The 56,998-nt window shown below is 69.4% G+C and carries 55 protein-coding genes; 41 read left to right on the top strand and 14 right to left on the bottom strand.

The window, feature by feature from the left end:
• Positions 1-21 precede the first annotated feature (21 nt).
• From ON19_RS40490 to ON19_RS19500, 22 genes are all read left to right on the top strand, one after another.
• Positions 22-396 carry a PepSY domain-containing protein gene (locus tag ON19_RS40490; RefSeq protein ID WP_043694667.1) on the top strand — a complete coding sequence of 125 codons (375 nt, stop codon included), beginning with the start codon at positions 22-24 and terminating at the stop codon, positions 394-396.
• Between the two features lie 250 nt (positions 397-646).
• The gene (locus ON19_RS19590) at positions 647-1,021 is read left to right on the top strand and encodes a hydrogenase maturation nickel metallochaperone HypA/HybF (protein ID WP_043694663.1); all 375 of its coding nucleotides are present in this window, start codon (positions 647-649) and stop codon (positions 1,019-1,021) included.
• Positions 979-1,839, top strand: a complete 861-nt coding sequence (hypB, locus tag ON19_RS19585; RefSeq protein ID WP_051169072.1) for a hydrogenase nickel incorporation protein HypB — start codon at positions 979-981, stop codon at positions 1,837-1,839. The genes ON19_RS19590 and hypB overlap by 43 nt, the downstream gene beginning before the upstream one ends.
• 95 nt (positions 1,840-1,934) lie before the next feature.
• Positions 1,935-2,990, top strand: coding sequence for an NADH-quinone oxidoreductase subunit B family protein (locus ON19_RS19580; protein WP_043694660.1), 1,056 nt, complete (start codon positions 1,935-1,937; stop codon positions 2,988-2,990).
• Positions 2,991-3,001: 11 nt separating this feature from the next.
• Positions 3,002-4,798 carry a nickel-dependent hydrogenase large subunit gene (locus tag ON19_RS19575; protein WP_043694657.1) on the top strand — a complete coding sequence of 599 codons (1,797 nt, stop codon included), beginning with the start codon at positions 3,002-3,004 and terminating at the stop codon, positions 4,796-4,798.
• Positions 4,799-4,830: 32 nt separating this feature from the next.
• Positions 4,831-5,745, top strand: a complete 915-nt coding sequence (locus ON19_RS19570) for a NifU family protein (protein ID WP_051169085.1) — start codon at positions 4,831-4,833, stop codon at positions 5,743-5,745.
• On the top strand, positions 5,742-6,377 hold the full coding sequence (locus ON19_RS19565) for a DUF5947 family protein (protein WP_043694655.1): 636 nt from the start codon (positions 5,742-5,744) through the stop codon (positions 6,375-6,377). Before ON19_RS19570 ends, ON19_RS19565 begins: the two co-directional genes overlap by 4 nt.
• Positions 6,374-7,021: a DUF6084 family protein gene (locus ON19_RS19560; RefSeq protein ID WP_043694652.1), complete on the top strand. Its 648-nt coding sequence runs from the start codon at positions 6,374-6,376 to the stop codon at positions 7,019-7,021. The genes ON19_RS19565 and ON19_RS19560 overlap by 4 nt, the downstream gene beginning before the upstream one ends.
• Entirely contained in the window at positions 7,018-8,346 is a 1,329-nt protein-coding gene (locus ON19_RS19555) for a hypothetical protein (RefSeq protein WP_043694649.1), read from the top strand. Before ON19_RS19560 ends, ON19_RS19555 begins: the two co-directional genes overlap by 4 nt.
• Before the next feature lie 13 nt (positions 8,347-8,359).
• Positions 8,360-8,479 (top strand): DUF6893 family small protein, encoded by a 120-nt coding sequence (locus ON19_RS44995; RefSeq protein ID WP_086006670.1) that lies wholly within the window; start codon positions 8,360-8,362, stop codon positions 8,477-8,479.
• Between the two features lie 22 nt (positions 8,480-8,501).
• Positions 8,502-8,819, top strand: coding sequence for a hypothetical protein (locus tag ON19_RS19550; RefSeq protein ID WP_043694647.1), 318 nt, complete (start codon positions 8,502-8,504; stop codon positions 8,817-8,819).
• A 13-nt stretch (positions 8,820-8,832) separates the two neighbouring features.
• The gene (locus tag ON19_RS19545) at positions 8,833-9,339 is read left to right on the top strand and encodes a hydrogenase maturation protease (RefSeq protein ID WP_043694643.1); all 507 of its coding nucleotides are present in this window, start codon (positions 8,833-8,835) and stop codon (positions 9,337-9,339) included.
• A gap of 3 nt (positions 9,340-9,342) precedes the next feature.
• The gene (locus ON19_RS19540; protein ID WP_043694640.1) at positions 9,343-9,585 is read left to right on the top strand and encodes a HypC/HybG/HupF family hydrogenase formation chaperone; all 243 of its coding nucleotides are present in this window, start codon (positions 9,343-9,345) and stop codon (positions 9,583-9,585) included.
• Complete coding sequence (locus ON19_RS19535) at positions 9,582-11,960, top strand: carbamoyltransferase HypF (protein ID WP_051169070.1); 2,379 nt, start codon at positions 9,582-9,584, stop codon at positions 11,958-11,960. Before ON19_RS19540 ends, ON19_RS19535 begins: the two co-directional genes overlap by 4 nt.
• Before the next feature lie 16 nt (positions 11,961-11,976).
• Positions 11,977-12,303 carry a HypC/HybG/HupF family hydrogenase formation chaperone gene (locus tag ON19_RS19530; protein ID WP_043694637.1) on the top strand — a complete coding sequence of 109 codons (327 nt, stop codon included), beginning with the start codon at positions 11,977-11,979 and terminating at the stop codon, positions 12,301-12,303.
• Entirely contained in the window at positions 12,300-13,412 is a 1,113-nt protein-coding gene (hypD, locus tag ON19_RS19525) for a hydrogenase formation protein HypD (protein ID WP_043694634.1), read from the top strand. The genes ON19_RS19530 and hypD overlap by 4 nt, the downstream gene beginning before the upstream one ends.
• Positions 13,405-14,481: a hydrogenase expression/formation protein HypE gene (gene hypE, locus ON19_RS19520; RefSeq protein ID WP_043694631.1), complete on the top strand. Its 1,077-nt coding sequence runs from the start codon at positions 13,405-13,407 to the stop codon at positions 14,479-14,481. The genes hypD and hypE overlap by 8 nt, the downstream gene beginning before the upstream one ends.
• A gap of 96 nt (positions 14,482-14,577) precedes the next feature.
• Positions 14,578-15,645 (top strand): Nickel transporter NicT, encoded by a 1,068-nt coding sequence (nicT, locus tag ON19_RS19515; protein ID WP_218006452.1) that lies wholly within the window; start codon positions 14,578-14,580, stop codon positions 15,643-15,645.
• Complete coding sequence (locus ON19_RS19510) at positions 15,645-16,391, top strand: DUF6390 family protein (RefSeq protein ID WP_043694833.1); 747 nt, start codon at positions 15,645-15,647, stop codon at positions 16,389-16,391. Before nicT ends, ON19_RS19510 begins: the two co-directional genes overlap by 1 nt.
• Before the next feature lie 436 nt (positions 16,392-16,827).
• Entirely contained in the window at positions 16,828-17,076 is a 249-nt protein-coding gene (locus ON19_RS42000; protein WP_157229758.1) for a hypothetical protein, read from the top strand.
• 165 nt (positions 17,077-17,241) lie between these two features.
• Positions 17,242-17,751, top strand: coding sequence for a DUF2231 domain-containing protein (locus ON19_RS19505; protein WP_043694629.1), 510 nt, complete (start codon positions 17,242-17,244; stop codon positions 17,749-17,751).
• Positions 17,752-17,779: 28 nt separating this feature from the next.
• Entirely contained in the window at positions 17,780-18,256 is a 477-nt protein-coding gene (locus ON19_RS19500; RefSeq protein WP_043694626.1) for a hypothetical protein, read from the top strand.
• 72 nt (positions 18,257-18,328) lie between these two features.
• On the opposite strand, the gene lexA is transcribed toward ON19_RS19500, so the two are convergent.
• On the bottom strand, positions 18,329-19,057 hold the full coding sequence (gene lexA / locus ON19_RS19495; RefSeq protein ID WP_043694623.1) for a transcriptional repressor LexA: 729 nt from the start codon (positions 19,055-19,057) through the stop codon (positions 18,329-18,331).
• Between the two features lie 276 nt (positions 19,058-19,333).
• Between lexA and ON19_RS19490 the strand changes: the two genes are divergently transcribed.
• The 3 genes from ON19_RS19490 (at position 19,334) to nrdR (ending at position 21,856) form a co-directional block, all read left to right on the top strand.
• Positions 19,334-19,801: a hypothetical protein gene (locus tag ON19_RS19490; protein ID WP_157229757.1), complete on the top strand. Its 468-nt coding sequence runs from the start codon at positions 19,334-19,336 to the stop codon at positions 19,799-19,801.
• 125 nt (positions 19,802-19,926) lie between these two features.
• Positions 19,927-21,180: a hypothetical protein gene (locus tag ON19_RS19485; RefSeq protein ID WP_043694617.1), complete on the top strand. Its 1,254-nt coding sequence runs from the start codon at positions 19,927-19,929 to the stop codon at positions 21,178-21,180.
• A gap of 205 nt (positions 21,181-21,385) precedes the next feature.
• Positions 21,386-21,856, top strand: coding sequence for a transcriptional regulator NrdR (nrdR, locus tag ON19_RS19480; protein ID WP_043694613.1), 471 nt, complete (start codon positions 21,386-21,388; stop codon positions 21,854-21,856).
• A 1-nt stretch (position 21,857) separates the two neighbouring features.
• On the opposite strand, the gene hrpA is transcribed toward nrdR, so the two are convergent.
• Positions 21,858-25,976 carry an ATP-dependent RNA helicase HrpA gene (gene hrpA / locus ON19_RS19475; protein ID WP_043694610.1) on the bottom strand — a complete coding sequence of 1,373 codons (4,119 nt, stop codon included), beginning with the start codon at positions 25,974-25,976 and terminating at the stop codon, positions 21,858-21,860.
• Positions 25,977-26,106: 130 nt separating this feature from the next.
• Between hrpA and ON19_RS19470 the strand changes: the two genes are divergently transcribed.
• The 4 genes from ON19_RS19470 to ON19_RS19455 all read left to right on the top strand — a co-directional run bounded on the left by ON19_RS19470 (position 26,107) and on the right by ON19_RS19455 (position 30,119).
• Positions 26,107-27,336, top strand: a complete 1,230-nt coding sequence (locus ON19_RS19470) for an aminotransferase family protein (RefSeq protein ID WP_043694607.1) — start codon at positions 26,107-26,109, stop codon at positions 27,334-27,336.
• 642 nt (positions 27,337-27,978) lie between these two features.
• Positions 27,979-28,653 carry a DUF5134 domain-containing protein gene (locus ON19_RS19465; protein ID WP_043694604.1) on the top strand — a complete coding sequence of 225 codons (675 nt, stop codon included), beginning with the start codon at positions 27,979-27,981 and terminating at the stop codon, positions 28,651-28,653.
• Between the two features lie 64 nt (positions 28,654-28,717).
• On the top strand, positions 28,718-29,395 hold the full coding sequence (gene sigK / locus ON19_RS19460; RefSeq protein ID WP_043694601.1) for an ECF RNA polymerase sigma factor SigK: 678 nt from the start codon (positions 28,718-28,720) through the stop codon (positions 29,393-29,395).
• A complete protein-coding gene (locus ON19_RS19455; protein ID WP_043694598.1) occupies positions 29,388-30,119 on the top strand; it encodes an anti-sigma factor in 732 nt (243 codons plus the stop codon). Before sigK ends, ON19_RS19455 begins: the two co-directional genes overlap by 8 nt.
• 7 nt (positions 30,120-30,126) lie before the next feature.
• Here the strand turns inward: ON19_RS19455 and ON19_RS19450 are convergent, their stop codons facing one another.
• From ON19_RS19450 to ON19_RS19440, 3 genes are all read right to left on the bottom strand, one after another.
• The gene (locus ON19_RS19450; protein WP_043694595.1) at positions 30,127-30,801 is read right to left on the bottom strand and encodes a PhzF family phenazine biosynthesis protein; all 675 of its coding nucleotides are present in this window, start codon (positions 30,799-30,801) and stop codon (positions 30,127-30,129) included.
• A gap of 105 nt (positions 30,802-30,906) precedes the next feature.
• On the bottom strand, positions 30,907-31,446 hold the full coding sequence (ahpD, locus tag ON19_RS19445) for an alkylhydroperoxidase, AhpD family (RefSeq protein WP_043694592.1): 540 nt from the start codon (positions 31,444-31,446) through the stop codon (positions 30,907-30,909).
• A 97-nt stretch (positions 31,447-31,543) separates the two neighbouring features.
• Positions 31,544-32,131 carry a peroxiredoxin gene (locus ON19_RS19440; RefSeq protein ID WP_043694830.1) on the bottom strand — a complete coding sequence of 196 codons (588 nt, stop codon included), beginning with the start codon at positions 32,129-32,131 and terminating at the stop codon, positions 31,544-31,546.
• Between the two features lie 178 nt (positions 32,132-32,309).
• On the opposite strand from ON19_RS19440, the gene ON19_RS19435 reads away from it, so the two are divergent.
• The 6 genes from ON19_RS19435 to ON19_RS19410 all read left to right on the top strand — a co-directional run bounded on the left by ON19_RS19435 (position 32,310) and on the right by ON19_RS19410 (position 36,892).
• Complete coding sequence (locus tag ON19_RS19435; protein ID WP_043694590.1) at positions 32,310-33,218, top strand: hydrogen peroxide-inducible genes activator; 909 nt, start codon at positions 32,310-32,312, stop codon at positions 33,216-33,218.
• A 55-nt stretch (positions 33,219-33,273) separates the two neighbouring features.
• Positions 33,274-33,768 carry a gamma-glutamylcyclotransferase family protein gene (locus ON19_RS19430; RefSeq protein WP_063709462.1) on the top strand — a complete coding sequence of 165 codons (495 nt, stop codon included), beginning with the start codon at positions 33,274-33,276 and terminating at the stop codon, positions 33,766-33,768.
• 62 nt (positions 33,769-33,830) lie between these two features.
• Positions 33,831-34,421, top strand: a complete 591-nt coding sequence (locus ON19_RS19425; protein WP_043694586.1) for a TetR/AcrR family transcriptional regulator — start codon at positions 33,831-33,833, stop codon at positions 34,419-34,421.
• Positions 34,422-34,495: 74 nt separating this feature from the next.
• A complete protein-coding gene (locus ON19_RS19420) occupies positions 34,496-35,230 on the top strand; it encodes an SDR family NAD(P)-dependent oxidoreductase (protein WP_043694583.1) in 735 nt (244 codons plus the stop codon).
• A 1-nt stretch (position 35,231) separates the two neighbouring features.
• Positions 35,232-35,438 carry a tautomerase family protein gene (locus tag ON19_RS19415; protein ID WP_043694581.1) on the top strand — a complete coding sequence of 69 codons (207 nt, stop codon included), beginning with the start codon at positions 35,232-35,234 and terminating at the stop codon, positions 35,436-35,438.
• Between the two features lie 74 nt (positions 35,439-35,512).
• Positions 35,513-36,892, top strand: a complete 1,380-nt coding sequence (locus ON19_RS19410; RefSeq protein WP_043694579.1) for a cation:proton antiporter — start codon at positions 35,513-35,515, stop codon at positions 36,890-36,892.
• 53 nt (positions 36,893-36,945) lie between these two features.
• On the opposite strand, the gene speD is transcribed toward ON19_RS19410, so the two are convergent.
• The 4 genes from speD to ON19_RS19390 form a co-directional block, all read right to left on the bottom strand.
• Positions 36,946-38,148 (bottom strand): adenosylmethionine decarboxylase, encoded by a 1,203-nt coding sequence (gene speD, locus ON19_RS19405; RefSeq protein WP_043694567.1) that lies wholly within the window; start codon positions 38,146-38,148, stop codon positions 36,946-36,948.
• A gap of 8 nt (positions 38,149-38,156) precedes the next feature.
• A complete protein-coding gene (locus ON19_RS19400) occupies positions 38,157-39,272 on the bottom strand; it encodes a type III PLP-dependent enzyme (RefSeq protein ID WP_043694565.1) in 1,116 nt (371 codons plus the stop codon).
• Positions 39,273-39,435: 163 nt separating this feature from the next.
• Positions 39,436-41,934: a DEAD/DEAH box helicase gene (locus ON19_RS19395; protein ID WP_043694562.1), complete on the bottom strand. Its 2,499-nt coding sequence runs from the start codon at positions 41,932-41,934 to the stop codon at positions 39,436-39,438.
• A gap of 57 nt (positions 41,935-41,991) precedes the next feature.
• Positions 41,992-42,936 (bottom strand): proteasome assembly chaperone family protein, encoded by a 945-nt coding sequence (locus ON19_RS19390; protein ID WP_043694824.1) that lies wholly within the window; start codon positions 42,934-42,936, stop codon positions 41,992-41,994.
• A 278-nt stretch (positions 42,937-43,214) separates the two neighbouring features.
• Here ON19_RS19390 and ON19_RS19385 point away from each other — a divergent pair, with 278 nt between their 5' ends.
• Positions 43,215-43,919 carry a sensor domain-containing protein gene (locus ON19_RS19385; protein WP_227954679.1) on the top strand — a complete coding sequence of 235 codons (705 nt, stop codon included), beginning with the start codon at positions 43,215-43,217 and terminating at the stop codon, positions 43,917-43,919.
• A 173-nt stretch (positions 43,920-44,092) separates the two neighbouring features.
• Positions 44,093-45,451, top strand: a complete 1,359-nt coding sequence (locus tag ON19_RS19380; RefSeq protein ID WP_083899483.1) for a DUF4192 domain-containing protein — start codon at positions 44,093-44,095, stop codon at positions 45,449-45,451.
• A gap of 191 nt (positions 45,452-45,642) precedes the next feature.
• Here the strand turns inward: ON19_RS19380 and galE are convergent, their stop codons facing one another.
• Entirely contained in the window at positions 45,643-46,623 is a 981-nt protein-coding gene (gene galE / locus ON19_RS19375) for a UDP-glucose 4-epimerase GalE (RefSeq protein WP_043694557.1), read from the bottom strand.
• Between the two features lie 3 nt (positions 46,624-46,626).
• A complete protein-coding gene (locus ON19_RS19370; protein ID WP_043694554.1) occupies positions 46,627-47,313 on the bottom strand; it encodes an iron-dependent transcriptional repressor DtxR in 687 nt (228 codons plus the stop codon).
• 208 nt (positions 47,314-47,521) lie between these two features.
• Here ON19_RS19370 and ON19_RS19365 point away from each other — a divergent pair, with 208 nt between their 5' ends.
• From ON19_RS19365 to ON19_RS19355, 3 genes are all read left to right on the top strand, one after another.
• Complete coding sequence (locus ON19_RS19365) at positions 47,522-48,793, top strand: acetoin utilization protein AcuC (RefSeq protein WP_083899482.1); 1,272 nt, start codon at positions 47,522-47,524, stop codon at positions 48,791-48,793.
• Positions 48,786-51,458: a bifunctional acetate--CoA ligase family protein/GNAT family N-acetyltransferase gene (locus ON19_RS19360; RefSeq protein WP_043694551.1), complete on the top strand. Its 2,673-nt coding sequence runs from the start codon at positions 48,786-48,788 to the stop codon at positions 51,456-51,458. Before ON19_RS19365 ends, ON19_RS19360 begins: the two co-directional genes overlap by 8 nt.
• A gap of 155 nt (positions 51,459-51,613) precedes the next feature.
• A complete protein-coding gene (locus ON19_RS19355; RefSeq protein ID WP_043694548.1) occupies positions 51,614-51,916 on the top strand; it encodes a DUF4333 domain-containing protein in 303 nt (100 codons plus the stop codon).
• 164 nt (positions 51,917-52,080) lie between these two features.
• Here ON19_RS19355 and ON19_RS19350 read toward each other — a convergent pair whose 3' ends face one another.
• The 3 genes from ON19_RS19350 to ON19_RS19340 form a co-directional block, all read right to left on the bottom strand.
• Positions 52,081-53,049 (bottom strand): sigma-70 family RNA polymerase sigma factor, encoded by a 969-nt coding sequence (locus tag ON19_RS19350; protein WP_043694545.1) that lies wholly within the window; start codon positions 53,047-53,049, stop codon positions 52,081-52,083.
• Positions 53,050-53,243: 194 nt separating this feature from the next.
• Entirely contained in the window at positions 53,244-54,761 is a 1,518-nt protein-coding gene (locus tag ON19_RS19345) for a DUF7782 domain-containing protein (RefSeq protein WP_083899481.1), read from the bottom strand.
• A gap of 664 nt (positions 54,762-55,425) precedes the next feature.
• Positions 55,426-56,169, bottom strand: coding sequence for a VOC family protein (locus ON19_RS19340; protein ID WP_043694812.1), 744 nt, complete (start codon positions 56,167-56,169; stop codon positions 55,426-55,428).
• Between the two features lie 179 nt (positions 56,170-56,348).
• On the opposite strand from ON19_RS19340, the gene ON19_RS19335 reads away from it, so the two are divergent.
• Positions 56,349-56,998, top strand: a 650-nt coding sequence (locus ON19_RS19335) for an MFS transporter (protein ID WP_043694543.1), incomplete at its 3' end; no start/stop codon positions are given.

The following is a 56,998-nucleotide window of genomic DNA, read 5'->3' as shown; positions in this document are numbered from 1 at the left end:
CACTCCCGCAGGAGGTTTCCCATGAACACCGTCTTCCGCCGCGCCTACGCCGGTCTCCGCTGGCTCATCGTCGGCACGGCTGTCGCGGCCGCGGTCGTCGGTTCGAGTGTCGTCCTGGCTGCCGTCGCCACCGGCGGCTCGGAGGATCACACCGTCGCCTTCCGCTCGCTCGCCGGGGACTGGTCGCTGGTGGCCGACACCGGGATCAGCAGGCAGCAGGCCATCGACAAGGCGGTGGCGTCCGTGCCCGGCGGGCGGGTCTTGTCCACCGAGTTCGACATCGATCGTGGCACGCCGGTGTGGGAGGTCGAGCTGAGCACGCCTGAGGGGGCCGAGTACGACGTGACGATCGACGCGAACAGCGGCGAAGTGCGCACCGTCGCCGACCACGACTGATCGGTTCGCGTGGTCGCCGCCACGCACGCGTGACAAGTCGGGCGAGTGGGTAAGCCACGAGGTGTTTGCTGTCGGCCGGCCGGGGTCCGGAGGGAGATCTCGGCCGCGGCTTCGCCCGCACCGAGGCTCCGCCCGTCCCCCCGGGAGTAACGGCCGGCCGACGTGTTCACGGAGCATCGATGATTTCCCCCGCGGCTAGTTTGCCCGGGAGTAGCCTCAAGATTGTCCGCTCGACGGAATCGAGGTCGCGATGCACGAGATGGCTATCACGCAGAGTGTCGTCGACGCGGTCTGCGAGCACGCGGAGGGCAGGCGGGTGCACGCGGTCACCGTCGAGGTCGGCGCGCTGTGCGCGGTCGTGCCCGATGCCATGCGCTTCTGTTTCGAAGTCGCGGCCGAGACCACGGTCGCCGCAGGCGCGGAACTGATCCTGCTGGTGATTCCGGGCACCGCGGCGTGCCGGACCTGCGGCGCCGAGTTCCGGCTGCCGGACCCCATCCTGCTGTGTCCCTGCGGCAGCGCCGATGTCGAGATCCGCTCCGGGCGCGAGCTGCGTATCCGATCCATGGAGGTGAGTGAGGCATGTGCGCAACCTGCGGGTGCGGCGACGACGCCGCCGCGCTGATTCGCATCCCGCACGACCACCAGCACGCCGACGGGCACGACCACGCCCATCCGGCCGAGCATCAGCACGAGCACCACCACCCGCACGCGCACGCGCACGGCCCGGAGGCCGACCACGTCCACGTGCCCGCCACCGAGACGGTCAGTCTGGAACTGAAGGTCCTGGCCAAGAACGACGATCTGGCGCAGCGCAACCGAGCCTGGCTGGCCGAGCGCGACATCGTCGCGCTGAACATGACCAGCTCGCCGGGGGCGGGCAAGACCACCCTGCTGGAACGCACCATCCGCGAGTCCGGCCGGACCCCGATCGCGGTGATCGAGGGCGACCAGGCCACCTTGCTCGACGCCGAACGGATCAAGGCCACCGGGTGCCGCGTCGTGCAGGTCAACACCGGCGCTGGATGTCACCTGGACGCCGAGATGACCTACCGCGCGCTGGAGGCGCTCGATCCCGCGCCGGGCACCCTGCTGTTCGTCGAGAACGTCGGAAACCTGGTCTGCCCGGCCCTGTTCGACCTGGGGGAGCGGCAGAAGGTGGTGGTCGTCTCGGTGACCGAGGGAACCGACAAACCGCTGAAGTATCCGCACATGTTCCAGGCGGCGGGACTGGTGCTGGTGAACAAGATCGATCTGCTGCCCTATGTCGATTTCGACATGGACCGATGCCGGGAATACATCCATTCGATACATCCCGGCGTCGAGGTCCTGCCGCTGTCCGTCAGCAGCGGTGCAGGCCTGTCTACCTGGTATGACTGGCTGGCCGAGCAGCGTGGCGCGGCCGGTCCGGCGGCTCTTGAGGATGCTGCCGGGCGCGCTTAAAGTGAAGTGATCAGGATCACATTTACGGGGTGACCTCTTCTTCGAGAAAGGTGAGATCCGGCCCCCCGGTGGTCCGCTGCGGAAGGTGGCGACATATGCCCACTCAGGAAGCAGTACGAGCCGAAGAGACGCTGATCCACGTGCTCTGGATCAACGCCGGACTCAGTTGTGACGGTGACTCGGTCGCCTTGACGGCGGCCACTCAGCCGAGCATCGAAGAAATCGCCCTCGGTTCCCTCCCTGGTCTGCCGAAGATCGCCGTGCACTGGCCGCTCATCGACTTCGAGTGCGGCCCCAACGGCGGCGCCGACGATTTCCTGGAGTGGTTCTTCAAGGCCGACCGCGGGGAGCTCGAGCCGTTCGTGCTCGTGGTCGAGGGCTCGATCCCGAACGAACAACTCAAGGAAGAGGGCTACTGGTGCGGTTTCGGCAATAACCCGGCCACCGGTCAGCCCATGACAACGAGCGAATGGCTGGACCGGCTCGCGCCCAAGGCCACCGCCATCGTGGCGGCGGGCACCTGCGCGACCTACGGCGGCATCCACGCCATGGCAGGCAACCCGACCGGTGCGATGGGCGTACCGGACTATCTCGGCTGGACCTGGAAGAGCAAAGCGGGCATCCCGATCGTCTGCGTGCCCGGCTGCCCGATCCAGCCCGACAATCTGTCGGAGACCCTGACCTATCTGCTCTACATGGCCACCGGGCAGGCGCCGATGATCCCGCTCGACGACGCGTTGCGGCCCAAGTGGCTGTTCGGCGCGACCGTGCACGAGGGTTGCGACCGTGCGGGCTACTACGAGCAGGGTGAGTTCGCCACCGAGTACGGCTCGCCGAAATGCATTGTCAAGCTCGGCTGCTGGGGTCCGGTCGTCAAATGCAACGTGCCCAAGCGTGGCTGGATCAACGGCATAGGCGGCTGCCCGAACGTGGGCGGCATCTGCATCGGCTGCACCATGCCGGGATTCCCGGACAAGTTCATGCCGTTCATGGACGAACCGCCCGGCGGAAAGTTCTCGTCCACCGCATCGGGGCTCTACGGATCGGTGATCCGCAGTCTCCGTCACATCACCGGACGCACGGTCGACAAGGAGCCGCACTGGCGGCACCGGGGCCAGAAGCTGGAGACCGGCGCGACCCGCACCTGGTAGGAGGATCTCTGATGACACAGATCATCCCGGAGCCGTCGCACCGAACGATCGAGCCGGACCGTCTCGTCGAGATGGCGTGGGACCCGATCACTCGCATCGTCGGCAGCCTCGGCATCTACACCAAGATCGACTTCGAGAATCGCGAAGTGGTCGAGTGTCACAGCACCTCGTCCATCTTCCGCGGCTACTCGATCTTCATGAAGGGCAAGGACCCGCGCGACGCGCACTTCATCACCAGCCGCATCTGCGGCATCTGCGGCGACAACCACGCCACCTGTTCCTGCTACTGCCAGAACATGGCCTACGGCGTGCGGCCGCCGCACCTGGGTGAGTGGGTGGTCAACCTGGGCGAGGCCGCCGAGTACATGTTCGACCACAACATCTTCCAGGAGAACCTGGTCGGCGTGGACTACTGCGAGAAGATGGTCGCCGAGACCAACCCGGGCGTGCTCGCCAGGGCGGAGAACACCGAGGCGCCGCACGCCGGCGAGCACGGGTATCGCACCGTCGCCGACATCATGCGGGCGCTCAACCCGTTCACCGGTGAATTCTACCGGGAGGCGCTGCAGGTCAGCCGGGTCACGCGGGAGATGTTCTGCCTGATGGAAGGCAGGCACGTCCACCCGTCCACGCTGTATCCCGGCGGCCCCGGCACGGTCGCGACGATCCAGTTGATGACCGACTACATGTCCCGGCTGATGCGCTACGTGGAGTTCATGAAGAAGGTCGTGCCGATGCACGACGATCTGTTCGACTTCTTCTACGAGGCGTTGCCCGGCTACGAGAAAGTCGGCCTGCGGCGCACGCTGCTCGGGTGCTGGGGCTCGTTCCAAGACCCCGAGGTCTGCAACTTCGAGTACAAGGACATGGAGGACTGGGGTCGCAAGATGTTCGTCACCCCGGGTGTCGTGGTCGACGGCAAGCTGCTGACCACCTCCCTGGTCGACATCAACCTGGGCCTGCGCATCCTGCTGGGCAGCTCGTATTACGAGGACTGGACCGACCAGGAGATGTTCGTGCAGACCGATCCGCTGGGCAACCCGGTGGACCGGCGCCACCCCTGGAACCAGCACACCAACCCGCGGCCGCAGAAGCGCGACCTGGACGAGAAATACAGCTGGGTGATGTCGCCGCGCTGGTTCGACGGCACCGACCACCTCGCCCTGGACACCGGCGGCGGCCCGCTGGCCCGGTTGTGGACCACGGCGCTGGCCAATCTGATCGACATCGGGTACGTGAAGGCCACCGGGAACAGCGTGCAGATCAACCTGCCCAAGACCGCCCTCAAAGGCCCGGTCACGCTGGAATGGAAGATCCCGGCGCACGGCAGCAACACCCTCGAGCGCAACCGCGCGCGCACCTATTTCCAGGCGTACGCGGCGGCCTGCGCGCTGCACTTCGCGGAGAAGGCGATGGCGGAGATCCGGGCGGGCCACACCAAGACCTGGGAGAAATTCGAGGTCCCCGAAGAAGGCATCGGCTGCGGCTTCACCGAGGCGGTACGCGGCGTGCTGTCGCATCACATGGTGATCCGGGACGGCAAGATCGCGAACTACCACCCGTATCCGCCGACGCCGTGGAACGCCAGCCCGCGCGACAGCTTCGGCACGCCGGGACCCTACGAGGACGCGGTGCAGGGCCAGCCGATCTTCGAGGAGAACGACCGCGAGCACTTCAAGGGCATCGACATCATGCGCACCGTGCGCAGTTTCGATCCGTGCCTGCCCTGTGGCGTGCACATGTACCTCGGCAAGGGAAAGACGCTGGAGAAACTGCACTCACCGACGCAGACGCTCACCCCCGAGTGAGTCCGCGTCGGGCGAAACGACCGGAGGTGACGGTGGAGGATCGCCCGCACGACCAGGACGACGCAACGCTCGGTGAATCCCGGTGGCGCGAAGCCGGTGATCGCATCGAGACCTTGCTCGAGGCGAGTTCGGCGGGCGGTGCGCTCGCCCGCGAGCGCGTAGAGCAACTGGTGCGCGAACTCGTCGAACTCTACGGCGCGGGACTGACCCGCGTGGTCGGGCTGCTCGACGCCGAGGCGGTCGAGCAGCTGGCCCGTGACGATCTGGTCGCGAGTCTGCTGCTCGTGCACGGCTTACACCCGCACGACGTGGACACCCGGGTGCGGAACGCGCTGGACAGCGTGCGCCCGTACCTGGGCTCGCACGGCGGCGACGTGCACCTGGTCGACATCGTCGACGGCGTGGTCCGTCTGGAGCTGGCGGGCAGTTGCAAGAGCTGCCCGTCGTCGTCGGTGACGCTCGAGCTGGCCGTGCAGGACGCCGTGCGGGCCGCGGCGCCGGAGATCGAGTCCATCGAAGTCGTCGCCGCGCAGACGGAGTCGGCGGGGGTGATCTCCGCCGACTCGCTGTTCTCGCGCGTGCACACGGAGGACCGCCGCCCCGGCAATTGGGTGGCGGTCCCCGAGCTGGCCGAATTGGGCGCGGGCGAGGTCGGCGGGTTCGACGTCGCCGGGCTGACCGTGCTGGCCTGCCGGGTCGGCGAGGAGCTGTACGCCTACCGGGACCACTGTCCGGGATGCGACCGGTCCCTCGCGGGTGCGGTGCTGGAGCGCCGCGTGGGATTCCCGGTCGGTGACGCGGTACTGCGGTGCCCGACCTGCCGGGCGCACTACGACGTGGTACACGCGGGCGCCCGGGTCGACGGCGAAGGGCACCTCGAGCCGCTTCCGGTGCTCGTGCGTTCCGGCGAACTGTCGGTGGCGGTGCCGGTGGGGGTGCGCGGGTGAGCACGCCGTTCCGCGCGTTGCAACGGATCGCCGCCGATCGCGGGCCGCAGGCCCGCCCCGGCGAACGGTGTGAGATGTGCGCGGAGCCGATCGCCGACGAGCACCAGCACGTCGTGAATGTCGAAGGCAGGCAGCTGATGTGCGTGTGTCGCGGCTGCTATCTGCTGTTCGTCGACCAGAACGCCCAGCTGCGCTATCGAGCGGTGCCGGATCGGTATCTCGCGTTCCCCGATTTCACGATCAGCGAGGCGGAATGGGACGCGCTGGATATCCCGGTGAGCCTGGCGTTCTTCTTCCGCAATTCCGCGCTGAACCGGACCGTGGCGTTCTATCCGGGGCCGGCGGGCGCGACGGAATCGGAATTGCCGCTGGAGCAGTGGAACGCGATCCTGCGGCGGCATCCGGAGCTGGACGTGCTCGCCCCCGACGTGGAGGCCCTGCTCATCCGGGTGCCCGATCGCTGGACCGAGCGGGCGGGCTGCCTGCTGCTGCCGATCGACGCCTGTTACGAGTTCGTCGGCCGGATGCGGCTGCTGTGGCGCGGGTTCGACGGCGGCCAGGACGTGCGGCGATATCTCGAGCAGTTCTTCGCCGAGGTGTCGGCGCGCGCGACGTCCGGTGGTGCGGCATGAGTCCGGTGTATTCGACGACGTTCGCGGTGCTCGAGATGAAACCCGAGCCGTACGCGGTCGCGCCGATCCTGTCCGCACGCGTCGGCATCGCCGCGCTCGCGGAGGAACCCGTGCACGCCATCGCCCTGCGCGCACAGGTACGCATCGAGCCGTTCCGCCGCGGCTACTCCGACGAGGAGGGCGCGGGGCTGGCCGACCTGTTCGGCCCGCGCGAGCGGTGGCACCAGACCCAGCGTTCGTTCCTCTGGATGCATTGCGCCACCATGGTTCCGGGTTTCACCGGTGGCGCCGAAGTGGATCTGCCGATGCCGTGCACCTACGACTTCGAGGTGACCGGATCGAAGTACCTGCACGCGTTGCGCGAGGGCGTGGTTCCGCTGCTGTTCCTGTTCAGCGGGACGGTCTTCATCCGGGGCAGTTCGGGATTCGCCGTGCAGCAGATTCCGTGGGACCGCGAGGACAAGTTCGACATGCCGGTGTCGGTCTGGCAGGACCTGGTAGCCGCGCACTTCCCCAATTCCGGGTGGGTGCGCCTGCACAACGACACTCTGCGGGCGCTCGCCGCCTACAAATCCGGCCACGGCCTGCTCGGCTTCGACGACGCGGTGACCCGGCTGCTGACCAGCTCCGAGGAGGCATCGTGACCTCCGCCGAATCCCGCGCCCGCGCTCGTGCCGTAGCCGACGCGGTGCTCTACGAGGGCTACTTGCTCTACCCCTACCGAGCTGACGCACGGAAAAACCAGTCACGATGGCAATTCGGTGTACTGGGGCCGGAGGGGGCCGCCGCGGCAGGACTCGGCGAGGAATCGATACTCTCCGCGCAGTGCCTGCTCGATCCGGGCGAGAATCCCCAGCTCACCCTGACCGTCCGGTTCCTCCAGTTGCAGCGCCGCCAAGTGGTGAACGGCGACGGTACGCCCGTCCCGGAACTGACCGATGGGGAGCGGTCGTGGCTGTCCTGGGACGAGGCGGTCGAACGGGAGGTCGTCGTCGGCCCGGTCGCTCCCGGGCGTCTCGTCCGGCCGCTGGACATCCCGGGCGGCGCGGACACCGAGGAGATCGCCACCGCATCCGCCCCCGCCGACGGCGCCTTCGTGCGGACCCGGCTCCCGCTGGCGGGCGAACTCGAACTCGCGTCCGACCGGGACGACGGCTTCCTACGGCTGACGGTCGTCCTGCGCAACGTCGGCAGGCCCGCGGCCGACGCACGCGACGCTATCGCCCGCTCGCTGATCGGCGCGCACGTCATCGCGGAGGTCACCGGCGGTGAGTTCGTCTCGCTGCTGGAGCCGCCGCCCGGCGCGGTGGCCGCGGCCGCCCGCTGCGATCGGTACCGGTGCTTCCCGGTGCTCGCCGGTCCGCCCGGCGACTACAGCTTGCTGCTGATCTCACCGATCATCCTCTACGACCACCCGGAGATCGCCGAGCAGAGCGAAGGCGCGCTGTTCGACTCCACCGAGATCGACGAGATCCTCACGCTGCGGGTGCTGACGATGACCGACGCGGAGAAGGCGCAGGCGCGGGCCACCGATCCGCGCGCGGCGGAGATCATCGACCGCTGCGAGGCCATGACACCCGACGCGATGCGGCAGCTGCACGGCGTCCTGCGCGACCCGCACGCCGATCGCCCCCGGCTGATACCGGAGATCCCCGAGGGCATCGATTGGTGGGACCCGCTGGCCGACGCCGCCGTCCGCCCGGACGCCGACGCGGTGCCGGTCGCGGGGGTGCTGGTGCGCAAGGGCAGCCGCGTCCGGCTACATCCGGCGCGGCGGGCCGACGCCCAGGATCTGTTCTTCGACGGCCGCCCCGCCCGGGTCGTCTCGGTCCACGCCGACGTGGACGGGCATGCGCACGTCGGGGTCGTGCTCGACGACGACCCGGCGGCCGAATTGCACGAATGGTACGGCCGCTACCTGTATTTCGCACCCGACGAACTGGAGCCGCTCGACGGCCCCGAGAAGTGAAAGGAAGTCCGCTATGGAAACCGTAGGAGTGGTCTCGACGACGGTCGTCGCCGTGCTGGTGGCGGCGGGGCTGTATCTCGGGGTGCGGTCGATACCGGATCTCCGGCGATACCTGAAGATCCGGCACATGTAGCGGCCGACCGGAAAGGAACATCATGGCTGAGCATCGCGAAGAGCCGCAGTCGGCACGAGGCGCGCCGGGTTCGCGCGACACCGGCGCCGGCGTAGCGGCCGGAGGACCGGCGGAACGCAAGCCCGGGGATATCGGTCACGAGGAGATGACCTCGGCGCACTCCGAAGACGCCAAGAAGGAGACCGACTTCACGTCGCAGGCCCCGCCCGGCACCGAATCGGCGGCGCCGCCCTACGGCGAGCGCAAGCAGACCGCCAACGCCCCCGGCGAGACGGCGACCGGAAAGGTCGACGACGCGCGGGTGGGTGGCGCGACCACGCCCACCGAGAAAGAGGGGTGAGTCCACGGCCGCGGTGCTGATCGCCGGGATCGGCAACATCTTCCTCGGCGACGACGGATTCGGACCCGAGGTGGTGCGGCGGTTGCCGCGCCACCCCGACCCCGGCGTGCGCGTCGAGGACTACGGCATCCGCGGCATGCACCTCGCCTACGACCTGCTCGATTCCTGGGACGCCTTGGTGTTGGTCGACGCGGTGCCAGGCCGTGGCGTGCCCGGCCGGGTCGAGGTGTTCCGCGCCGCGGCGGAGGACACCGGCGTCGCGCAACTCGACGCGCACGCGATGAGCCCGGACGCCGTCTTCGCCGGGGTGCGCGCCCTGGGCGGCGTGCTGCCGCCCACCGTGGTGATCGGCTGTCAGGTCGCCTGCGTGGACGAGGGCATCGGCCTGTCCGAGCCGGTCGCCGCGGCGGTGGACGAGGCGGTCGCCGCGGTCGGCGGTGTGCTCGCCGACCTACTGCACGCCGGCGCCGCACAGGCTGCCGCGCCGCTTCCACCGGCCACAGCGGGACAGGAGGACTGACCGATGTGTCTCGGCATCCCCGGACGGGTGGTGGAGATCCCCGACGGCTACCACGAGCAGATCGCGCTGGTCGACGTGTCCGGCGAGCAGCGGAAGGTGAACATCGGCCTACTCGACGAGGATCCGGCGCGACCGGGGGACTGGGTGATCATCCACATGGGCTTCGCGGTGGAGAAGACCGACGAGGCGGGCGCCGCGGCGGCGCTGGACGGACTGCGGCTGCTGCAACGCGGAGACCTGCCGTGACCACCGAGCGGCTGCGGCGGCGGCTCCTGGTGCGCGGCGTGGTCCAAGGTGTCGGGTTCCGCCCGTTCGTCTACACCACCGCCGCCGAACTGGCCCTGTCCGGCAGCGTGAGCAACGACAGCAGCGGCGTCGTCATCGAAATAGAAGGCGCGCCACCGGGTCTGGACGAGTTCGCCGAGCGGCTGCGGCTGCGGCCGCCCCCGCTCGCGGTGGTCGAATCGGTCGAGCAGACCGACATCCCGGTCCGGGGCGGCACCGGATTCCACATCGCGGACACCACGCGCGACGGTGGCGGCCGCACGCTGGCCTCACCCGACGTCGCGATCTGTGCGGACTGCGAACGCGAGTTGCGCGATCCCGGCGATCGCCGCTATCGCCATCCGTTCGTGAACTGCACCAACTGCGGTCCGCGTTTCACCATCATCGCGAGCCTGCCCTACGACCGCGAGCGTACGTCGATGGCCGACTTCGCCATGTGCGACCGGTGCGCCCGGGAGTACGCCGATCCCACCGACCGGCGCTTCCACGCCCAGCCGATCGCCTGCCCCGACTGCGGTCCCACGCTCGCGTATACCGGACCGGGAGCCGGTGCGCCGCTGACGGCCGCGCGGCAACTGCTGCGCTCGGGCGGGATCCTGGCGGTCAAAGGCATCGGCGGATACCACCTCGCCTGCGACGCCACCAACGAGTCGGCCGTCGCGGAGCTGCGCAGGCGCAAACGCCGCGGTGACAAGCCGTTCGCCGTGATGGTCCCGGATCTCGCCACGGCACAGGCGATCGTCGCCGTCGACGCCGCCGCCGCGACGCTGCTGACCGGCCCGGCTCGGCCGATAGTGCTGCTCGCCCGCCGGGTCGCGCCGGGAGAACCCCGTTCGGCCGTCAGCGCAGGCGGCGTCACCGCTGGACTGGACGAAGGTGCGGCCTCGGCGATCGCCGTGCTCGGCGACACTGCCGAGGCGCAGCCGGTTCCGGCCCCATCGGTGGCGCCCGGCAACCCGGACCTGGGCGTGCTGATCGCCTACACCCCGCTGCACCTGTTGCTGTTCGGCCTGCCCGGCGATCCGCCCGGCCCGCAGGTGCTGGTGATGACCTCGGGCAATCTCGGTGGCGAGCCGATCTGCTACCAGGACGACGACGCCCGGACCCGCCTGGCGGGGCTCGCCGACGGCTGGCTGTCGCACAACCGGCGCATCCTGGTGCCCTGCGACGACTCGGTGGTGCGCTCGCTCGACGGCCGCGAACTACCCGTGCGGCGCTCGCGCGGTTACGCGCCGCTGCCGCTGTTGCTGCCGGTTCCGCTGCCACCGACTCTCGCCGTCGGCGCCGACCTCAAGAACACCTGCGCGATGGCCGAGGGCCGCTACGCCTGGCTGAGCCAGCACATCGGCGACATGGACGACCTGGCGACGCTGCGCTCCTTCGACGCCGCCCAGCGGCACCTCGGGAAACTCACCGGGGTCCGCCCGGAGCAGTTGGTCGCCGACGCGCACCCCGGCTACCGCTCCACCGCATGGGCGCGCAAGCACGCGGGCGAGCGCGCCGTGTACACCGTCCAGCATCATCACGCGCACATCGCCTCCGTCATGGGTGAGCACGGGCTCGACGCCACCGAACAGGTGGTCGGGATCGCCTTCGACGGCACCGGGTTCGGGCCGGACGGCGCGGTGTGGGGCGGCGAGGTCCTGCTGGCGGGCTACAAGGGCTACCGGCGTCTGGCGCACCTGAAATACGTGCCGCTCGCGGGCGGCGATCTCGCGGTGCGCAGGCCCTATCGCATGGCGCTGGCGCATCTGCGGGCGGCCGGGATCGACTGGGACGAGGACATTCCCGCGGTCGCCGCGTGCCCGCCCGCCGAGCGATCGGTGCTGGCCCACCAGTTCCGGACCGGACTGGGCTGCGCACCCACGTCGAGCATGGGCCGGTTGTTCGACGCCGTGTCGTCGCTGTGCGGCGTCCGCCACGTGGTCGATTACGAAGCCCAGGCCGCGATCGAACTGGAAGGACTTTCCCGCGCAGGCGCGGAAGGCGCCACCGCCTACCGGTTCCCACTGGCGGACGGCGATCCCGCCGTGATCGATCCCGCGCCGGTACTGGCGGCCGTGGTGGCCGACGTTCGCGCCGGCGCGCCCGCATCGGTGGTGGGCGCCCGGTTCCACGCGGCTCTGGCCCGGTTGGTGCTCGACCTCGCGGTCCGCTACGCCGCCCCGGCGACGGTCGTCGCGCTGTCCGGCGGGGTCTTCCAGAACGCCCTGCTGCTCGCGCGATCGTGTGCGCTGCTGCGCGACAACGGGTTCACCGTGATCACCCACCGCCGACTGCCGCCCAACGACGGCGGCCTCGCGTTCGGGCAACTCCTCGCGTGCAGCGAGGGATGAGCGAAGGAGAGCAACGATGTGTCTTGCGGTACCAGGAAAAGTGCTCAGCCTGCACGAGCGGGACGGCACGCTGATGTCGGTCGTCGACTTCGGCGGCGTGCACAAGGACGTGTGCCTGCAGTACATCCCGGACGCGGCGGTCGGTGACTACGTCGTGGTCCACGTCGGCTTCGCGATCCAGCGGCTGGACGAGGACTCCGCGCTGCGGACCCTGGCCGAGTTCGAGCACCTCGGCGTACTGAACGAGGAATTCGGCGACGGCTTCGAGATCGCCGCCAAGCAGGCGGGTGTCGACAACCCCGCCGCACAGCCAGCACGTGAGCAACCGGAGGCGACGTCATGAAGTACCTGGACGAATTCAGCAATCCCGAGCTGGCCCAGCGCCTGCTCGATCGGATCCGCGCCGCGACCAGCCGCCGCTGGGCGATCATGGAAGTCTGTGGCGGCCAAACCCATTCGATCATCCGCCACGGCATCGACCAGCTGCTGCCCGACCAGATCGAGATGATCCACGGCCCCGGCTGCCCGGTCTGCGTCACCCCGCTCGAGGTGATCGACAAGGCGCTGGAGATCGCCGCGCAGCCGGGCGTGATCTTCTGCTCCTTCGGCGACATGCTGCGCGTGCCCGGCAGCTCGAAGGACCTGTTCCGGGTCAAGAGCGAGGGCGGTGACGTGCGGGTCGTCTACTCCCCGCTGGACGCGCTCGAGTTGGCCAGAGCGAATCCCGATCGGGAAGTCGTGTTCTTCGGCATCGGTTTCGAGACCACCGCTCCGGCCAACGCCATGACGGTGTATCAGGCCCAGCGGCTCGGCATCCGGAACTTCTCGCTGCTGGTGTCGCACGTGCTGGTCCCGCCCGCCATCGCCGCGATCATGGAGTCGCCGACCTGCCGCGTGCAAGGTTTCCTCGCGGCCGGACATGTCTGCACCGTCATGGGCACCGAGGAGTATCCGCCGCTGGCCGAGCAGTACCGGGTGCCGATGGTGGTCACCGGGTTCGAGCCGCTGGACATTCTGGAGGGCATCCGCCGCACTGTGCTGCAACTGGAGTCGGGCAGGCACGAGCTGGAGAACGCGTACCCCCGTGCGGTGTCCGCGGCGGGCAATCCCGCGGCGAAAGCCATGCTGCAAGACGTCTTCGAGGTCACCGACCGGGCCTGGCGCGGCATCGGCGTGATCCCGCGCAGCGGCTGGCGGCTGTCGGAACGCTATCGCGAGTTCGACGCCGAACACCGTTTCGCCGTGGGCGACATGCACACCGCCGAGTCGACGATCTGCCGCTCCGGCGAGGTGCTGCAGGGATTGATCAAACCCAACGAGTGCGCCGCCTTCGGCAAGCAGTGCACGCCGCGTAACCCGCTGGGCGCCACCATGGTGTCCTCCGAAGGCGCGTGCGCCGCCTATTACCTGTACCGGCGCCTCGACCTGCCCGCGGAGGTGGCTCATGCGTGAGGAAGGCGCCGCCCCCGCGACGATCGACGTGGAGGGCTGGGTCTGCCCGATGCCGCTGCGGGATTCGCCGAACATCGTGATGGGTCACGGCGGCGGCGGCGCGATGTCCGGCGAGCTGATCGAGCATCTGTTCCTGCCCGCGTTCGGCTCGGCCGCCACCGCGGATCTGACCGACTCCGCGGTCGTCACGCTCGACGGTGCGCGCTTGGCGTTCTCCACCGATTCGTTCGTGGTCAAGCCGATCGTGTTCCCCGGAGGCACGATCGGCGAACTCGCGGTCAACGGCACGGTGAACGACCTGGCCATGTCCGGTGCGCGGCCGATGGTGCTGTCCACCGCGTTCATCCTGGAGGAGGGCACCGCGCTGGCCGACATCGCGCGGATCGCGCAGGCGGTCGGCACCGCCGCTCTCGCGGCGGAGGTCCAGCTGGTCACCGGTGACACGAAGGTCGTCGACGCCGGGCACGGCGACGGGATCTACATCAACACCGCAGGAATCGGTGTGGTCGGGCCCGGCGTGGACATCCGGCCGCAGCGCGCCACGCCGGGTGACGTCGTGCTGGTCAGCGGCGACATCGGCGTGCACGGTGTCGCGGTGCTCAGCTGCCGCGAGGGCCTGGAGTTCGGCACCACCGTGCTCAGCGACACCGCGCCGCTGCACGGTCTGGTCGCGGCGATGCTCGCGACCGGCGCCGACGTGCACGTGCTGCGCGATCCCACCCGCGGCGGGGTCGCGGCCTCGCTCAACGAGATCGCCCGCGCCGCGAACATCGGCGTGGCGCTGGACGAGCGGCAGCTCCCGGTGCCCGACGGGGTGCGCGACGCGTGCGGACTGCTCGGCCTGGACCCGATGTACGTGGCCAACGAGGGCAAGCTGCTGGCGTTCGTCCGGCCCGAGGACGCCGACCGCGTGCTCGCGGCGATGCGGGAACACCCGCTGGGCGCGCAGGCCACCGCGATCGGCCGGTGCGTCGCCGAGCATCCCGGCATGGTGGTGGCTCGCACGGCGCTCGGCGGTACGCGTGTGGTGGACCTGCCCGCGGGCGAGCAGCTGCCGCGAATCTGCTGACGGCGGACCCGAACCGGTCCGGAGCGAGAAGGCGAGGTGGGCGTCATCGTTCGGATCGCCGATACTCCCGCGGCGCCGCGCGGCCCGCTGGCCCGGCTGGACGGGCGGCAGCGGCGCGGCGTGGCGGGAATGGCGTCGGTCGTCGTCGCGCTGCACGTCCTGGGCTGGTCGGCGCTGCTGTTGCTGGTGGTCCCCGGCGGGTATGTGGTGGACGGCGCGGTGTTCGGCGTCGGTCTCGGCGTCACGGCCTACACCCTCGGGATGCGGCACGCGTTCGACGCCGATCACATCGCCGCGATCGACAACACCACCCGCAAGCTGGTCGCGGACGGACGCAAGCCGCTGTCGGTCGGGTTCTGGTTCTCCCTCGGGCACTCCACCATCGTCTTCGCCCTCGTCGCGCTGCTGGCGTTCGGCGTCAAGACGCTCGCGGGGAACCTGCGCGACGAGAACTCCGGGCTGCAACGGTGGACCGGCCTGTTCGGCACCGGAATCTCGGGAACCTTCCTGCTCGCCATCGGGCTGTTGAACCTCGCCTCGCTGATCGGGATCTGGCGGGTGTTCCGCGGGATGCGCCGCGGTACCTACGACGAAGCGGCGCTGCGGCAGAAGTTGAACGACCGCGGCACCTTGCAACGGGTGATCGGACCGCTGACCCGGGCCGTGCGCGCACCGTGGCAGATGTACCCGGTCGGGCTGCTGTTCGGCCTCGGCTTCGACACCGTCACCGAGGTGAGCCTGCTGGTCATCGCGGGCGGCGCGGCGGCCACCGATCTGCCCTGGTACGCGATTCTGGTGCTGCCCGTGCTGTTCTCGGCCGGGATGACCCTGTTCGACGCACTGGACGGCGCGTTCATGAACTACGCGTACGGGTGGGCGTTCGCCGGACCGCTGCGCACCGTCTACTACAACATCGTCGTCACGGCTCTGTCGGTCGCCGTAGCCCTGCTGATCGGCGCACAGGAGGTGATCTCGCTGCTGACCGACGAACTCGGCATCGCCGAGGGTCCACTGGCCTGGGTCGGCGGACTCGACCTCGGGGCGATGGGCTTCCTCATCGTCGGGCTGTTCGTGCTCACCTGGGCGGTGGCCGTCGCGGTGTGGCGATTCGGCAGACTCGAGCAGCGGTGGACTCCTGGGCGCGCCGGCGAAAGGCCCTGCTGATGGCGGGCAGCGGAGCGGAGATGTTCGCCCGGTACGCCTACGCCCCCAATCGGCTCGGCTACTGCGGGCCGCCCGACGCGGCCGCCCTGGCAGACGGCTCGGACGAGCAGGTGCGGGCGGTGGCGCGCCGGTTCACCGGAGCATGGCCCTACCTGCAGGTCATGGCGCGGATGACCGGCATCGCCGACCCGCTGGACCACCGGCTCGTCGAGTCCTACTGGCTGGGCGGCGGAATCGGCGCGGACCTGGACCCTGGTGAGTTCACCGCGGAGCTGCTCGGCCTGCTCGGCCCGGTCGCGGGCGGGTATTGGACGCACCTGACCCCGCGGCTGGCCGAGGAGGCCGCGGCCAACCACTGCTTCCACGTCTTCGGCGTGTACCCGTGGTCCCGGTTGCTCCGGCACGGCAACGACCATCCCCTGCACGTGCTCGACAGCTGCCGGATCACCTGGGGAACGGTGCTCGATCGTACCGGCGGCGAGGTCGTGCTGCGCTGTCGCGGGCTCGGTTGGGACGGCGAGCGTCTCGCGCTGTCGACGGAGACTGTGCGGTCGCTGCCGATCCGGGTGGACGGGTATGCGGCGGTGCCGGACGTGGCGGCGGGGGAGCAGGTGGCGGTGCATTGGGGGCGGCTGTGCGGGCGGCTGGACGATGCCCAGGCGAACGCTCTGGAGGCGGGGACGCTACGTCAGCTGGAGGTCACCAATCGGCGACTGGCCGCCCATCGGGGTCCGGCGACCAGCTGACGAGCTGCGCGTCGTGCTCCCGATCATGCATGCCGAGCCGGGGCGGCGGGATTCGTCGAACGGGCGAGGCCGCCCTCGTCAGCGCGGCCGACGGCTCTGCGCTCGTTTCCGGGCACACGAATCCGAGCTTCGGAATTGTTCCGAACCCGACGGTTCGGCGAAATTCCGAAAGCTCGTCGGCGTGTTTCGGTAACCAGTGCGCGGAGTATGATGTATATGGCTGTCGAGCCCGGCCTCGAGGAGCGACGCGTGGATTCGCCGATGGTTGCCAGGGCGAAAAATTCATTGCACCCAAGAAATTGTCCTCGGTGATTCTCGCGGTGTGTCTCAGCGTTCCCTCGATTTCGTGCCCGATGAGCCGGTCTGTGTTACACGTCCTGCTCGAAGGGAGGTGAACTACCGTGATGGACCAGATGATGGGGATGGCACGTGACTGGTGGAATCGCATGTTCCCCGGCATGCCGATGCCGATGCTGCCCATGATGTAGCAGCTGCCCACAACCAGGGAAAACGAATTGATGATCCCGCGGTGAGGCGTGTCGACGGTGTTTCGGTCACCGTGCCGGCGATCGAAAACCGGAGCATCACTCTCCGACCATTCCTGCCGGAAATTCGCCCCTCGGGTTCGAGTCCCAACCCGATGCGCGGTGTGATGTTCGGCGCGGTGGGTACGCATTTATCGTAATCGACCGTAAAGAATTCACCATCCGCTCGCACGGGGAGTGGCCCGCTATCGGGTTCCCCTGGCTCGGTGTTCACGCGGGAGTGAGCGGTCTCGGCAGGCCGGGACGGAATCCGGCTCGGTCGGGGTCGGCGGATGGCAAGTAATCGACCTCGGCGGAGGTATGCGATGAGCGGAGATCCGCAGCAGGGGAAGCGGCCGGTGAGCGCCGTGCTGGCCGGTCCGTACGGGCATCCGTTCCATCCGATTCTGGTCACCGTCCCGATCGGCGCGTGGGTCGCCAGTCTCGTGTTCGACCTCGCGTCCCGGTTCGCCGACGATCCGGAGTTCCTGGTCAAGGGATCGGTGTGGCTGATCGCGATCGGAATCCTCGGTGCGTTGGCCGCGGCGACGATCGGATTCCTCGATCTGCTCGCGATCCCGACCGGCACCCCTGCCTTCCGCACCGGCTTGCTACACATGACCCTCAACCTGCTGGTGACTCTCGCCTATGCCGTCGGCTTCGTGTGGCGGCAAGGCGCCGATACAAGGGTCGCGGTCGCGGCCGGACCGCTAGCGCTGTCGGTGGTAGCCCTGGGGACGTTGGGGGTCTCGGGGTATCTCGGCGGCAAGCTCGCCTATCGCTATGGCGTGCGCGTCGCCGACGAAGCCACCCAGGCCGGCGGCTTCACGCACTGAATCCCTTCTCATCCGTCAGGAGGCACACATGGGCATCGCCGCGTTGATTTTCTGGTTGCTCACCGCGGGTGGCGGTTTCTTCCTGCTCGGCACGTGGATCGCCCGGGGCGGTGCACGGCAACCGAACTCGACCCAACTGCCCGCGCCGGTCGTCTTCGGTCACTTCGCGCTCGCCGTGACCGGATTGATCGTCTGGATCGTGTACCTCTTCGTCGATACCGAATCGCTGGCGTGGGTCGCGTTCGTACTGCTGATCCCGGTCGCGCTGCTCGGATTCGCGATGCTGTTGCGCTGGATCCCCACCTACCGCGCCCGGTCCGCCGGTACGGCCGGTACTGCTGGTGCCGCCGGTACCGCCGGTACTGCTGGTGCGGCCGGTACCGCCGGTACGGGCGGACCGCCGGAAGGGCACTTTCCTGTCGCCGTCGTCGCGGGCCACGGCGTACTGGCCGTGGTGACCGTCGTGCTGGTGCTGTTGACCGCACTCGGCGTCGGCGGGAGCTGATCACCTGCACCGTGACGAACGATGGCCGCGCGGATTGCCGCGCGGCCATCGAACCATGGTCTCGCCGGAGCGTCAGATCTTGCGGATGACCGTGACGACCTTGCCCAGGATCTGCGCGTCGTTGCCGGGGATCGGCTCGAAGACCGGGTTGTGCGGCATCAGCCAGACGTCCTTGCCGGTGCGCTTGAACGTCTTCACCGTGGCCTCGCCCTCGATCATCGCCGCGACGATGTCGCCGTTGTCGGCGACGTTCTGCTGCCGCACGACCACCCAGTCGCCGTCGCAGATCGCCGCGTCGATCATGGACTGGCCGACGACCTTCAGCAGGAACAGCGAACCGTCGCCGACCAGTTCGCGCGGCAGCGGGAACACGTCCTCCACGGCCTGTTCGGCCAGAATCGGGCCACCGGCGGCGATCCGGCCGAGCACCGGAACGAACGTGGGGACGGGCCGGTCGACGTCGACGGTCACCTCGCCGTCGTCCACCGCGGCCACCGGCAGGCTGGTCACCGACCGCACCACCTCGTCCAAGCCTCGGACGTCCACGGCGCGTGGCCGATTCGGATCCCGGCGCAGATAGCCTTTGCGCTCCAGAGCGCGTAGTTGATGGGCGACCGACGAAGTGGACGTGAGGCCCACGGCGTCGCCGATCTCCCGGATGCTCGGGGGGTAGCCGCGCTCGCTCACCGAGGTGCGGATCACCTCCAGCACTCTGCGCTGACGCACGGTGAGATCCGCCCCGCTACCCGCCGCGTCGGCGCCGCTGTCGGTCTCGTCGCCCGTGTCGTCCGTGTGCCTCACCGCAACCGCCCTTTCCTGCTGTGCCAGGCGGATCCGTGCCCGGCTTGTGCCTGCATGACCTGTCCTGTCTTCGGTTCTTCGAATCTAGTCCGGTCGCGTCGCTCGATCAAACATCTGTTCGACGCATGTCGGGCGTTTCTGCTGACTTTGTCACCGGGCCGTGGTAGAAATCGAACACCAGTTCTTCGAACACATGAGCGAATGAGGACTGCACATGTGTTCGAACACGGCGTCCGGCTCGAATGGCGACGGAGCACCCACACGGAGGTTTGTCCGATGCGCACTGCGCTCAGCGATAGCACCCCATCCATCGACGCGACGGCCGCGGAACTCGATCGCGGCGTCGCCGGCCTCGGCCAGGCACCGGACGATCTCGGATACGAGACCGCCCAGTTGCTGTTGCGCGGCGGTGCGCGCGCACGGGCGCTGACGCCCGCGCACCGGTCGGCGGTCGATCGGCGGCCACTCGGCGCTCGTCCTGGTGGCGGCATGGTCGACTATGACCGTGGCGCAAGGAGTTTCACGCACCGGCGCGCCTATGGCGAACACCCGATGCGCCGGGTCGAGCAGGCTCAGATCGGTTTCGCGGCGCTCGCCGTCGCCGCGTTGCTCACCGCCCTCGTGGTGGTGGGTCTGATCGCCCTGGCGCATGTGCGGGCGGGTGAGTGGGGTGGCGGGCCCGGTGGGTCGGTGCCGGCGATGGTGCACGACTCCGGTGCGCCCGGGGGCGGCAATCTCCGCTGAGTGACAAGGAAATCGGCCACTGTGGGCGGCCGAAAATGTTGATCGACAAACTGGAACGTGTTGCTACCGTGCTGAAAACGTGATCCGGGCAACACCGCCCGAACGATGTCGGGACCTTTCAGCACATGACACTCCTCACCGCAGGCCGCTCGGTTCGCGTCTTCACCCGCGCGGCCGCCCTGTCCTTCTGCCTGGTTCTCGGCATGGGCGCGGCGGTCACCGCCCAGGCGGAACCGGCCTACGCCGCGTATCTCGATCTGCCCTCCGTCAACGGTGACGGTGCGGGGGCGGGCGGGCTCAATCCCCTGCTGCCGCTGGACGAAGCGGACCTCGCGGAGGCCTTGCGGCAGGCGCGGGCCGACTCGGTGGCGCCGCGCCGGTACGCGACCTTGCTCCACCAGTACTGGCTGGTGATCGCCACCCGCAACGCCGACATCGATGTGGCGGCTTGGGATCCCGGGCGCGGCCCCCGCGCGAACGAACGCACCTTCAACCAGGTGTACGTCAACTATCTGCGGCTGGCCACCCAGCATCCGGAGTTCTACTGGGCCGGGCTGGCCGGGATCGCGGGCGGATCGTTCGCCTCCGGATTCTTCGACATGAGCGACGTGGGTGTCGTCTTGGACGTACCGGGCATCCATCAGCTCGGCACCGCGGTCGCCGACCTCCTGCGCGCGACCCCGCCGGAATTGGTGCATGCGCTGCCCGAGGACATTCGTCTGCTCGCCACCGAGGGTTCCCGCCTGAATGCCGCGGACATCGCCTGGTACCAGACGCGCCTGATGATCATGCAGAAGCACATCTTCACCGACCTGGTCCCGATGCACGAGGCCTACGTCGCGCTCGGCCTGCCCGGAATCGAGGAGATGTACGCGGCGGGCGTGCTCGACGACGACATCCGCACCGCCTGGCGGGCGATCGCCGCGGGCACCCGGGACGGCTACATCGACGCGCTGATCCGGATGACCGACCGGGAGCAGAACCACGTGGTCGCCGACCAGTGGGACGAGACATCAGCGGGACGTGCCCCGATCGGCCGCGTTCTCACCTACGTGAGCACCGTCGCGGGCAAACCCGCTGTCCCCGGCGTCCGCGCGCCCGGCGTGTTCGCACCGGTCGTGGTCAGCGCCGACGTAGGAGGCCGCAGCCTCGCGCTGCGGGTCCCACTGCCCGGCTTCAACTGGGCCGATCGCGAGACGCGCTGGGACTACATCACCGGTGACCTGGTACCCCGCCACATCGATCTGGAGACCGACCCCGTGCTGGCCGCCGCCGTCCTCGGCGAGGCGTTCTGGGGCAAGCTGGCCCGTGGTCGGCTCGCCGCCCGTCTGCCGGACATCCTCGCGGACCTGACCGCGCACTGGCAGATCACCGGATGAGCAAGCCGGTCCGGTTGCCGGGGTGAGTGCGACGATCCGAAGACCCGGACGGGTATCCTCGAAGTGTTATGCAGGCATTCCGCGTGTCGCACGAGGAATGTCTGGTGCCGGGGTATAGACCTCTGTACACGGGCTCGCCGGACCGATCGCCGCCATCGGCGCCCGGTTCGGACGCGAGCACGCGCATCGACGAAGGATTTCTCGGATGCATTGCCCGTTCTGCCGACACCCCGACTCGCGGGTGGTGGACTCGCGTGAGGCCGACGAAGGCGCGGCCATCCGCCGCCGCCGCGCGTGCCCGCAGTGTGGGCGGCGGTTCACCACGGTGGAGACCGCCATCCTGTCGGTGGTCAAGCGCAGCGGCGTCACCGAGCCGTTCAGTCGCGAGAAGGTCATCCGCGGCGTGCGCCGGGCCTGCCAAGGCCGGGAAGTCGACGACGACGCGCTGAACCTGCTCGCGCAGCAGGTGGAGGACGCGGTGCGCGCCAAGGGTTCTCCCGAGGTGCCCAGTCACGAGGTGGGTCTGGCGATCCTGGGCCCGCTGCGCGACCTGGACGAGGTGGCCTACCTGCGGTTCGCCTCGGTCTACCGGTCGTTCACCTCGGCCGAGGATTTCGAACGCGAGATCAGGGAGATGCGCCGGGCGCGCGCCGAAGCGCTGTCGGCCGCGGACTGACTCAGCGCCGGACCGCGGCGATCGCCTTCTCGATTCGCTTGGCGGACACCGGGTACGGGGTGCCCAGCTTCTGTGCGAACAGGCTGACCCGCAATTCCTCGATCATCCACCAGATCTCGGTGACCGCGGGCGCATGTCTGCGGTTCGCCGGTAGCGACTCGACGAAGCGGTCGTAAGCGCCGAGCACCCGATCGAGTTCGGCCATGCCCTGCCGATCGCGAACGGCCGAGCCGGGCAGCGCCTCCAGTCGCGCCACCGCCGCGTGGAGATAGCGTGGCAGTTCGCGCAGCCTGGCCGCGCCCGTTTCGGACACGAAGCCGCGGAACACCAGGTTGTCGAGCTGATGGCGGACGTCATCGGCGATGTCGCGCTCGCTGGTTCGCGCGAGCGCAGCGGAAACCTGATGGGCGCCGGCGAGAACCGGCACGACCAGGCGTACGTACCGTGCGACGGCGGAGGCGAAGTCCGGACGGATCCGGGCGACGAGTGCGTCGAACGCCGCCGGGTCGTGCACCGGACCGCCCGCGGCGGCGAGCAACTCGTCGGCGGCGGCCGCGCGGCAGTCGTCTAGCAGCGCTTCCACCGAGCCGTACGGATTCTGGCTCAGCGCAAGGCGATCCGAGGGCGAAAGACCCGCGGTGGCGGTACGGGCCGACGCGGGCAGTGCGCGCAGCAGCAGCGCTCTGGTGCCGAGGCGCATCGCGGCCGCCTGCTCCGCGGCGGAGCTGAGCACCCGGACCGCCACGCCCTCGCCCTCGGCGACGAGCGCGGGGTACCCGGTGACGGTCTGCCCGGCCACCTCGCGCCGCACCGTCGGCGCGAGGGTGCCGAGCGATTCGGAGGTCCACACCGTGGCCGGTGGGCGTTCCGCCCCGGCGGTGACCCGGGCGACCGCGGCGGAAACCTGCTCGGCGAGCTGGTTTTTCAGCGCGGCGAGGCTCTTTCCCCGTGCGAGCGTGGCGCCGTCCGCGCCGACGGCCGCGAAGGTCATGCGCAGGTGACCGGGCAGCGCGGAGAGGTCGAAGTCGGTGGGTGCGATCGACACCGAACCCAGCCGGGACAGCTCGCGCGCCAGTCCGGCGCGCAGCGGCTCCGCACGCGGGGTCAGCGCCGCCAGTGCGGCGGCGGCGAAGTCGGGCGCGGGAACGACGCTGCGGCGCAACGCCTTCGGCAAGGTCTTGATCAGCGCGGCGGCCAGCTCGTCGCGCATGCCGGGCACCAGCCAGTCGAAGCCGACGGCCCGGACGTGGGCGAGCTGTTCCACCGGAATGCGCACGGTGACGCCGTCCTCCTCGGTGCCGGGCTCGAACTGGTAGGAGAGCGGGAAACTGAGCTCGCCCTGGCGCCAGGAATCGGGGAAGGCCGCCGGGTCCAGCGCGGCCGCGCCTTCGTTGACCACGGTGGAGGTGGAGAAGTCCAGCAGCTCGGGATCTTCTCGCCGCGCGGAACGCCACCAACTGTCGAAGTGCCGCACCGAGACGATGTCGGCGGGCAGGCGCTTGTCGTAGAACTCGAACAGCACCTCGTCATCGACCAGGATGTCCCGGCGGCGGGCGCGGTGCTCGAGGTCGGCGACGTCCTCGAGCAGGGCGCGATTGCGGTGGAAGAACTCGTGCCGGGTCTGCCACTCGCCCTGTACCAGGGCATGCCTGATGAACAGCTCGCGCGACAATTCGGCATCGATCCGGCCGTAGTCGACGGCTCTGCCGGTGACCAGCGGGATCCCGTACAACGTGACCCGTTCGTAGGCGCGCGCCGCACCTCGCTTGGCCGACCAGTGCGGTTCGGAGTAGGTGCGTTTGACGAGGTCGCCCGCGAGTCGTTCGGCCCATTCGGGCTCGATCTTCGCGGCCATCCGGCCCCACAGTCGCGAGGTCTCGACCAGTTCGGCGGCCATCACCCACCGCGGCGGCTTCTTCGCCAGCGACGATCCGGGGAAGATCATGAACTTGGCGTTGCGGGCGCCGAGGAATTCCCGGGATTCCGCCTCCCTGACCCCGATGTGCGAGAGCATGCCCGCCAGCAGCGCCTGATGGATGGCGGTGGAGTCCCAGGGCACCCCGTCGTTGTCCACGGCTACTGCCGCGGGGTCGCGATCGGCGCCGGATCGCCCGTCGCCTCGGCGGCGCGCCGGGCCGTTTCGGCGTGTTCGGTTGCCGGACTTGCGATCCGGCGTCGTCGCGTCGGCTCCGGCCGATCGCGCGCCGTCGGCCGGCTCGTCCGCTCGGGTCGACCATCCGAGGCCTTTGGTGATCGTGCGCAGTTGCCCGTGCAGGTCCTGCCACTCCCGGATCCGCAGGTAGTGCAGGAACTCCTCCCGGCACATCCGCCGGAATTGGTTGGACGACAACGACTTGCGCTGACCGCCGAGGTACTCCCATAGTCGCAGGTAGGCCAGGAAGTCGGAGCCCTCGACCGTGAAGCGCGCGTGTTCGGCATCGGCTGCCTGCTGGTGTTCGGCGGGCCGCTCCCGGACATCCTGGATCGACAGCGCCGCGACGATGACCAGCACGTCCGCCAGGCAGCCGTTGCGGTTGGCCTCCACCAGCATTCGTGCCATCCGGGGGTCGACCGGCAGCTGGGCCATCTCCCGGCCGATCGGCGTCAGCGAGAGCGCGGCGTCGTTGTCGCCGCCGGCCCGGGCGGCGGAACCGCCGTCGCGCCGCGCGAGGGCGCCGAGCTCTTCGAGCAGGGCGACGCCGTCGCGGATGGCGCGGCGATCCGGCGCCTCCACGAACGGGAAGTTCTCGATGTCACCGAGCCCGAGCGCGGTCATCTGCAGGATGACCGCGGCGAGGTTGGTGCGCAGGATCTCGGGTTCGGTGAAGGTGGGCCGGGATTCGAAATCGTCCTCGGAGTACAGCCGGATGCAGATGCCGTCGGCGACGCGACCGCACCGGCCGGATCGCTGCCGCGCCGATGCCTGGGACACCGGTTCGATCGGCAACCGCTGCACTTTGGTGCGCATGGAATAGCGCGAGATCCGTGCCGTGCCCGGGTCGACGACGTACCGGATGCCGGGCACCGTGAGCGAGGTCTCCGCGACGTTCGTCGCCAGCACCACCCGGCGCCCGGTGTGCGGGGCGAAGACGCGGTGCTGCTCGGCGGTGGACAGCCGGGCGTACAGCGGAAGGATCTCGGTGCGCGGCAGCTTCAGATCGCGCAGGGCGTCGGCGGTGTCGCGGATCTCGCGTTCGCCGGACAGGAACACCAGCACGTCGCCGTCGCCCGCGTCGAACAGCTCGGTCACGGCGTCACCGATCGCGTCCACCGGATCACGGTCGACGACGCGAGTGTCCTCGTCGTCCTCGTCTTCGGCGGCGCCCGGCAGCTCCAGCGCGAGCGGCCGGTAGCGGATCTCCACCGGGTACGAGCGGCCGGAAACTTCGACGATCGGTGCGGGGTTGCCCGCCTCGTCCGCGAAGTGCCGGGCGAACAGCTCGGGATCGATGGTCGCCGAGGTGATGATCACCTTGAGGTCGGGCCTACGGGGGAGCAGCTGCTTCAGGTAGCCGAGCAGGAAGTCGATGTTGAGGCTGCGTTCGTGCGCCTCATCGATGATGATCGTGTCGTAGCGGCGCAGCAGCCGGTCGCGCTGAATCTCGGCGAGCAGGATGCCGTCGGTCATCAGCTTGACCAGCGTGTGCTCGGAGGCATGGTCGGTGAACCGCACCGTGTAGCCGACGACATCGCCGAGTTCGGTGCCCAGCTCTTCGGCGATGCGCTCGGCCACGGTGCGCGCGGCCAGCCTGCGCGGCTGGGTGTGCCCGATGGTGCCGCGGATGCCGCGGCCGAGTTTCAGACAGATCTTCGGAATCTGGGTGGTCTTGCCCGAGCCGGTCTCGCCTGCGACGATCACCACCTGATGCTCGGCGATGGCCGCGGCGATGTCCGCGCGGCGGGCGGTGACCGGTAGCTGCTCCGGGTAGCGAATCTCCGGCACGGCGGCGCGCCGCGCCTCCACCCGCAGCTCGGCCGCCGCGATCTCGGCTTCCACCTCGCTCAGGTCGCCGCCGCGCGCTTTGTCGAGCTTGCGCCGCAACCGGTGTTCGTCGCGAAGGGAGAGATTCGCCAGACGGGTGCGAAGTTCACGGGAGTCGGTGGCGGCTGTCCTGGTCATTGCATCGACCAGCCTAGCGAAAGCCGCCAGCGGATTTTCGCGCCAGGCGCCAGGGCTGGTAGCTGGGTGGAAGCTGACGGTGCCGCGCTTGCGGGAGCGGCGCGGATCGGGATCCGGTAAAGGTGGAGGTATGAACGCGCTATGGCACGGCTTCGCCGACATGGGCGCCGTCGAGCGCGACGGCGCGTTCGTGGTCGCTCGCGGTGACGGCGCCTACGTTTTCGATCGGGCGGGCAATCGCTACTTGGACGCCACCGCTGGTCTGTGGTTCGCCAATGTGGGCCACGGCCGCGGGGAGATCGCCGACGCGGTGGCCGCCCAGTTGCGCAGGATCGCCCACTACTCCAATTTCGGCGACATCACCGAACCCGCCACCCAGGAGCTCGCCGAGCGGCTCGCCGGCCTCGCGCCGGTGCCGGGCAGCAAGATCTTCTTCACCTCGGGCGGCTCCGACTCCGTCGACACCGCGGCCAAGCTCGCCCGCCGCTACTGGCACGAACTCGGTCGGCCGGGCAAAACGATCCTGGTGGGGCGGCGGATGGCCTATCACGGCATGCACGTGGCGGGCACGGCGTTGGCGGGCATACCGGGGAACCGCGAAGGTTACGGCGAGCTGATGCCCGCGGCGCGGACCGTCGCATGGGACGACGCGAAAGCCCTGCTCGCACTGATCGAGGAGGTCGGCGCCGACCGGATCGCCGCCTTCTTCTGCGAACCCGTGATCGGCGCGGGCGGTGTGTATCCACCGCCGGAGGGCTACCTCGCCGAGGTGCGGCGCATCTGCCGCGACAACGACATCCTGTTCGTCGCCGACGAGGTCGTGACCGGTTTCGGCCGGATCGGCGGAGCCTGGTTCGCGTCGTCCCGCTTCGCGCTCGAACCCGACCTGATGACCACCGCGAAGGGATTGACCTCCGGCTATCTCCCGATGGGCGCGGTGTTCGCCGCGCCGCATGTGGCGGAGCCGTTCTTCGCGGGCGGGGTGTGGTGGCGGCACGGCTACACCTATGGCGGCCACGCGGGCGCCGCGGCCGCCGCACTGGCGAACCTCGACATCGTCGAGCGGGAAGGCCTGCTCGATGCGGCCCTGCGCCTGGAGTCCAGCCTGCACGATCAGCTGTCGGTGCTCGCCGCGCATCCCAGGGTCGCCGTGGTGCGCAGCGGGCTCGGTGCCGTCGCCGCGATCCAGCTGGCCGAGCCCGCCGAAGGGCCCGCACTGGTCAAGGCGTTGCGCGCGCACGGCATCTCCGGTCGTGCCGCGGGTCAAGGCGCCATGCAGGTCTCCCCGGCGTTCGTCATGACCGACGAACAGGTCGCCGAACTCGTCGACGGATTCACCCGCGCACTGAACGATGTGTGATTCGCCACGTCCGTGATCGGCCGGCACTCCGGTGTCAAAGGGCGCGGTCATGGAAACGCTGTACGGGTCCGGGCGATAGTCGCCGAAAGGCGCGCAGTAGCCGAAGTCGTGCACGGCATAGAGCCGCCGCGTGGTTCACCATGGTGGGTCGCCCGGCGCTCCCCGCATCCCGGTGCTGACTCGGAACCCCGACCGTGCCGCATCCGAGCATCGGTGGGCGGTCCCGAGTCACCGCTCGCGGCGCGTTGCCGACCTTTTCCGAAGCGGTTGCCGAGGGGAATGGGGTTGCCGAGGCGACGCATTTCCGAGGCCCGCTGTCCGACAAGCCGTCTCGGCATCGCGGAACGAGAGTGATCATCCCCCAGTGCGACATCCGAAGAGCAAAGCTGCACTCGCACTTGCGAAGTCACGAGCCAGACATGACCTGGATTGGACCAGAATGCCGCGATGATTCGGTACCCGGGACGAACAGCGAGGTGACCGAGGCCACCTATCGCTCACCTCCGCCCGGGAAGCGCTGGGTGGTCGCTGTAGCCGGATCGATCGGCGATGTAGCACAACAGAAAAGGGCACCCTGACCGCTCCGGGATGCGAGCATGGAAGGGCGACGACCGTGGTCGCCGTGCTGAGAGGTGGTGGGGTGTGGCGCAGTTCGTGCAGGACTATGCGGTATTGCGGTGGATGGTGGTGGCCGCGTTCGTGATCGCGGCGGGAATCGTGCTGACGCGGGTGACGGCGGCTCTGGCGTCACCGGCCGACGCTGTCCCGGAAACGTCCGGGCCGTCGGATGTTTCGGGCGAGCACGCCGAATCCGATGCGGCGCACCTGGTGATGTGCCTGGTCATGCTCGGCATGCTGGTGTTTCCCTCAACAGCGAGCCCGCACGCGCTGCGCGGCGTGCTCACGGCGATGGCCGTGGTCTTCGCCGGACTGCTGATGATCCGCGCAGCGGAGTACGCCACCCAGGGGCGGCCACTGCCGATCGACCGGCTGGTCCCGCTCGGCTACCACATCGTGTCCGCCGCGGCGATGCTCTACGCGATGTCCGGTCACACGGCCTCCGGACACGTGGGCGGTCCGGCTCCCGGCCCGGCGCTCGGTCTCGCCGCCCTGTTCCTCCTCGACGCACTCCTGGTCGTCTTCGCCGCCCGTACCGGCTGGGCGCGTGCGCAGCTGCCGGGTCCGCTGCGGTTGCTGGCGCGTTCCGGAGGATGCGTCGCCGCACTCACCGGTCCCGTGAAACCGTGGGCGGCGGTGCCGCACGTGGTGATGGATGCCGGTACCGCCTACATGCTGGTGGCCGTGATCGCTCGTTGACCAGGGACCAATCCGGTTCCCGCTGCATACCGAACCCCTGTTCATGCAGGCACGGGATTCGGCCATGAGCAACGAACACGGTTCTGCTTCATCCCATCGATCCGGCGAGCCGGCACGGGTGCGGGAGGAACCCGGCGACTCCGCCCTCGCGTGCCCGCTGCCCGCCCGCCCGCAGGCCACCCTCGCGAGCCGCAAGCTCGCGGCGTTGCTCGCCGCCGCCGGAGCGGGCGATCGCGGCGCGTTCACCGAGTTCTATCAGCTGACCAGTCCGCGGGTGTTCGGGTTGACAGTGCGGATCCTGCGCAGTCACGCCGCCGCGGAGGAGGTGACCCAGGAGGTCTACCTCCAGGTGTGGTCGATGGCCGATCGCTACGATGCCACGCTGGCCAGTCCGGTCGGCTGGATCATGATGCTCGCGCACCGCCGGGCGGTGGACCGGGTGCGCTCGGAGAGCTCGGCCACCAGCCGGGATCTGGTCTACGCGCACGAGCATCTGGGGCGAGACCACGACGTGGTCGCCGAATCGGTCGCCCAGCGCATCGAAGAGCAACAGGTGGCAGGTTGCTTGGAGACCTTGACCCCCACCCAGCGCGAAGCCATCGCGCTGGCCTATTACAGCGGGCGGACCTACCGAGAGGTCGCCGACCATCTGTCGGTTCCGCTGCCCACGATCAAGACCCGCATCCGGGACGGGCTGAAACGATTGGAGAAGTGTTTGTCCGGGGAACGCACCGATGGTTGACACCTCGCCGCGGTCGGACGCGGATCTCATCGACCTCGCCTACCCGTGCGCGCTGAACGCGGTCGCTGACATCGAACGCAGGCATATCGATGCCCGTCTGGCGGCCGCGGACCCCGACGTGCGGCGGGCCTTCTCGGACGCCGTCTGGCAGGCGCGTGACGTCATGGGGCGACTGGCCGTGCTCGACGAACTCGCGCCGCCGCCGGAACTGGAACGCCGCATTCTGGCGGCGCTGCCGGACTTGCGCGAGCGACGATCGGTCACGCGGATCGCGTCGTGGCGACGGCCGCTGCGCTGGGCGGTGCCGATCGCGGCAGCCGCGTGCCTGGTGGTCGGCGGAAGCCTGGTGGCCGCCCAGTTCACCGGCTCGTCGTCGGACCCGGTCGCCGCCAGCGAGGTACCTGGGCAGCCTGGGGTACGGACGGTCGACGGGGCGTTCGACGGCGGCGGTCTGCTGGTCGTCGACGCTTCCCCCGAACTCGGCCGCGCGATCGTCGTGTTCGACCGGGTGGCGCCACCACCGGCGGGGCGGGTCTATCAGGTCTGGCTGATCGGCTCCGACGGGCAGCCCCGCTCGGTCGGGGTCCTGAGCGACGTGCCCTCGGCCGAGCGGCCGTTCGTGACCGGATTCCGGTCGGGTGAGGTGCTGGCGGTGAGCGTCGAACCGGACGGCGGCTCGGCGGCGCCCAGCGGCGATCCGGTCGTCGGAGTGACGCTGCCGTGAGCCCGGCCTAGACCTCCACCGGCTGATCGGCGACGACGCGGCCGCCGAGGCGCACCCAGCCGTCGGAGTCCCACTGGGTGAACAATTGCGAGCCCTTGCCCTGGGTGATGACCAGGCCTTTGCGCAGCAACGCCGTCAAGGCCACGGCAGCGGCTCCGGTCGCCTCGTCCTCCGAAATGCCCATGGTCGGCGCGAACATGCGCGAACGCAGGGCGGCGCGATGCTCGTCGGTCCAGGCCCACAGGTAGTGCGGGCCACCGGGGAACTCGTCCGGGTGCACGGTGGCCAGCTCCTCGGCGTCCTCCAGCTGATGAAAGGTGAACGTGGGCGCCCATTCGCCGCGCGCGGTGATCCAGGTCAATCCCTCGGTGAGTTCCACCGTCACCGGGCCCGCTGGGACATCCAGCACCCGCACCGGAATGCCCTGGGCCGCGAACCACCAGGCGGTGCCCACGGACGGGTGCCCGGCGAAGGGGAGTTCCACCGTGGGGGTGTAGATCCGCACCGCGACGGTGCCGTCCACCGGTTCCTCGACCACCACGGTCTCGCTGTAACCGGCTTTCGCCGCCAACGCCTGCCGATCCACCGCGGCCACGTGGGCCGCCCGCGCGATACCGAGCTCGTTGCCGAACCGGCCCGCCGCGTCGGTGAACACTCGCACCACATCAACCTGTGTGCTCATGCTCCCCGAGCCTACCCGGGTACGCCGCCGCCGAGCTGTCGTCCGGACCACAGGGAAACGCGAAAGAGGCCCCCGTCGCAGGACAGGGGCCTCTTTACGGAGAAATCAGATCGCGGCGGTGCTGAGGGCCTCGGTCGACTGCACCGCTTGGCCGACACCGGCCACGATGGCGGCGGCGCGCAGCGATTCGAAGATCACTTCGCGGGACACGCCCGCTTCGCGCAGCGTGTGCTCGTGCGCCTCGAGGCAGTGCGCGCAGCCGTTGATCGAGGAGACCGCGAACGACCAGAGTTCGAAATCGGCCTTGTCGACGCCCGGCGTGCCGATGATCTGCATGCGCAGCCCGGCCCGCAGGTCGTCGTAGCGGCCGTCGAGAAACGCCTTGCCCCGGTAGAACACGTTGTTCATGCCCATGATCGAGGCGGCGCCGAGCGCGGCGTTGTACGCCTCCGCCGACAGCACGTCGGCGGCTGCCTCGGCGATCTCGCGCAGTGTGGTCGTCGACCGGGTCGCGGCCGCCGACGCCAGCAGGGTGCCCCACAGTTGCTGCTCGTTCAGCACTGTGCTGCGCGCGATCGATGACAGGTTGAGCTTGAGGTCCTTGGCGTACTCGGGGAGGGAGTTCTTCAGGTTCTCAATGCTCATGCGGCGATTCCTCTGCTCGATGCGGTCCCGTGCGGGGACCGGGTCGTTTCTCGGTGATGGGGTGACGTACCCGGAAACCCGGGTGCGACGGCTGTTTTCAGACGCTGGCGGCCAGGAGTTCGCCGGCGTCGATGGTGGGGTCGCCCTTCTTCCAGTTGCAGGCGCACAGCTCGTCGGACTGCAGCGCGTCCAGTACGCGCAGCACCTCATCGACGTTGCGGCCCACCGAACCCGCGGTGACCGAGACGAACTGGATCTCGTTGTTCGGGTCGACGATGAAGGTGGCGCGGTCGGCGACACCGTCGGCGTTCAGCACGCCGGTGGCCGCGGCCAGTTCGCGCTTGAGGTCCGAGAGCATGGGGAAGGGGAGGGTCTTGAGATCCTCGTGCTGTGCGCGCCACTGGAAGTGCACGAACTCGTTGTCCACCGACGCGCCGAGCACCTGGGCGTCCCGGTCCTCGAACTCGTCGTTCAGCTTGCCGAACGCCGCGATCTCCGTCGGGCACACGAAGGTGAAGTCCTTGGGCCAGAAGAAGATGATCCGCCACTTGCCCGCGTGGTCGTCGCTGGTGATCCGGGTGAAGTAGTCGTCAGGCTGCTGAGCGTCGACCTTCGACAGGTCACCGCCGATGACCGCGGTGAGGTTGTATGCCGGGAATTGGTCGCCGATGGTCAGCAGGGCCATGCTCGTCTCCTCGTCAAGTTGGTTTGCTACCTGTGTTCTGCGGTGTTGCGGGCCCGTCGCGGTCACGCGAACCACCGCCTCGGACCGGGCACTCACACCGCGGGTGAAAAGCTCACCGGCGATCTTGCCCAAGGGTGCGTAAAAGGTAAAGGTGATCAGTCGCACTACACTGATAGGCGTGACTGATCAGACTTATCAGCCCACCCTGTCACAGCTGCGTGCGTTCGTGGCGATCGCGGAATACCGCCATTTCGGCACCGCGGCCGCCCGCCTCGGTGTGAGTCAGCCCACGCTATCGCAGGCGCTCGCGGCTCTGGAACACGGGCTCGGGCTGCAGCTGATCGAGCGGAGCACCCGGCGGGTGCTGGTGACCGCGGCCGGGATGCGCTTGCTGCCCAAGGCGATGGCGACGCTGGAAGCCGCCGACCGCTTCGTCGCGTCGGCCACCGGCGACGGACTCGGCGGCACGCTGCGGATGGGCATCATCCCGACGGTCGCCCCGTATGTGCTGCCCGGGTTGCTGCCCGAGTTGCGCAAGCGGCTGCCCGAGTTGCGCCCCCAGATCATCGAGGACCAGACCGCCCGGTTGCTGGACGGGCTGCGCACCGGCGTGCTCGACGTCGCGCTGCTCGCGGTGCCCACCGAGATGCCCGGCCTGGTCGAGATTCCGCTCTACACGGAGGAATTCGTGCTGGTCACGCCGCGCGGTCACGAGCTGGCCGGGCGCACCGACCTCGTGGCGTCGGTGCTGGACGCTCAGCCGCTGCTGTTGCTGGACGAGGGGCACTGCCTGCGCGACCAGACGCTCGAGGCGTGCCGCTCGGCCGATGTGCACCCGGCCGCCGTCGGCGACACCAGAGCCGCCTCCCTCTCGACCGTGGTGCAGTGCGTCGCGGGCGGGCTCGGCGTGACGCTGATCCCGCAGATGGCCGTCGCGACGGAAACCGCCCGGGGCACATTGGATGTCGCGCACTTCTCGGCCCCCGCTCCCGGACGCACCATCGGCTTGGTCTTCCGTACTTCCAGCGCTCGCGCCGACGATTACGAATATCTGGCCGCCATCGTTCGTGCTCAGCGGCCGATGTAGCTGCGCCCATCGGGCCGGGCGGGCACAGTAAGGGCAGGGCGAGAGGAGCGGCGAAGTGGAACCCGCGGCGCTGGGATCGGGGCGGCTGGGCCGCCTGTTCGGCTTGGACCATGCGCTGTTCGTCTACGGCACGCTGCAGTTTCCCGAGGTGCTGCAGACGCTGCTCGGGCGCGTCCCCCCGCTGGAACCGGCCGAGCTGACCGGTTGGCGTGCCGCCGCGCTGCCGCGGCGGATCTACCCGGGACTGGTCGCCGCGACGCACGGGCTGGCCCGTGGCGCCGTGTTGAGCGGTCTCACCGCGCCGGAGTGGGCGGTTCTCGATGCGTTCGAGGACGACGAATACGACCTGCGCCGAGTGCGAGTCGAGGCAAGGAACGTTCCGGTGTGGACCTACGTCTGGGCGGTGGGGGCGGATCCGGCGGACTGGCAACGGGATCGGTTCGCCGCCGAGCACCTCGCGCGTTTCGCCGCTCGCTCCGCGCGGTGGCGCCGGGATCCCGCGAGCTTCTCGGACTTCGCCGGGCCCGGGTGGGCGGGTCCGGAGGCGTGAGGGCCGAGCGACTCGCGTACTCCGAGTTGCCATTCCAAGACGACCGGTCGTATAGTCGGCGTATGGCTAGACCTCGACGCAGCGAAGACACCCGGCGACTTCTTGTCGAAGCGGGCGCCTCGGGGTTTCTGACCAACGGCTATCACGGCACCGGAATCAAACAGATTCTGGACAAGGTCGGTGTGCCGAAGGGGTCGTTCTACAACTACTTCGACAGCAAGGAGAGTTTCGGTCGCGCGATCATCGAGTACCACTCCCGGTGCGTGCAGCGGAATCTGACCGACGCGTTCGGCGCCGCGGCAGACCCGGTGAGCGGCCTGCGGGCGTTCTTCGCGCGGCTGATGGACGATTTCGTCGCGGCCGACTTCACCGGCGGCTGCCTGATCGCGAACCTGGGCGGCGAACTCGAAGGCAGTGAGCTACTGCGGGAATCGCTGTCGGCGGCATGGGGCGCGTGGCGCGATCGCGTGGCCGAGCAACTCGCGCAAGGGCAGCGCCTCGGCATGATCCGCTCCGACATCCAGGCGGGCGAACTGGCCGATCTGCTGCTCGAATCCTGGGAGGGCGCGGTGATCAGGATGAAGATCGACCGCACCCTCGCGCCGCTGCACAAGTGCCTGGATCGGCTGCTCGGCGACTACTTCCTGCCCTGAGTCGGGGCATCACCTGTCCGGCGTCTTTTTGTGCCAATTAGAAGACGACCGGTCGTATCAAAGAGAGGAAAGATATGACGAAGACGGTCATCGTGACCGGTTCCTCCAGTGGGATCGGCCGCGATATCGCGAGGGCGTTCGTGGAACGCGGCGACAACGTCGTGCTCAACGGGCGGAGCGCGGAGAAGCTGACACGGGTGGCCGCCGAACTGGGCGCGCCGGAACGGGTGGCCACGGTGGCGGGCGATATCGGTGCGGCCACTACCGGAACGACCCTGGTGGATCTCGCTGTCGAGCGGTTCGGCGGCGTGGACGTGCTGGTCAACAACGCGGGCATCTTCGGAGCGAAACCGTTCGTCGAGGTCACCGAGCAGGACCTCGACGGCTACCTGAACGGAAACCTGAAAGGCACCTACTTCACCACGCAGGCCGTGGTGCGGCGCTTGCTGACGCAGGGGCGGGGCGGCAGCATCGTGAACATCGGCACGGTGCTGATCGACCACGCCCTCGCGGGACTGCCCGCCTCGGCGGCCCTGGTCAGCAAGGGTGGGGTGCACGCGCTGACGACCAGCCTCGCCGCCGAACTCGCCGCCGACGGAATCCGGGTCAATGCGGTCGCCCCCGGCATCATCCGCACGCCGCTGTTCGGCGACGGCGACGAATCCGCCTCCGGCAGGCTCGCGCTGTTGAACCGCATCGGGGAAGTCGCGGAGACCACGGCGGCCGTGCTGTATCTCGCCGACGCCGCATTCACAACCGGACACATCTTGCCCGTCGACGGCGGGTTCATCTCGGGAAGGACAGCTTGAAATGCCATACGTGAACATCAAAGTCACCGACGAAGGCGTGACACGCGAGCAGAAGGCACGGCTGATCGAAGGCGTCACGGCTCTGCTGCACGACGTGCTCGGCAAGGCGCCCGCGAGCACCTACGTCGTGATCGACGAGGTTGCCCTGTCGAACTGGGGCGTCGGCGGGGTGGATGTCGAGCGGTGGCGCGAGCAGCAGCGCTCCTGAACGGGAGTCGTTGCGTTTTCGCTCGCGGCTGAGATCCAGATAGGACATATACAGCTCGACGGAGGGGAGCTGCGGTGCCGACACTGCTGGAAATCTCGACCCACTTCTTTCTACAGATCGTGGTCGTTCTCGTGACATACCGCCTGCTCTGGCCGCTGTTCCGGCGGCTGGGCCAGGTGCAGGTGGTGGCGATCATGATCGCCGGATTCCTGCTCGGACCGTCCGCGCTCGGCTGGTTCTGGCCGCAGGCGCAGGAGTGGTTGTTCCCGACCGAACTCGCGGTGGGAGATACGAGCATCGTCCACCCGAATCTGACCGCCATCTACGTGGTCGGGCAGATCGGCCTGGTGCTGTACATGTTCCTGGTGGGCAGCTCGTTCCAGCTGGATATCTTCGGAAAGCATCTGCGCCAGGCCGGGGCCACCTCGGCGACCGGCGTCGCGGTGCCCATGGTGCTCGGCGGCGTGGTCGGCTGGTGGATGGCCGAGCAAGGCGGGTTCTTCACCGGTGGCGTGGCGAGCTGGCAGGGCGCGCTGTTCCTCGCCGCCGCCGTCGCGGTCACCGCATTCCCCATCCTGGCCTGGATCGTCTACGACTCCGGGTTGATGAACACCCGGCTCGGCACGATGTCGCTGGCCGTCGCGGCCGTGGACGACGCGTGCGCGTGGGTGCTGCTGGCCGTGGTCGTCGCCACCGCGAAGAACAGCCCGGGCGGCGTCTACCTCGCGGTGGGCGGCGGCCTGGCCTACGTGTTGTTCATGTTCTTCGTCGCGCGCCGCTGGCTGGCCCGGCTGCAGACCTGGACGCCACGCCGCGGTGACGGCGAAACCGCGGGCGGACTGCCGGTCGGGCAGCTCACCGCGGTCCTGCTGGTGGTGCTGTCGGCCGCCTGCTTCACCGACTTCGTCGGGATCCATTCCGTGCTCGGGGCCTTCGTCGCGGGCATCGTGATGCCGCGCGGTGAGCTGCTGGACCGGATCCGTGCGCGGTTCGAGCCGCTGGTCGGCTATCTGCTGCTGCCCGCCTTCTTCATCTACACCGGTTTGAACACCGAACTCAGCTTGATCCTCGAGCCCAAAGTGCTGCTGATGGCCGTGGTGGTGCTCGTGGTGTCGTTCGTGGGCAAGTTCGGCGCGGTCGGGCTGGTCGCCCGCTCGCAAGGTATGGGCTGGCGCGAGGCGGGCGCGATGGGGGCGCTGGCCAACGCGCGGGGACTGATGGAGCTGGTCCTGCTGAACGTCGGGCTATCGGCCGGATTGATCACCCCTGAGCTGTACACCGTGCTGGCCATCATGACGACGGTCACCACCTTCGTCGCGACCCCGCTGCAGCGGATGTTCGAGCGCAGCGCCTGGAAGAACGGCATGGTGTTCGGGCCCGGCGGCGAGGAGCCGAAAGGAGCGACAGCGCCGCGACAGCCGCAGCAGTCGTCCGGTGCGGCGCTGACCGGGTGACGAACGCCGAATGCGCCGGTCCCGATCGGAACCGGCGCATTCGGGCGCGTCGTCTAGACCCGCAGGGCGTGCGGTTCGATCGCGCCGCGCACCAGCGCTCGCGCGTCGATGGTCTCGGGCTTGTAAGGCAGTCGCGCCAGGCGATCGGTCATGCGCCCGACCGGGTCGTCGATCGAGTCCACCAGACCGAACAGGAACGACCACTCGTGCTCGTCGCTGCCGTAGTGCACGACGGTGCCGAACTGATCGTGGAAACGCTGCCAGGACCGCTTCAGCGTCTCGTTGCGCCACATCGTCGCGCAGCCGGCCTGCGCGCTCAGCACGCCGCCGGGCGCGAGCAGCGCGCGACATCGGGACAGGAACTCCGCCTCGTAGAGCCGGTTGTGCTGCGCGTCCTCGACACGCTCGTCCGGCAGGTCGATCACGATGACGTCGTAGCGGGTGCCGGACTTCGCGGCCGTGGCCAGGAAGTCCCAGCCGTCGGCGTAGTGCACCGTGATCGGCCCCTCGCCCGCGACCGCGGCGGCCAGCTCGTCGCTGGTGTAGCCGTAGGGCAGGTGCCGGGCGCACAGCTCGACCTCGAGCTGGTCGATGTCCACGTGATCGACCTGGGTGGCGCCCGCGGCGACCGACATCTGACTGGCCACGCCCTCGCCGGAACCGATGATCAGCACCTTGTCCAGCTTCTCGGCCAGCGCGAAGGCGGGAACCATCATCGCCTCGTGGTAGGTCAGCTGGGAGAATTCGGTGGACTGGCGGTCGTCGTCGGAGAACAGGCTGATGCCCTGCTCGGTCCGCGCGATGATCATGTGCTGGAACGGGGTGTGCGTGTCGACGATCACCTCGTGCAGGTCCCAGATGCGGGTCAGGCCCGCGCCCACCGGTTCCTCGATCCGCTGGCTACCGTGTCCCCTGCGGATGACCTGCATGCGAACATCCTTGGGCGACAACGCGTCCCGTAACAGATCGACCGCTGTCGACGCGCCGGCGCCGATGCTGCCGCAGGTGAAGACGTCGACGAAGATGTCGCCGGACTCCGGATAGGTGTGAATCGAGGCGTGAGACTCCGACAACAGCGCGAGGACGGTCACCCCCTGCGGTTCGAACTTCTTGTGTACGACATCGCAGATGGTGACGCCCGCCGCGATCAGAGACTCACGCAACGCCGATTCGAGTCGTTCGAGATCGTCGCAAAGGGCTGCGTCGACACCACCGAACTCGGCCAGCACATGCCAACCGGTGAATTCCGCCGTCATGGGCAAACTCACTCTCGCTCAGCGCCCGAGACATGAACGGTCAAGGGCGGAAAACCATTGAAGGACACCGACGAATAGCTCGCGGTATAGGCGCCGGTGTCGAGGATTCGAACGCGATCACCGGCTCGCAACGTGGTCGGTAGGAGGACTCGCGTGCGTTGATACAGTACATCGTCGCCGTCGCAGGTCGGACCGGCCACCACCGCCTCGTCGACGGGGTCGCCGTCCCGGTCGGTGACGAACCGGTAGGCGATGTACTCGTTCTCGGTCTCGGCCATTCCGTTGTAGCGGCCGATGTCGAGATACACCCAGCGCCGGCCGTCCGGCGCCATGCGGACGCCGACGACCTCGGCGTGGATCGTGCCCGCCGAACCGACCAGTGCCCGGCCCGGTTCGACGACCAATCCGGTGTTCCCGGAAAGGAATTCGGCCGCCGCGTGGTTGACCACCGCGGCGATCTCGCCCAGCGTGGGCGCCGGGTCGGCATAGGAGATCGGCAGCCCACCGCCGATGTTCACCGAGCTGACCGGAATGTCCTTGTCCGCCAAGGCTTCCGCGATGCGGCCCGCCTGTTCGATGCCGATCCGCCATGAGGTGGGGTCCAGCTGCTGGGAGCCGACGTGGAAGTACGGTCCGGCGACGACGAGCCCGAGATCCCTGGCCCGGACCAGCAACCGGAACGCCTCACCCGGGGCGCAGCCGAACTTCGTGCCGAACGGGGTGCGTGACTCCGGCGCCGAGGCGAGGAAGCGGCACTCCACCTCGGAGCCGGGTGCGTGCTCGGCGATGCGCAGCAGGTCGTCCTCGGTGTCGAAAGCGAACCGGCACACCCCCAGCGCATGGGCTCGGGCGATGTGGGCGGCCTTCTTGATCGGGTTGCCGTAGCACAACCGGTCCGGCGCCACGCCCAGCCCGAGGCACAGCTCGATCTCGCCGATGCTGGCGACGTCGAATTCCGCGCCCTCCTCGTCGAGCAGGCGCACGATCTCCGGCACCGGGCTCGCCTTCACGGCGAAACGGATCCTCGTCGCGGCGCCGTTGCCGGTGGACAGGGCGGCGTCGAGCGCGCGGTAATTCCGGCGGACACGCTCGGGATGGATGACAAGGTAGGGCGATTCGGGCATAGTTGATCTTTCGCTTGGGCAGCGGGGGAGAGAGTATCAGCGGCCCGTACCCAGAAACGAATCCGTCCAAACCTGGGTTCGCCACGAGGTCGCGCGACCCTGACCTTCTCTCACGACGATGCTGCTGACCTGCGTTGATGCGGGACAGTCAGGTGGTGCGGGCTCAGCCTGCGGACACCGTGACGTCGTCGAAGACGACCTCGCCCGCGGCGTCGGACTCGGCGAGATCGACCACCCCGACGATCGACCAGCCGTGGTCGCCTGCCGGGTCGTCCAGCACCTGCCGCACCTGCCAGAATCCGGGTCTTCGCTCCACCTGGAACAGCTGCGGGCCTCTGGCGTCGGGGCCCGTGCCGATCCGCTCGTACTCCGCGTAGTAGTCCGCGAGCGCCGCCGCCCAGTCGGGGCCGGGGCCGAGCTCGGCGAGATCGTCCCAGCGCCGCAACGCGGCCAGCTCGACCCGGCGGAACATCGCGTTGCGGATCATCACCCGGAAGGCGCGCTCGTTGGCGGAGATCGGGCGCACCGTCTCCGCGCCGAAGGCGACCTGGTCGGCGTCGCTCTCCGCGCCCGGGTTGGTCAGTTGCTCCCACTCGTCGAGCAGGCTCGAATCCACTTGGCGGACAAGCTCGCCGAGCCATTCGGTGATGTCGTCGAGGTCCTCGGTGCGCGCCGACTCGGGCACCGTGCGCCGAAGCGCGCGGTAGGCGTCGGCGAGGTAGCGCAGCACCACGCCCTCGGAGCGGGCCAGCTCGTAGAAGGAGATCAGCTCCGCGAAGGTCATGGCGCGCTCGATCATGTCGCGCACCACGGACTTGGGCGCGGGCGCGAACTCCGACACCCACGGGTGCCCGGCGCGATAGGTCTCGTAGGCCGGTTCGATCAGCTCGGCCAGCGGCTTGGGCCAGGTCACCTCTTCGAGCAGCTCCATCCGCTCGTCGTACTCGATGCCGTCGGCCTTCATCTCCGCGATCGCCGCGCCGCGCGCCTTGTGCTGCTGGGCCATCAGCAGCTGGCGCGGGTCCTCCAACGTGGATTCGATGAGCGACACCACGTCGAGGGTATAACTCGGGGACGTTTTGTCCAGCAGGTCCAGTGCGGCCAGTGCGAACGGCGACAGCGGCTGGTCGAGGGCGAAGTCGCGCTGCAGGTCGACGGTCAGGCGGGCACGGCGGCCCTGCTCGTCCGGTTCCGGCAGTTGCTGCACCACCCCGGCGTCGCGCAGCGCGCGATAGAGCCGGATGGCGCGCAGGATGTGCCTGCGCTGGGCCGGGCGCGGCTCGTGGTTGTCCTCGAGCAGGTGACGCATGGCGGTGAAGCAGTTGCCCGGCCGGGCGATCACGTTCAGCAGCATGGCGTTGGTGACCGTGAAGCGCGACACCATCGGCTCCGGCTGCGCGGCGACCAAGCGGTCGAAAGTCTCCTCGCTCCAGGAGACGAAGCCTTCCGGCGGTTTGCGCCGCTGCACCTTGCGCTGCTTCTTGGGATCGTCGCCCGCCTTGGCCAGCAAACGGGTGTTCTCCACCTCGTGTTCGGGGGCCTGCACGACGACGGTGCCCATGGTGTCGTAACCCGCCCGGCCGGCTCGGCCCGCGATCTGGTGGAACTCCCTGGCCTTGAGCCTGCGGGTGCGCACGCCGTCGAACTTGGTCAGGCCGGTGAGCAGCACCGTGCGGATGGGGACGTTGATGCCGACGCCGAGGGTGTCGGTGCCGCACACCACCTTCAACAGGCCGTCCTGGGCGAGGCGCTCCACCAGGCGCCGGTACTTCGGCAGCATGCCCGCGTGATGCACCCCGATGCCGTGCCGGATCAGCCGGGACAGGGTCTTGCCGAATCCGGCGGCGAACCGGAACCCGCCAAGCGCGTCGGCGATCGCGTCCTTCTCCGCACGCGTGGCGAAGTTCACGCTGGTCAGCGCCTGCGCGCGCTCGAGGGCGGCGGCCTGGGTGAAGTGCACGACGTACACCGGGGCCTGGTGGGTGGTGACGAGTTCTTCGAGGGTCTCGGTGATCGGGGTGCGGGCGTAGGAGAAGGTCAGCGGCACCGGGCGCTCGGTGCCCGCGACGACCGCGGTGGAGCGGCCGGTCCGGCGCTTCAGGTCGCGTGCGAAGAAGTCGACTTCGCCGAGTGTGGCCGACATGAGCAGGAACTGCGCGCGGGACAGTTCGAGCAACGGGACCTGCCATGCCCAGCCGCGATCGGGGTCGGCGTAGAAGTGGAACTCGTCCATCACGACCTGGCCCACGTCGGCGTCCGCGCCCTCGCGCAGCGCCAGATTGGCCAGGATCTCCGCGGTCGCGCAGATGATCGGCGCCTCCGGGTTCACCGCGGCGTCGCCGGTGACCATACCGACGCGCTCGGCCCCGAACACCTCGCAGAGAGCGAAGAATTTCTCGCTCACCAGCGCCTTGATCGGGGCGGTGTAGTAGGTGCGCAGCCCCTGGCTGAGGGCGAACAGATGTGCGCCGACGGCGACCAGCGACTTTCCGGAACCGGTCGGGGTGGCGAGGATGACGTTGGAACCGGATGCCAGCTCGAGCAGCGCCTCGTCCTGCGCCGGGTAGAGCGGGGTGCCCTGCTCGGCGGCCCACATCCCGAACGACTCGTACAGCGCGTCGGCGTCGGTTCCCGGGATGTCGAGCAGTTCGGTCAGATCCACTCCGACCACCCTACGGCCTCGCGCGCAGGGGCGATCGGGGACCCGACCGCCGCCGAATCAGTCCTGCTCGCCCTCGTCGTCGCCGTTCAAGCGGCCCTGCTCGGCGAGGAATCGCTCGAACTCGGCGCCCAGTTCGTCGCCACTGGGCAGCTCGCCGTCGCCGACCAGCAGGCTCGACTGCCGCTCCTGCGCGGTGACGAAACTGTCGTACTGCCGCTCCAGGGCATGCACCACGGTCTCCACCTCGGCGTTGCCCGCGATGTGCTCGTTGACCTGCTCGCGCACTCGTGCGGCGGCCTCGCCGAGCGCGGCCAGCGGGAACTCCAAGCCCGCGTTGTCGGCGACGTTCTCCAACAGCGTTTGCGCGGCTTCCGGGTACGCGGTCTGCGCCAGGTAGTGCGGGACGTGCACCGAGAAGCCGACCGACTCGTGACCGTGCTGCGCCATGCGGAATTCCAGCAGCGACGACGCGCTGCCCGGTACCTGGAGCTCACCCGGCCACCGCTGATGATCGGAGATCAGGTCGCGGTCGGAGGAATGCGCGGTCACGCCGAGCGGGCGGGTGTGCGGAATCGCCATCGGAATGGCGCTCAACCCGATGCTGCGGCGCACGCCGAGCTGTTCGGCGAGCAAGCGGACCGCGGTCGTGAACTTCTCCCAGCGTAGGTCGGGCTCCAGACCCGCGAGCAACAGGAACGGGGTCCCCGCGGTGTCGCGCAACGCCCAGAGATTGAGTTCCGGTTCGGCGTACTCGGAGAAGTGATCGGTCTTGAACGTCATGAGCGGACGCCGCGATCGGTAGTCCAGCAGCTCGTCCACGGCGAACGAGGCGACCAGTTCGCTCTCGAGGCTCTCGCGCAGGTGCGTTGTCGCCAGGCGCACCGCGTGCCCGGCGTCGGTGAAACCTTCCAGTCCGTGTACCAGGACCGGGCCCGCGCCGTCTGCGGATGACAGCTGCGGAGCGGGGAACTCCAATTCGTACATTCGCGACTCGTAGTCCATCGCGTACTCCTTCCTGCGCGGTTCCTGCGGCCCGGACGCGCACCGCACGCGCCAGTGTGGTTGGCTGCCCGGTCGTTCGCCACCCCTGGTGGTGGCGTGCGACGAGCAGTCGTCCGAACCGGGGACCACCGTCCATTGTCCCCCATGTCGATGGCGGTCATCGCGCACGGCCGGACACCGACCCATACTCCGAGCCAACAGCATCGGCGGCCTGTGCATTCCCGGCTCGGCGGCGTGGCATCACCGGCTGGGCACGGGGAGTTTGGCACAGTGGGTGTGTGACCGTGGCGGATTCGACGCGCATGCGGCTGGGCTGTGTGGTGCCCGTCGCCTGCGCGGTGCTGCTCGCAGGATGCGGGTCGACGGTGCCGGGGCGCCCGGCCACGCCGGCGCCGACCACGGTGACCCGGCACGTGAGCGCCGAACTACCGACGCTACTGCCGGATCCGGCCCAGTTCCCCCCGCCCTACGCGGCGGTGATGCTGCCCCAGGAGGCGGTGGCCCAGGCGGCGGGCGATCTGGACGGGATGGGCCGCGGCGCCCACGTGCAGCCCAGCCGGTGTGTGCCGCCGCACCAGGATTTCGGACCCGATCGCACGGCGATGGCGGTCGGCACGGACGACGCCACGCGCGCCACTCTGACCGTCGAATTGACCCGCACCGGCGAGCCCTTGACGTCGCTGCGCGCCAGGACGCAGCAGTGCGGGTCGGTGCGGGTGAGCCGGGCGGGCGCCACCACGACCGTGACGACCGAACTCGATTCGCCACCGCCGATCGACGCCGACGATGCCCTCTCGTTGCGCAGGACCGTGCGGCCCGAGTCCGGGGGCGCCGGATTGACCCAGTCCATGCACACCCATGTCGGGCAGATCGGCGACGTGCGAATCACGGTGACCTACATGTCGTTCGCCGAGGGCGAACCGGATAGCACGGCATTGGATGCGCTGTTCGCGACCGCCGTTCGCAAAGTACGGGAGAGATAAACGCGGGAGAGACGGCGGGCCCCGGCGGCACCGTAGCAGGGGCGACCGACACGGATCGCGAAGCGAGAGACCTGCGGGGCGAGTCGTGCACAGCGCGAAGCGAATTCCCCAGGCCCGACGAATCGCCAGGTCGGTGTCGGAGGGCGGAGACCGCCGAGCCGCATGGTCGAGGCATGACCACTTCCGCGACTCCGTTTTCCACCCCCGAACCGGTCGATGACGGGTGTGCAGGCAAGCACGACGCATCCCGGCTGTGCCACCGCGGTAATCGCGCGTCCGGCCGCGCTACCGAGGCCGCGGGGCGAATCCAGCCCGGCGTCGCCGCGCGAAGACCGGCTCCGTACTCGATCAAGGGCGAGCCGAGCTCGGGAAATACGGAAGGACCGGCTCGGCATGCCCGGTGTCGCGACGATCCTCCGCCGTTCCGGGGCACGCCGGATCACGCGGTGCGCGTCGATGATCCAGGAGAGCTGATCGCTGCCGTGCCCGCGATGCTGGGATTCACTCCGGAACGATCGGTGGTCGTGTGCGTGTTGCGGCCCGGGACTGCCGACGGGGCGATAGTCGACGCGGTGGTGCGGTTCGATCTGGATTCGCCCGGCGGCAGGCGCGTGCGAGGCGCGACACTGGCCGCCGCGGTCGCGCGGATCTGCGCCCATGACGAGGCGGCCGAGGTGCTGGCGGTCGTCGTCGACGATCGCGCCGTGGAACCGGAGGCAGGCGCCGACCGGCACGGCTGCGCGGGCGGGCGATTCGACGTGCTGGTCGGTTCGCTCGGCAGGCGGTTGGCCGCCGGGGACATCGCGCTCGGCGGGGTATGGGCGGTGCGTGCGATCGCCGCTGGACAGCGTTGGTGGGCGTTGGCGGGACCGGAGCGACGCGGGGTGCTCCGGGATCCGGCCGCCTCCCTGGTGGCACTGACCCACGTGCTCGACGGCAGGCCGATCCGTGGTTCGCGTTCCGAGCTCACCGCTCTGGTCGCACTGGATCCCCTCGCTCGCGCCGAGGTGGCCGCGCACATGGAGGACGCGCTCGCCCAAGCCCGTGAGCGTGCCGCGCGTGCCGCGCGGCGCGGTGATGCGATCGGATACAGCAGGCAAGCGCTCGACTACGTGCTGTGGCAGATCGCCAACACCGCGTCGGGCGCCGCTCCGCTCGCTCCCGAGTTCGCCAAAATAGTTGTCGCTCTTCGTGATCGAGCCGTACGGGACACGATGTTCGCGCTGGCGGTCGGCGATCACGCCGACGCGGCCGAGGCGGTGTGGGCCGCGCTGACCCGCGCTCTGTCCGGTACCGATCGCGCCGAAGCCGCCGCCCTGCTCGGCTACAGCGCCTACGTCCGCGGCGACGGACCGCTGGCGGGCATCGCGCTGGAGGCCGCGTTGGAGGCGGATCCGGGACATCCGATGGCGATGCTGCTCGATACCTCGCTGCGCCTGGGCATGCGTCCGGAACAGTTGCGTCGCCTCGCGCACAGCGGCTACCGCACCGCCGCGGGCCTCGGTGTCGACCTCGATTGGTCGGCGTCGTGAAACCGGAACCTAGGGCAGGTGACCGCCCCGGCGGCGCGCAGCCCGATGGACCTGTACTCAGCTCCGGCGATTCCGGGGCGCGCACTGCTTCGTCCGGCTACACCATCCGGTGGCGGTCTCCACGTCGGTGGGCCGGTGCGGGCGGGTCGGCCCGAGCCGGCGAGTGGCCGACCAAGGCGCTGCGGAGCCGGTTATTTCGCGCTGTGTGCGCGCGGCCCGAGCGACTGGAGGAAATCCCAGGCGTCGGTGACGATTTCGTCGAGGTCGTTGTGCTCGGGACGCCAGTCCAGTTCGGCGATGGCGCGCGCACTGGACGCGATCAGGGTCGCCGGGTCGCCGGGGCGGCGGGGAGCGTCCTGCACGGTGATCGGCAGGCCGGTGACTCGCTCGCAGGCCGAGATTACTTCGCGCACGGAGAAGCCGGTGCCGCTGCCGAGGTTGTAGATCCGATGGGTGCCGGCTTCCGCGGTCGCCAGGGCCAGCAGATGGGCCTGCGCGAGGTCGCGGATGTGGATGTAGTCACGGACTGCGGTGCCGTCGTGCGTGGGCCAATCGGTGCCGAAGACCGAGATCGCCTTGCGATGCCCGGCCGCGACCTGCAGCACCAGTGGGATGAGATGCGTTTCCACCACTCGGTTCTCGCCGAGACCACCGTAGGCGCCTGCGACGTTGAAGTACCGCAGACTGGTCGCCGCGAGCCCGTGGGCGACCGCGTACGAGGTGATGGCGTGGTCGATGGCCAGTTTCGACGCGCCGTAGGGGTTGGTCGGACGGGTCGGGGCGTCCTCGGTGATCGGCACCTGCTCCGGCTCCCCGTACACCGCCGCGGTGGAGGAGAATACCAGGCGCGGCGTTCCCGCGCGCCGCATCGCCTCCAGCAGTTCGAACGTCTTCACGACATTGCCGTGCCAGTACTTCTCCGGCTGCTGCACCGACTCGCCCACCAGCGACTGCGCCGCGAAATGCAGGACACCGTCAAAGGTTTCGGCGGCCAGCAGCTCGGGCGCGGCCACCGCGATGTCTCCCTCGACGAACCGGGCGGCGGAAGGGACGCCGTCGGCATTGCCGGTGGACAGATCATCGAGCACGACCACCTCGTGGCCGGCTTCCAGCAGAACCTGTGCGCACACGCCACCGACGTAGCCCGCGCCACCTGTGACCAGAAGTTTCACGTATCAAGCCAGCTTCACTTGGACGGCGTGCGCCATCTCGTCGGGCAATTCGAAACCGTCGTGGCCGGGCACGGTGATGACGACCGAACCGGCCTTCGTCTCCACGGTGACGCGCGCGTCGGGCACCACGCCCGCCTCCCGCAGGCGGCCGATCACCTCCGGATCGGTCTGGATGTGCTCGGCGAGCCTGCGCACCACGACAGCGTGCAGTTGGCCCTGGGGCAGATCGGACAGGCGCAGCAGTTTCTCGTCGGCGGCGGCGGGCGGGATGATGCCCAGCTCGTCCAGGCCGGGAATGGGGTTGCCGTAGGGGGAGGTGGTGGGGTGGTTGAGCACTTCGACCAGACGGCGCTCGACGTCCTCGCTCATCACGTGCTCCCAGCGACAGGCTTCGGCGTGCACGTTCTGCCAGTCGAGACCGATGATGTCGACGAGCAGCCGTTCGGCCAGCCGGTGCTTGCGCATGACCGCGACGGCCATGCTGCGCCCCTTCTCGGTCAGCTCCAGATGACGGTCTCCGGCGACCAGCAGCAAACCGTCGCGTTCCATCCGCGCGACGGTCTGGCTGACGGTGGGGCCGCTCTGTTCGAGGCGCTCGGCGATTCGGGCGCGCAGGGGCACCACGCCCTCCTCCTCGAGGTCGTAGATGGTACGGAGATACATCTCCGTGGTGTCGACCAGATCCTTCACCTGTTACCCCTTCGTCGGCACGAATTCTACCCACGCACGACGGCGCCCCCGTGTGCCGGATCGCGTCGTTCCACGTTGCGCACGACGTCTCCGGCGGCACTGCGGCAACCCGATCGGCGCACGGCAGGCGGCCGTGAGCGTCTTTCTTGTATTTGTACTGCATAGGAACGTTTCGCGGGGTTCCTTGCTTCCCGCTAGCGTTGCGATCATGGCCACTGCACCGCGCGGCGAACCTCGGGCGCCGATCTCGCCCGGGACGAGCCGGTCCGGAACCGTCGTCTGGACCGAGCGGTTCCTGGATTACGCCTGGACTCCGGAGCATCCGATGAAGCCGGCGCGCCTGAAGTTCACCATGGCGCTGGCGGAAAGTCTCGGACTGCTCGAGGGTGTCGAGCTGCTCGAACCCGCCGCCGCGGGACGTCCGGACCTGCTGCGTATCCACACCCCCGACTACCTCGACGCGGTCGAACGCGCCGTGCCGCCGGTCGGTTCGCCCGCCGCACCGCCCTACGGCCTCGGTTCCCCGGACAATCCGGTGTTTCCACGGATGCACCAGGCCGCGTCCACGATCGTCGGCGGAACCCTGGCCGCGGCCAGGGAGATCGCGGAGGGACGCACCAAGCGAGCGGTGAGCATCGGCGGTGGCATGCATCACGCGATGGCGGATTCGGCGTCCGGCTTCTGTGTGTACAACGACCCGGCGGTGGCCATCTCCTGGCTGCTGGATCACGGTTTCGACCGGATCGCCTACATCGATGTGGACGTGCACCACGGCGACGGCGTGCAGCGCGCTTTCTACGGCGATCCCCGGGTGCTGACCATTTCGCTGCACCAGCATCCGGCCACGCTGTGGCCGAACACTGGGTGGCCGGAGGAGACCGGCGCGGGCGCGGCCGAAGGCACGTCGATCAACCTGCCACTGCTGCCCGGTACCCGGGATGCGCAATGGCTGCGCGGTTTCCACGCCGTCGTGCCGGGCGCGGTGGCGGCGTTCGGTCCGCAGATCGTGGTCAGCCAGTGCGGTGTGGACACGCATCGTGAAGACCCCTTGGCCGATCTGGAACTCACCGTGGACGGGCAGCGAGCGGCCTTCCGCGCCATGCGGGAGCTCGCCGACCGATATGCCGAAGGACGCTGGCTCGCCGTCGGCGGCGGCGGATACGGCCTGATCCGGGTGGTGCCGCGGGCCTGGACGCATCTGCTGGCCACCGCGCTGGATCGCACCGTCGACCCCGCGACGCCGATTCCGCAGGACTGGATCGAGACGATCCGCGCGGCGGCGCCGCAGGCGGACCCGCCGCACACCATGGGCGACGGCGGTGACGTGGCCTACCGTCCGTGGGACGGCCCCGGCGGAACCGGTGAGACCGGTGACGCGCGGGTCGACCGCGCCCAACGTGCCGTAGACATGGCCGTGCTGGCCACCCGCCGAGCGACTTTCGGGTTGCTAGGTCTCGACCCGGAGGACCCTCGTGACTGACTTCCCCGACACCCCGGACGCTCCCGCCGCGCCGCCTCCGCCACCGCAGCACTGGTTCGCCGATGTGCTGGCCTCCGACGGCGGCGTCGTACGACTGCGCCCGATCACCCCCGGCGACGCCGAGCCGCTGCAGGAGTTCCACAGCGCGCTGTCCGATCGCACCAGGTATCTACGGTATTTCGGGCCCTACCCGCGGATCTCGCCCAAAGACCTGTACCGCACCACGCACGTGGACTATCGCGACCGAGTGGGACTGGTACTGGAACTGGGTGAGGCGATCGTCGCGGTGGGCCGCTACGAGCTGCTGGAGCGGGACGGGCCGCGGGCGGCGGAGGTCGCGTTCGTGGTGGCCGACGGGCATCAGGGCCGCGGGCTCGGCTCGATCCTGCTGGAGCACCTGGCCGGCGCCGCCGCCGAGAACAAGATCGAGACTTTCGTCGCCGAGGTGCTCGCGGAGAACACCGTGATGGTGACGGTCTTCCGCGACGCGGGCTATCAGGTCGAGCGCAGCAGGGACGGATCGGTCCTGCATCTCGAGTTCGCCATCGATCCCACCGAAGCGCTGCTGTCGGTGCGTGATTCGCGCGAACGCGCCTCCGAGGCGCGCAGCGTGGGCAATCTGCTGGCCCCGCGGTCGGTCGCGGTGATCGGCGCCACCCCCGCGACGGGGCGCGTCGGCGGCGCGCTGCTGGCGAATCTGCTGTCGGGTCTGTTCCAAGGGCCGGTGTTCCCGGTGAACCCGAACCGCAAGTCGGTGCGCGGTGTGCGGGCATACGCGACGGTCCGGGAAATCCCCGACGAGGTCGACCTCGCCGTGGTCGCGGTGCCGCCCGCGGCGATCGGGTCGGTGCTCGACGATTGCATGGCCAAGGGCGTCAAAGGGCTCGTGGTGTTGACCGCGGGCTTCGGCGAGACCGGGGAGGGGGGTCTGGCGGCCGAACGTGAACTCGTGGCCGCCGCTCGTGGCCACGGCATGCGCGTGGTCGGACCGAGCGCACTCGGCATCGCGAACACCGACCCGGCGGTCGCCATGAACGCGACCCTGGCCCCCCTGCTGCCCGGTCGCGGGCGAATGGGATTCTTCTGCCAGTCCGGGCCCTTGGGCGCGGCGATCCTGGGCGAGGCGGCGGCGCGCAACCTCGGCTTGTCCACGTTCGTGTCCGCGGGTAATCGCGCCGACGTCTCCGGCAACGACCTGCTGCAGTACTGGGACAGCGACCCGGACACCGATGTGGTGCTGCTGTATCTGGAGAGTTTCGGCAATCCGCGCAAGTTCTCCCGGCTCGCGCGCCGGGTGGCCCGGACCAAGCCGATCGTCGCGGTGAGCAGCGGACGCTCCGCCGCCCAGCCCGCGGGGGACATGGACCGGTCGATCGTGCGGGATCTGTTCGCTCAGGCGGGCATCGTCCAGGTCGACTCGATTTCCGAACTCTTCGACTGCGCCGCTCTGCTGGGCTATCAGCCGTTGCCGCGGGGCCAGCGGCTGGCGGTGGTCGGCAACAGCACGGCGCTCAACTGGCTGGCCCTCGACGCGGCGCGCGGCGAGGGCCTCGTGGTGGGCGAGCCGGTCAACCTCGGCCCGCAGGCGACGCCGGGAGCGTATCTGGACGCCCTGGTCGCGGCCCTGCGGTCGGAGGAGACGGACGCGGTGATCGTCGTCTTCGCGCCGCCGGTGCCGCTGCCGACCGCAGGCTTCGCCGACGCGATCAGGGCGGCGGCGGCCGCCGTGCCCGAGGCGGGCAAGCCGATCCTCACCACGTTCGTCGCCGAGCAAGGGATCCCGAACCTGCTCGCGGTGCGCGGTCCGGGCGCGGCGGCGGTGCACGGGTCGATTCCGTCGTATCCCGATCCCGAACGCGCCGCGCGGGCGTTGGCCCGGGTCCGGCGATACGCCGAATGGCGCACCAGGCCCGTGTCGCCGGTGGTGCGGCCGAAGGGCATCGACACCGACCGCGCGCGCCAATTGGTGGCGGACTGGATGGCCGGGTCGGGCGGCCGCCGGCTCACCGATCTCGAGACGGTGGAACTGCTTGCCTGCTACGGCATTTCGGTCGTGGAATTCCGCGAGGTGCGCAGCGCGGAGGAGGCGGTCGCGGCCGCGGAGGAACTCGGCTATCCGGTGGCGGCCAAGGCGACCGGCGAATTGTGGCGGCGCAGACCGGATCTCACCGGTGTGCGGCTCGATCTGTGGCGGCCGGAAGCGGTGCGCCAGGGATACGCGGACCTGGCGGAGTTGTGCGGTGACCCTGTGTTGCACATCCAGAAGATGGCCACCAAGGGCGTCGGTTGCATCCTGCGCGTACAGGACGACCCCTCGTTCGGCTCGGTGATCGAGTTCGGCCTGTCCGGGCTGATCATCGAGTTGCTCGGCGACCGTGCCTATCGGGCACTGCCGTTGACCGCCGACGAGGCCACAGCTCTGATCGACGCGCCGCGCGCCGCGCCGCTGCTGTCCGGTACCCCGGCGAGTCCGCGCGTGGACAAGGCGGCCCTCGCCGAACTCGCCCAGCGCATTTCGGCCCTGTTCGACGACTTGCCGGAGATGCGGGAACTGGCCTTCGACCCGGTGCTGGCCTCGCCGACCTCGGCGGAAATCCTCTACGCGCGCGGCCGTATCGGCCCGGAGCCGAGCCGTTTCGACACCGGCCCGCGCCGACTGGGTTGAGCACCACCGGGTTTGCTGAGCGAGTTGGCGGCCAGGGACGTGGCGCGGCTGCGACGTCGGCTCGCACATGTCACGCGCGGGGTGTCCGATAACGGGCGATCGCTTCTGCCGCGATGTGGGGATGCCAGGTTCATCCGAAGAAAGGCCCGCTCGCCATGAAGATCCGAAGTGTTGCTCTGCTGTCGCTGCTCGCCGCGGCACTCACCGCGTGTTCGGTCAGCGTCGGCACTCCGAAGGTCCAGGAGGCCGATTTGGAGAAATCGGTCAAGGACTCGCTCACCGAAAAGGTCGGCCAGGAACCCGATTCGATCGATTGCCCCGGCGATCTCACCGGCAAAGAGGGGACCACCATGCGCTGCACGCTGACCGCGGGCGCCGACACGCTGGGCGTGACGCTGACGGTGACCTCGGTGGAAGGTGACACCGTCAAATACGACATCGAGGTGGAACAGGGCTGAACCCGTTCGAAAAAGGGGGATACGACACCGCCGACCGGCTCGCGCGTCACCCGGAGGGGACGGGTACGCGCGGTCACCGGTCGGCGCGGGAAGGTGACCCCGACGGGAGGGTCACCGAGCCGAACGCCGGAGCTGTCTCGGAGCAGTCGGCGGCCGGGGGATGATCAGCTGGCGTAGGCGCGGAGCCGGTCGGCCCGCTCGCCTTTGCGCAGCTTCGACATGACTTCACGCTCGATCTGACGCACCCGCTCGCGGGAGAGACCGAAGAGCTTGCCGATCTGGTCCAACGTGCGCGGCTGGCCGTCGTCCAGGCCGAACCGCAGCCGGATGACCTGCTGTTCGCGCTCGTCCAGGGTGGCGAGGACGCTGCGCACGTCGTGGTGCAGCAGGCCGGCGATGACGGCGGACTCGGCCGAAGTGGCCTCGGAATCCTCGATGAAATCGCCCAGCGGGGCCTCTTCGTCGTTGCCGACCGGCATGTCCAGGCTCACCGGGTCACGGCTGTGGTCGAGCAGATCGGAGATCTTGTCGACCGGGATGCCGGATTCGGTGGCCAGTTCCTGGTCGGTGGCCTCCCGGCCCAGCTGCTGGTGCAGTTCGCGCTTGATCCTGGCCAGCTTGTTCACTTGCTCCACGAGGTGGACGGGCAGGCGGATGGTGCGGCTCTGGTCGGCCATGCCGCGGGTGATGGCCTGCCGGATCCACCAGGTGGCGTACGTGGAGAACTTGAAGCCCTTGGCGTAGTCGAACTTCTCCATGGCCCGGATCAAGCCGAGGTTGCCCTCCTGGATGAGATCGAGCAGCGGCATGCCGCGACCGGTGTAACGCTTGGCGAGCGAGACAACAAGGCGCAGGTTGGCTTCCAGTAGATGCGACCGGGCGGCCTGACCGTCGCGCACGATGATCGCGAGATCACGCTTGCGGGTAGCCGACAGTCGCTTGCCGGTTTCCAGCAGGTGTTGCGCGTAGAGGCCCGCCTCGATGCGCTTGGCCAACTCGACCTCGTCAGCAGCGGTGAGCAGCGCGGTGCGGCCGATTCCGTTCAGGTACACACGTACCAGGTCGGCGGCAGGGCTCTGAGCGTCGAGGTCCGAATCGCTGATGCGCACACGAGTGGTGGCGGGGCTTGTCATGACTTGCCTCCTGTCGGTGGTGTCTCATTCCGATCAACGGACCCGACAGGAAGAAAGTTCCCCGTTACGGCCGGCATAAACCGCTCTGAGCAGCGGTTTTCGCCCTTCTCGTCTGAGAAGTTCCTGAGAAGCGCCGCAGTCGGGGACAATCCCCGGCCAGGACCTGCACCGACCGGCGCACGGCTGCCGTGGAGTCACACGGGCCTGATGAGCCCGTGCCGTACCAATCCGGTGACCACGGACAACGCGTCGGCCGCGAACTGGGCACTCACCTCCTCGGATCCGTGCGCGAGCGCCAGCAGCTCGATCAGCTCGTACAACGGCAGGCCGTCGGCGTGCATTCCCGCCAGCAGCGAGACTGTGGCCTCATCCACTTCGTGCTGCCAGCGCGGTCCGTCGCCACGATGCAGCCGTGCCACTTCGGGAGCCCAGCCGTCGGCGCCGGGGAGATACACCCGTTCCAGTGCGGTCGCGGGGTCCACGACGAAACGTGAAGACCACGCGAGACTTTCGTCACCGGCGACGGCACGCAGCCAGGCCGAACGCTCGAAATACCGGACTGCCTCGTCGCCGAGCGGATCGTCGAAGCCGTGGGTGAGATCCTCCGCGAGCAGTTCGGTCGGTCCGTCGATGGCGCGCAGATACACGAAACCGAATCCGATTCCCTCGACGCGTGCCGCGTCGAAGGCATCCAGCCAGCGCTCCGCGCGGGCTTGGGCGGACGGGTCCCGCGGGTCGGCGCCCGCGTCACGCAACCAGGTGCCCACGTAGAGCGCGGGGTCGGCGACATCGCGCTGGACCGCCCAGGCGTCCACACCGTAGGCGGGCAGCCAGGACGAGACGCGCCCGCGCCAGTCCTCGTCCTCGGCATGCACCCAGGCGGCGAGCATCGCGGCGGTGCCGCCGGGTGCGAGCAGATCCGCCGCCTGTGCGATGACCAATTCGCTTGCGCCGTCGAGCGCGAGGCCGGAATCGCGGTAGGTGTGCTCGATGCGCGCCGGGCCCACCACGAACGGCGGATTGGCCACCACCTGGTCGAAGCGCCTGCCCCGGACCGGCTCGAACCAGGAGCCCTCCACCAGTTCGATGTCCAGGCCGTTGAGCGCCGCGGTCGCCTCGGCCAGCCACAACGCGCGGGGGTTGACGTCGGTGCCGGTGACGCGCTGCGCATAGAAGGCGGCGTGCACCGCCTGCACGCCGCAGCCGGTGCCGAGATCGAGCACCGTGCCGACCGGGCGGGTGGGGGTGGCGCGCAGCAGCGAGAGGGAGGCGTGGCCCACGCCCAGGACGTGGTCTTCGGTCAGCGTGCGCCGCCGCATCGAATCGTCGAGGTCGGACAGGATCCACCGGGTGCCGCCGCCCGCGTCGAGCGGACGCAGGTCCAATGCCGCCCGCACCTGGTCGCCGTCGCGGTCCAGCAGGCCCGCGGCGACCGCGCGGTCGATCGCCACGGGCGCGAGCGCCGCGGCCACCTCCCGCTGCGGCAGGGCGTCGCCGAGCAGCAGCAGGCGGATGAGCGTGCCCAGCTCGCCCGCCTCGCGCGCCGCTCGGCGCACGGGGACCGGCTCCGACCGGCTCAGCGCCGCGTGCGCATCACCGAGTGCCTCGAGCAAGGTGTCGGCGTCGTAACCCACCCTGGTGAGCGCGGTCCGCAGGTCCGGGCACAACGCGGTGAGCAGCGATCCGGTGGTGGTCGAGTGGTTCGTAGGCACACCGGTACTCTGCCACCGCGGCTCCCGCGCGCAGATCAGGTGCCCGCGGTGTCACCGGGCCCAGCGGCGCGACCGAACCACACAGACCCACCACGCGCTCATGTGCGGCTCCGCCGCGAAGTGGCAGGAGTTCGGCGCAGCACCGGCAGCTGCTGAGCAGGCCCGATCACCAGGGAGCTGGACGGCGGTCTGAGCGTGGTGCTGGGCGACTGGCGCGCCGCCGAGCTGCCCTACCAGGGCGAGTCCGGGGCGGAGGCTCCGTGGGCGGTGCGGCCAGACGTACGGCGCCGGACCGATGGTCAGACGCGCGGCCGCCGGAGGATGGTCGGACGTGCGGCGCCGGACCGATGGTCGGAGGCGCGGCCGCCGGAGGATGGTCGGACGTGCGGCGCCGGACCGATGGTCGGAGGCGCGGCCGCCGGAGGATGGTCGGACGTGCGGCGCCGGACCGATGGTCGGAGGCGCGGCCGCCGGAGGATGGTCGGACGTGCGGCGCCGGACCGATGGTCGGAGGCGCGGCCGCCGGAGGATGGTCGGACGTGCGGCGCCGGACCGATGGTCGGAGGCGCGGCCGCCGGAGGATGGTCAGACGCGCGGCCGCCGGACGATGGTCAGACGTACGGCCGCCGGACCGAAGGTCAGACGCGCGGCGCGGGACCGATGGTCAGACCCCGTTGGGATCGCGAGCGGTGACGCAGTACAGCGCGTCGCTCGGATCGCTCAGTACGATCCAGTGCTCGTACCGCTGCACCACGGTTGCGCCGAGCGACTCGTGCCAGGCGGCGGTGGCTTCGATGTCGCCGGCGGCCAGATCGATGTGCGCGCTGGTCGGGCGGTTCTCGCCGAGGCGCTGCAGCAGCAACTGCGTGGGGAGCTGGCGCTGCGCGGAGCGCAGCAGGGCGAATTCCGGCCGCCTGCCGGGCCGGTACGTCCAGCCGGTCAGCGAGGTCCAGAAACGGGTCTCCACCTCGTGGTCGTCGGGACCGATGTCGAGGCACACCTGGTCCAGGCGCGAGAAGGTGCCGTCCGGCGCCCGGACGGCGGGCGCGGGCGTGCTCGTGGCGCGGCCGCTCGGTGTCAGGCAGAACGTCTGACCGCCGGGGGACCGCAGCACGGCGTAGTCGGGGTGGTTGGCGACCAGCTCGGCACCCAGATCGAGCGCGGTGCGAACGGCGGAGGGGATGTCCTCGACGTCCAGATCGAGGTGCACACCACCGAGACCGGTCACCGCCTGCATCTTCACACTCGCCGCGGCGAACAGCGCCGGGTCCGGCAACAACGTGAGGAACTCGTCGTTCGCGCCGCGCCGAGCGGAGAGCTGGGTGCCGGTGACCGTGGACCAGAATTTCGCGCAATCGTCGAAGCGTTGGGTCGGCCGGTCCAGGAAGACCCAGATCCACCGAATCATGTTCACTCCTGTCTTGTGGCCCGCAACGGTGATCATGGTGCCGCAGGCTTCCTGCGACCCTAGGGACGCGTGCCCGCCTTGTCGAGAAAATACCGGGACCGGCGCGAATGGCACGAATTTGATGGTATGTGGCATTCCGGCCACTCGATGCGTGGGCATAGTTCCGGCAGGCTCAGCCGGTGACCGAACTCCAGACGCCGACCCCGGTTCCGCTCCACTCCCCGCCGCGGCGGCGCTTGCACCCGGCGTGGCCGGTCGCGGGTGTCGGCTTCGTCGCGCTGCTCGGCGCGGCCGCCTTCCGATCCGTGCCCGGCGTGCTGATGGACCCGCTGCAGCAGGAGTTCGGGTGGTCGCACGGCACCATCGGAACGGCCGTCTCGCTGAATCTCCTGCTCTACGGGCTGATCTCGCCGTTCGCCGCCGCACTGATGGATCGCTTCGGCATCCGCCGGGTGGTGGCCTGCGCGCTGCTGCTGGTCGCTGGGGGCAGCGGACTGACGGTGTTCATGTCCCAGCCGTGGCACCTGGTGCTGACCTGGGGCCTGCTGGTCGGGATCGGCGTCGGGTCGATGTCGATGCCGTTCGTCGCCACGATCACCGGCCGCTGGTTCGTCCGTCAGCGCGGCCTGGTGACCGGCGTGCTCACCGCGGCGGGCGCGACCGGACAGTTGATCTTCTTGCCGCTGGTATCGGCGCTGGCGAACGCACACGGCTGGCGAATGCCGTCGCTGATCGTCGCGGGCGCGGCGCTGGCCGTGGCGCCGCTGGTGCTGCTGTTCATCCGGGACTATCCGAGCGACCTCGGGGTGCGGGCCTATGGCGCGGCGCC

This window comes from Nocardia abscessus NBRC 100374, assembly GCF_000308455.1.
Classification (GTDB): domain Bacteria; phylum Actinomycetota; class Actinomycetes; order Mycobacteriales; family Mycobacteriaceae; genus Nocardia; species Nocardia abscessus.
The sequence above is the reverse complement of the archived record's forward strand: the minus strand, read 5'-3'. Positions and strand labels throughout refer to the sequence as shown.

Excerpts from the sequence above, each read along its gene's own strand:
- ON19_RS19400 (WP_043694565.1), bottom strand. The coding sequence starts at position 39,272 with ATGCCCGAATCGCCCTACCTTGTCATCCATCCCGAGCGTGTCCGCCGG.
- ON19_RS19380 (WP_083899483.1), top strand. The coding sequence starts at position 44,093 with ATGACCACTTCCGCGACTCCGTTTTCCACCCCCGAACCGGTCGATGAC.
- ON19_RS19440 (WP_043694830.1), bottom strand. The coding sequence starts at position 32,131 with ATGGCCCTGCTGACCATCGGCGACCAATTCCCGGCATACAACCTCACC.
- ON19_RS19455 (WP_043694598.1), top strand. The coding sequence starts at position 29,388 with ATGGTTGACACCTCGCCGCGGTCGGACGCGGATCTCATCGACCTCGCC.
- ON19_RS19540 (WP_043694640.1), top strand. The coding sequence starts at position 9,343 with ATGTGTCTCGGCATCCCCGGACGGGTGGTGGAGATCCCCGACGGCTAC.
- sigK (WP_043694601.1), top strand. The coding sequence starts at position 28,718 with ATGAGCAACGAACACGGTTCTGCTTCATCCCATCGATCCGGCGAGCCG.
- ON19_RS19530 (WP_043694637.1), top strand. The coding sequence starts at position 11,977 with ATGTGTCTTGCGGTACCAGGAAAAGTGCTCAGCCTGCACGAGCGGGAC.
- nrdR (WP_043694613.1), top strand. The coding sequence starts at position 21,386 with ATGCATTGCCCGTTCTGCCGACACCCCGACTCGCGGGTGGTGGACTCG.
- ON19_RS40490 (WP_043694667.1), top strand. The coding sequence starts at position 22 with ATGAACACCGTCTTCCGCCGCGCCTACGCCGGTCTCCGCTGGCTCATC.
- ON19_RS19560 (WP_043694652.1), top strand. The coding sequence starts at position 6,374 with ATGAGTCCGGTGTATTCGACGACGTTCGCGGTGCTCGAGATGAAACCC.
- ON19_RS19365 (WP_083899482.1), top strand. The coding sequence starts at position 47,522 with ATGGCCACTGCACCGCGCGGCGAACCTCGGGCGCCGATCTCGCCCGGG.
- hypE (WP_043694631.1), top strand. The coding sequence starts at position 13,405 with ATGCGTGAGGAAGGCGCCGCCCCCGCGACGATCGACGTGGAGGGCTGG.
- ON19_RS19505 (WP_043694629.1), top strand. The coding sequence starts at position 17,242 with ATGAGCGGAGATCCGCAGCAGGGGAAGCGGCCGGTGAGCGCCGTGCTG.
- ON19_RS19490 (WP_157229757.1), top strand. The coding sequence starts at position 19,334 with ATGCGCACTGCGCTCAGCGATAGCACCCCATCCATCGACGCGACGGCC.
- ON19_RS19350 (WP_043694545.1), bottom strand. The coding sequence starts at position 53,049 with ATGACAAGCCCCGCCACCACTCGTGTGCGCATCAGCGATTCGGACCTC.
- ON19_RS19355 (WP_043694548.1), top strand. The coding sequence starts at position 51,614 with ATGAAGATCCGAAGTGTTGCTCTGCTGTCGCTGCTCGCCGCGGCACTC.
- ON19_RS19450 (WP_043694595.1), bottom strand. The coding sequence starts at position 30,801 with ATGAGCACACAGGTTGATGTGGTGCGAGTGTTCACCGACGCGGCGGGC.
- ON19_RS44995 (WP_086006670.1), top strand. The coding sequence starts at position 8,360 with ATGGAAACCGTAGGAGTGGTCTCGACGACGGTCGTCGCCGTGCTGGTG.
- ON19_RS19420 (WP_043694583.1), top strand. The coding sequence starts at position 34,496 with ATGACGAAGACGGTCATCGTGACCGGTTCCTCCAGTGGGATCGGCCGC.
- ON19_RS19425 (WP_043694586.1), top strand. The coding sequence starts at position 33,831 with ATGGCTAGACCTCGACGCAGCGAAGACACCCGGCGACTTCTTGTCGAA.
- ON19_RS19580 (WP_043694660.1), top strand. The coding sequence starts at position 1,935 with ATGCCCACTCAGGAAGCAGTACGAGCCGAAGAGACGCTGATCCACGTG.
- hypB (WP_051169072.1), top strand. The coding sequence starts at position 979 with ATGTGCGCAACCTGCGGGTGCGGCGACGACGCCGCCGCGCTGATTCGC.
- hypD (WP_043694634.1), top strand. The coding sequence starts at position 12,300 with ATGAAGTACCTGGACGAATTCAGCAATCCCGAGCTGGCCCAGCGCCTG.
- ON19_RS19340 (WP_043694812.1), bottom strand. The coding sequence starts at position 56,169 with ATGATTCGGTGGATCTGGGTCTTCCTGGACCGGCCGACCCAACGCTTC.
- ON19_RS19470 (WP_043694607.1), top strand. The coding sequence starts at position 26,107 with ATGAACGCGCTATGGCACGGCTTCGCCGACATGGGCGCCGTCGAGCGC.
- ON19_RS19390 (WP_043694824.1), bottom strand. The coding sequence starts at position 42,936 with ATGGACTACGAGTCGCGAATGTACGAATTGGAGTTCCCCGCTCCGCAG.
- ON19_RS19590 (WP_043694663.1), top strand. The coding sequence starts at position 647 with ATGCACGAGATGGCTATCACGCAGAGTGTCGTCGACGCGGTCTGCGAG.
- hrpA (WP_043694610.1), bottom strand. The coding sequence starts at position 25,976 with ATGACCAGGACAGCCGCCACCGACTCCCGTGAACTTCGCACCCGTCTG.
- speD (WP_043694567.1), bottom strand. The coding sequence starts at position 38,148 with ATGACGGCGGAATTCACCGGTTGGCATGTGCTGGCCGAGTTCGGTGGT.
- ON19_RS19575 (WP_043694657.1), top strand. The coding sequence starts at position 3,002 with ATGACACAGATCATCCCGGAGCCGTCGCACCGAACGATCGAGCCGGAC.
- ON19_RS19550 (WP_043694647.1), top strand. The coding sequence starts at position 8,502 with ATGGCTGAGCATCGCGAAGAGCCGCAGTCGGCACGAGGCGCGCCGGGT.
- ahpD (WP_043694592.1), bottom strand. The coding sequence starts at position 31,446 with ATGAGCATTGAGAACCTGAAGAACTCCCTCCCCGAGTACGCCAAGGAC.
- ON19_RS19415 (WP_043694581.1), top strand. The coding sequence starts at position 35,232 with ATGCCATACGTGAACATCAAAGTCACCGACGAAGGCGTGACACGCGAG.
- ON19_RS19485 (WP_043694617.1), top strand. The coding sequence starts at position 19,927 with ATGACACTCCTCACCGCAGGCCGCTCGGTTCGCGTCTTCACCCGCGCG.
- ON19_RS19500 (WP_043694626.1), top strand. The coding sequence starts at position 17,780 with ATGGGCATCGCCGCGTTGATTTTCTGGTTGCTCACCGCGGGTGGCGGT.
- ON19_RS19510 (WP_043694833.1), top strand. The coding sequence starts at position 15,645 with ATGGCGGGCAGCGGAGCGGAGATGTTCGCCCGGTACGCCTACGCCCCC.